The following is a 57,671-nucleotide window of genomic DNA, read 5'->3' as shown; positions in this document are numbered from 1 at the left end:
CAGCCGGGCGGATTTGGACGCCTTGATTTGTGCGATGCCGGCTTTATCCAGGCGGGCGTAGCCGTCGGCGGCCGCCGTGGCTGTAGTGGTAGCGTCAGCCCCTCCGTAGGCAACGACGCAGCCGGTGAGCAGCAGCGGAATGAGCAGTAACGACGCGGCAAAGCCCTTCATTCTTATCCCCCAAATGAGTGTGTAACGGTCAAGTCAGTAAACCATCTGCCCGGGATGACCAGAGATGGCTCTGAGGACATCCATGGCGTTCCACGGCAGCCGATGCGCGTTGGCAGGGCCAATGCAGACTAGCCGAGCGGGAAAATGCCGATGAACCAGAATGAGGCGACGGCGAAGACGCCGAAGAACGCAATTAGGCATCCCATGGCGGTACGCGGCTCTGAGGACACCTGAAGGGATTCCTGTGGATTGGCGGGGTTGTAGGCCACCTCGATCACGGATCCAGGTAAGGGCTGCTCGACGAGGGAGATTTCGGACTTGCCCCTGAAGAGGGTGCCCTGCGGATCGGTGAACTGGTAGGTGGGGTAGTGGCGGAGGTTTCGACTGGAGCTGCCCACGCCGCTGGTCCAGCCCGTGGTGCTGCCGGTCACGGTGGCCGACGCCTTGGGCCATTCCACCATCAGCTGTGACTGGCGCCTGGTTCTGCGCCCCGCACGGACCAACGAGAAAATCGCGCCCGCAACGAACAGCGCCCAGACAACGTAAAAAGTGACTCTCATGGCTCCCCCAGGTTCCGGTCATCAAGGAGTATGCCACGTCCTGCGGGCTGCCCCCGGAACGTCCGGTGGCAGGCGCCAGATTGGGGGGCCGGAGTATGATTAATCGAAGACATATTCACATGTGCATAAACCTGCGGAGAACATAGTTTCGATGATCCCCAGGAGGTAGTGGTCGATGAGTGCCATCGTTGTTGCCGCCCTTGACGTGCTGATCTCGGATCTGACAGGACCTCTGTACTGCCCAGTCGCGGTTCCGGCCGGCTTCCCGTCACCCGCCCAGGACTACTTCACGGGACGCATTGATCTGAACAAGCACCTCATCAAAGACATCACGAGCACGTTCCTGGTGAGGGTGGCTGGTGATTCGATGGCCGGCGCCGGCATCGCCGACGGCGACGAGCTCGTTGTCGACAGGTCTCTCACGCCCCTCGACGGCAATGTCGTGGTCGCCATCGTCGACGGAGAACTGACCATCAAGAGGCTTCGGCTTGAACGCGGCCGCGTGAGACTGGCGGCTGAGAACCCGGACTATCCGGACGTGGTGGTCCCGGAGCTTGCAGAGCTCAGCATTTGGGGCGTGGTCACCCGTTGTCTTCATCGCCTCTAGCGGGCCATCATGCGTGACCTGCCGGACGGCCGGGTGGAGCGGACAGCACTCATCGACGTCAACTCGTTCTACGTTTCGTGTGAGCGCGCCTTTGACCCAAAGTTGGAGGGAAGGCCCGTGGTGGTTCTCTCCAACAACGACGGCTGCGTTGTTGCCCGGTCCAATGAAGCCAAGGCCTTGGGCATCGAGAACGGGGATCCCTGGTTCAAGCTCGTAGCTGATGCCCCGCGTACGGGACTCATTCATCGCAGCTCCAATTATGAGCTTTACGGAGATTTGAGTTCGCGCGTCATGGAGCTGATTGGCCGCTACAGCTACCTCGTCGAGGTGTACTCGATCGACGAAGCATTTGCCATGCTGCGCGGAGAACCGCATGACCTGGAGCGCGTGGGGCGGGAAATCAAAGCTGCTGTGGCCAGGCACGTCGGCCTGCCTGTTTGTGTCGGTATTGCCCCGACCAAGACCTTGGCAAAGTTCGTCAACAGGATTGCCAAGCAGAACCCTGCTCTGGGAGGGGTATGCAGCTACGACACGCTTCCTGTGACTCATCGCGACCACATCATGTCCCGGGTCCCGGTGACCGGCATCTGGGGAATTGCCGGGCGGCTGGGCAAGCGGCTCAACGCCCTGGGTATCTTCACGATTGCCGACCTGAAAGCATCTGATCCCGTGGTGATGCGGAAGAAGTTCTCGGTGCTGATGCAGCGCACCATCATGGAGCTGAACGAGATCCCGTGCATTTCCTTAGAGACAGCGATCGCCAGTAAGAAGCAGCTGATCTTTTCGAGGTCGTTCTCCAAGCCGGTGACTAGCGCTGCGAGGATGAACGAGGTGATGGCGATCTACGCCCAGCAGGCAGCAATCCGGCTCGCCAAGGATCATCAGCAGGCCAAGCTGATGTCGTGTTTCGCGGGCACGTCCCACTTCAACGACCGGGTTTCCTCGTTCCCCTCCGCGACCGTGAAGCTGGCTGCTCCGACCGCGGATCCGGTGATCCTGACCAAGGCCGCTGTGGCCGCCCTGGAGGACCGGATCGTCGACGGGGTGCCCTACGCCAGGGCTGGAGTCATGCTCATGGATCTGTCACCTGCCGGCGCCGCACCGCAGCTGCCCGCGTTTGCCACAGCACACGAGGAAAAACACATCGGAGCCCTGCTCGGGGACATCATGGACCGGTTCGGGACAGGCTCCATTGGTCTGGGCCGCGCCGGGATGGTCGAGGCGCCCGATTGGGGTATGAAACGGCTGGCACTTTCTCCGCGGTATACGACGGAGTGGGATGAGCTGCTGGTTGTGAAGGCAGCCTGAAAATTATCAATGAAAAGTCCAACATCCTGTTGGACGCTATTCGACCGGCCGCGACAGGTTCCGGGCTTTGCGGAGCTTCTCGGCGCTGCGTTCTGTGAAGTATCCGGCCCAGCCGGCAAGCAAGGGATAGAGGACCAGCAGGTACATCCACCAGATCTCGCCCAGGATGTGCCATTGACCCGTTATGGCAATCTGGATCAGGCCGTAGATCATTCCGCCAAAGCAGATCGTCATGAGGACTGACAGGAACAGCAGCCCAGCTGAGCTGTTGTACGGCTTGACCAAGCCTCCGCCGTCGTCTTTGCGCACACCGTATTCGGCAGCGGTGTAACCCACCATCTCGCCGTTTTCCGCGCGGCGGTAAATCAACTGATCCTCCGGCCGGGGCGGCACGTAGCCCGGGTCCTGGGGAACGCCTTCGCTTCGCTTACCCATTGATCCTGGCCTACCGCGAGAACGTCTGGAAGAAGCGGACCTTCAGCGTCGTCCAGGTGTCCTGGGCACGCATGACCACTTCCGGCCAGAGGACGTCCGCGATCTTCAGCGGCATGAAACCGGGCTTGCTGCGCAGTGCCTGCATGACGTCAGGGGTCAGTTTCTTCTGCCGCGCGCTCATGAGCTGGAACGCAGGGTCAGGACAGCCCGGGCAGCGAACGCGGCGCCAGCGAGAAAAAGAATGACGGCCGAGACGATGGAGTACCAGACTCCGTTGGAGCTCGTTGCGATGTAGATGCCGATGAGAGAGAAAATAACTGCCCCCAGCGACCAAATGAGCGTTGCTCTTCTGGTGTTATTCATGGTCCCAAGCCTAAAGGACCAAAAACGGGAAGAGTTGTCAGCTGTTCCCGGTGCCGGCGGGTGGGTCCAAGACGCCACGGGGGAACTGGCCTCTACCTGGTGGTGCGCCGGTAACGGTTAGTCCGGAGGATTGACCTCGGGTGCCGCTAGTGCTCCGGCCGGATGGCTTCGACGTCCAGCTCCAATGCGATCTTCTCGTCCTCGGTCTGCGGGCGCACCGCCTTTTCGAACAAGGCAACGCCGGCGACCCAGGCGTCCCAGCGCCCGTCGCTCCTCAAGGGTCCCTCGGATCGGACTGCGGCGGCGATCAGGATGGCCGTCACGACGGCGTCGTAAGGTTTTTTGGCAGTTGTGCAGAACGACCAAATGTCCGGGTATGACGGCTCAATGGTGCCCTGAAGGCGAAACGTCTCGTGGGCTTCGCCAGCGGCTTCGAAGCCATTCAGACGGATGCCCTCCGCATCGTTGAGGATCGGAAGGCCTTGGCCCTTCGGTCCACAGATCGTCACGGAGGAGGCATCGATGATCTTCCTGGCGTCGGCAAGAACTTCCGGTGAGGCGATCAGGCCGGGGAAGTAGTGCGTGTAGCCCATAGGTGCTCCTTGCGGTCCCGTCTGAATATATCGCGATCCGTGTTGCCCGTCTGCGGAGGCAGCGAAAGCCAAGCAGGAATCCAAGGAACTGGGGGAGCAGCACCCCGTCGGACCAGCATCCCGCCGCAGCGACGGGTCGCCCAAGATCGATTGCGGCCAGGTGTACGTGGTCAGCTCGGGAAAGGTCTACCATCCGGCCTCGTGCAACTCTTTGGGCAACGTCTGGGGCGAGAACTCCAGAGGCTGCTGGTCGTCGAGGAGATCAGCGTCGGGCGGAAAGCCTGCGAAGCCTGCGACGAACCCCTTCAGGTTTAGGACCCTTTTCGGCACCGCTACTTCGCCGCGTCCGGGTCCCAGTCATCCGGCGGGTGGTGCTATTCCAGCGCCTCGATCATCCCGCCGAAAACCCGTGTCGCCGGTGGCCGCGGCGATTCCGCGCAACTGTCCTGCCACGTCCCGCCACATACGTGCCATCCATGCCTCAGGGTCAGTGCCGTTCTCGCGAAGGAAGGCGTCCAGCGCAGACTTGGGGTAGACGAGCCGGCCGCCGCGCTTCTTTACGACCGGGCCCTTGCATACGTACTTGAGCCCGCGTGCATGTGCCGTTTACTATTCACGTAACAGTGGGCTTCCCGATAGGCCCTGCAGGATCTCGAGGTCACTGAGCCCCTGTGGCAACTTGCCTAGAACACGGTAGCGCTCCGAATACAGAACTGCTTGTACCGTGCCCCATCTGGTGTGGCGGTTGTCTTGCCAGATCTCCAGCTCACGCCGGTAAAGATCAGGCCGGTTGGGCGCTGCGGCTGCCAGCACCGCCGTCGGAGAGTGCAGGTCCAACTCCGTGGGATCCCCAGCAGGGATCATTTTTCGGACAGGCAGCCAACTGTATTCATACTTCCAGTCATAACCGTCAGGTGCCCCCATGGCCAGCCAAAGCTGAGCGTCGTCGAGGCGCTGACCGTCCCAAAGCGTCACATATTTCAGCCCTGCGGCCCCGGCAGCGTTGCGCTTGGCCGTGTCCCGCTGGCACCACTCGCGGACAGCGATCTTGTAGAACGCAGCGGTCTTGGCCCGCCAGTTTCTAACCACCTGGAGGTCGTGGAGATCCGTGTGGTCGAACCAGTGGCCGCCGTGAGTCCACATGCCATTGAGCTCTATAAAAAGATCGCGTGAGGGAATGAAGAAGTCGCAGCGGTAGGGATACCGCGGATCGACGTGCTGGCGCAGTACGTCACGTTTTCCGAAGTGCCTGATCAGTGCGACATAAAGCGCTTCCTCCGCTGCTGAAGTGCCGAAAGAGTTGTTGGCCCGTTTGGCTGCGGTGATGCGCTTCTGGTGCTCCGGATCGAGCATCTTTAGTGATTGGCTCATACGCCGCTGTTCAGTTTGAGCGTGACTGACAACTCTGTAACGCGCCAGGCTCGTCACCCGCGAGCGTGCCGCGAACTCAACTCCGTTGGTCCTCATGAATGCCGCATGCGCCTCGCGTCTTTCCTGTCTCAGAGACGCATAGAGGACGCCGTACTTTCTTAATGTCGTGGCCCGCGCTTTCGTACCGCGCTCCACGTGGGTCCGGATCATCAGCTCCGACTGACGCGCCCGGTTCGCAGGCAACTTCGAAACGTACTGCACACCGTAGCGTGCCAGATTAGTCTGCCGGGCGATTGCAGCCCGTCTCGCACCGTCCAACCGAGCAATCGCGGGTTGCCGGGCACGGGCCTCACGGCGCTGTGAGGGGTGATCCACGCCGTACCGCAGTCTGGACGTGGCGCGCATTCTGGCCTGCACAACGGGGCTCTGGCTCGGATATGCCACGCCGTAACGGGCACGGGTCGCGGCGGTTTTTCTTCTGCGAAGATCCTCAGCGAAAGCCTTGTCCGACATATGCCGGGCAAAACTGGCCCGTGCTGATTCGGCCAGCGAAGAACCTTGCGAGAAGGTGTATTTACCGCCATAACGTTCCAGGCGCGCCCGCTAACCGGCTTTCTGGAACTCAGCCAACTCAAAGGGGTTGGCCACGCCGTGACTGGCCACCATACCCGCAATCATGTTGCCGCGACGGAATGCCTTATCGGCCGTCGCGAACTCCTCTGCCAGGCCCAGGGCCGCGAAGAGCCGCCGCAAGGTCACGTTGTTATAGCCGGAAAGTCCGAGCAGTTGCAAAGTCGCGATCTTTGATGCCCCTTCTGCGTGCGCGACCAAAGCCACCAAGACCGCAGCTTGATCCAACCGGACGCGAACGTGCTCCACTTTGTACTCGAATCGATCGACCCCTTTTGATGAAGCTCGCAAGGAAGATCCGTGGTAGCCAACATCCACGCCGGTGCGGCCGACAATGTCAGCCTGGCTGAAACCGCGCAGCATCAGGTCCATGGGCGAGCCTTCCGGTTGGAGTGCAGGGTGGTCCAGGTGCTGTGCCCCAACTGCCCGCTGGAACCGTTTTTGGGTCTGATGCGGCTGCGATGTTTTCGGGCGGAGCGCAGCTCGAATGTCCGGCGTCGCCGTCGCAATGTTGACCATCAGCGCAATTTAGCGCCATGGAAACATCGGGTCGAGCATGTGACCCCGGGGCGTTCATCGACCACAAGCCAAATGCTTATGTTCGTAAACGAGGCATTGGGCGAGACAGAAACTGAGCAACGCAGAAGGAAATGAGCCCTCGTTACCAGCTGCATCCGGCTGGTTTACGAACAGAAATTGTCTGCCCGAGAAGTAGTCCTTGGGCTGCCGGAAATATTACCCACAGCCGTCCCCTGAAGGAGGTCGTTTGTGCCTCTCTCGTAGGGGTACGCCTGGCAGCACCACGGCCGGCTGGGCGCGGACGAAATCAAGAGACCGGGGCATGTCAGAGGGGACAGCCGCGCCACCGGAGCTCCAGCGATTCTTGCGGTCGGTACGCCCTGTGATCAGCACCCACTCGGACCTGGGGCGTGCCGCTTGGTCTTGGCCTTAAAGGTAGCTGTGTCATGGGTGCAGTTGTTCGTCCTTGGGCTTCCTAGCCCGTGCTGGCTGCTTCAGCTCGGCTTCATACAGCCGGAGCAGCCTCCTGCAGTTATCTCACGCTTCCCACTCTCAGTTCTTCTCTGCCACAAAGGAGGCCCGGTCGGGTCATCCGGCCGGGGCTAATTTTTTTTTGCTGGGCAAAGTCTATTGGGAGGTCAGGTGGCGTGGTCTGGTCGTGGATGTCTTCACTACACCCGTGACCTCGGGGAGCTTCAGGTTCGACAAGCGGATAACCGCCTCTGGAGTTTCGCGCCCGCGTTCCTTGTCCAGGGCAACGCGGAGCTGGGCGGAACGGATACCGCGGCGGATCTTAATCGCCTGGGCCTCACGGGCCGAGACTTTGGAACGGGTGACTCTAGCCAAGGTCGGCCTCCTTCGTGGCTTCATTTTCACCCGTTTCCAGACCGTCGTCCAGATCTGCTGGCATAAGATGACCGCATGGCTGAACCCGAACAGATCAGCATCCGCAACAGCGTGCCGAGCATCGTCGCCAATGAGGCATACAGCCCGGACTGGAAGCGCACCCAGGACGTCATGGTGGTCAACACGGCCGGCGGCACCTCGACGCACCTGGCACTCAACTCGGCACTGGCCATGACCCTGTGCGGCCAGTAGACAGGCTCTGTGGCCCGCGCGTGGTTCCTCCTGAGTGGCTGCAAGAAGTGTTCAAAGGCGGCGATCAAGCAGGGCATCGCCACGATCACAGATACCGACGGCGCACTCATTGACCTGGCCACCAGCACTGAAGCCGATGTTCCCTCATGACACCGCGGCAGCGCCGCGCCTGGCCGAAGTTGAGGGTTCCTGCGCCTCTGCTACATGACGCTGGATTCTCCGCTTGAGCCCGACGGGGTGTACCACTCCACACACCGTCCTCAGTGATGCTCCCACTCATCGCAGCGAACATCCAAGGGGTGATTCCCGTCGGATCACCGCCGGCCCTCACAAACTCGGCACGCTTCTTACGGGCGCGGTTGAAGTGATGGGGGAGATACAGACCCAGTCCGAGGCCGCAGCCGAGCACGAAGAACAGGATTGAGATAATGCCGATTGGATGACGGTCGGTAAGGAACACGTACCCAACCGCAGCCGCCACGCCGAACAGGAGGGCCCAGAACAGAGTCCAGAGTCCGGCCCAGAACCGGAGACTTCCGTTACTGGGACGCTGGTTGGGATCGTTGTTGCGCTGCAGGCCAGGAGGCTTTCCCTTGGAACCCGAGTGGTAAGTCTGCTTCACATGAGAAGTCTAAACGGGCGTGCAAAGACTGAAGTGCAGGCAACGAGGCGATTGAGGTGGACTTCCGGTAGACCAGCAGGGAGCCTCGTTTTTTAAGGACCGGACCCCGGCTGACGTACCGCAGGTCGCGGAGAAACTTCGCGCTCACCTCGAAACCGACCGACCCGCTCAGGTAAACCGCGGGCTCCTTCGAGCTCATTTCCATGTCCCCGGCATCCAATTCGGATTACATGACCTTCCCTCTGACGTTCTACCGTTCCAGGTCGGGAAATCTTTTCGAGCGAGGCCCTACAGCGTCCGTGGTGGCGCTGTGGTTGTTGCGTCTGGATACGACGCGCGGTCCTTTGCAGGAATATAGGCACCCTTGTGGCGGCCGGGTCTACTGGGCCGGACGGCTGCCACGATAACCATTGCGATGATTACCGCTGTCACGGCAGCTAAAACGATCAGGAAGCTACTGTCCATGCTGACACTCTAGAGGTGGAGTCTGGCGGCGATGGCCGCGTGTGGTCGCTTGCCTGGATCCCGGCGCGTCTCAACGCTGCACACCTCAAATCCCGCTTCTCTGAGTATGTGTCGCATCTGCGAGACGGACCAGTAGTAGGCCGGCGCGACTGCATGCTCAAAAGGCCGGGCAGCAGCGCCCTCGAAAAACCCAATAAGCAGATGTCCTCCCCGGGTCAAAGCGCGGGCGATCCCCGAGAGGACCGCGGGCAGATCGTCGGGATGAACGTGGATCAGGGAGTACCAGGCGAGCACCCCGTGCAGGGAGCCCTCCGGCACGCCAAGGTCCCGCAGCGAGGCGACACGGTATGGCACGCCTGGGAAGTGTTCCCGGGCTCTGTCGATGAACTCCGGGACCAGGTCAACGCCCTGCACTTCCACGCCGCGTCGGTGCAGAAAATCAGTCCAGTGGCCGGGACCGCAACCAGCGTCGATCACCGGGCCCTCGATATGTTCGGCCCATCGTTTGATGCAGAGCCGGTCGAGCTTGTGCATGTCTTTAACGGAGCCGAAAAGGGTGGTGTACTCGGCAGCGCGTGCCCCATAGGCTGCCCGCACGTTGTCATCAGTCACGCCCGCGAGCCTACTGGAAGGATGGCTTAGCGCTCTCGTCCCAAAACGGACGGGCCCCAACGCTCGGACCGGTAAGAATCCAGCTGCTCTTTACTGACGCGGTTTCGGGCGATCGGTGAGGCCAACGCTCTTATTGTGGGCTACTCGCTCCGCCAGCCCCCACGCGGTACGTGCGCCCAAACGCGATTTCCGGCATTCGGCAGGCTACAGTTCTGGCATGGCGACGATTTCCCGGACAGTTGAATGGACCCTGCTTACCGACCACGAGACAGCCCTAAAGGTGCTCCCTCCAGCTGTTGAGCAAGCGAAATTCAAAGTTAAGTCTCTGAACCCGGATGAGATTGCTGTAGACGTTCCGCAGGCGCTGCTGAGCAATCAGTGGGCTGCAAAGATTACCGGGTCAATCGTTCCTGATGCTGACAAGACGCACATCGAGTGGCGTGTCGAAGGCCTCGGCAACAAGCACTACAAGCACCTGATCAAAATTTCCGAAGGGCTTCCGGAGGGCATGCTGGACGATCATGGGGTTCAGGCCGCGGCTAGCCAGGTAGCGTTGCGCATTTTTGGCCGGAAAGAAATTGCCCACCTCGCCAACGTTCTGGACCGTGGCGAAACCGTACAGGCCATTGGAGTGGGCAGGCTGGAGAACAAGGCAGGGATAGTTGCTGCCACGGACCGCCGCCTGCTTTTCCTCGAAAAAAGCATCGGATCAGAGGACCTCACTTCCTTTTCGCTCGGCGCTATCCAGGCCGTCGATCTGAAGAAAGTGATCGGAGGGGAAACCCTGACGATCAACCACTCCGGGACAAAAGCATCGGTCACTGCCCTCGGACATGGGCAGGGCGACTCGCTCGCCAAGGCGATTCGCAATGCCCAGACTACGTCCGCACATCAACCGACGGCGCCGGATCCTGCTCCGGTTACTGCTCCCGCGGACGATTTCATCGCTCAGCTCGAACGCCTCGGTGAACTCCACGCAAAAGGAATCCTCAACGACGAAGAGTTCCAAGCACAGAAAGCCATCCTCCTGTCCAAGCAAGGGTGAGGTGGCGCTAGGCGCTCGGTAAAGCCAACACCTGCGGCCGGCGGATCGAGCTTGGGGGTGCACTAATTGTGCTTCTGGGATTCCGCGAGCATCACGCCGTTTCAGGTCCTAGGGTGAGCCCGAGCCGATATTCTTCGGCCTCTGCCTCGTCGACCCAGTCAACCAATTCCACGTCGTGTTTGCGCAGTACCGACAGGACCTCATCGGGACGCACTCGGAAGAATTCCTTGCGACGGTTTACTCGGTTCACTCTCCGGTCATCGAAGTGGCCGTGCAGCATGGTCTCGATGCTCACAGCGTCCGCAGAGAAGAACAGGGCATGCACGTCATATCTGTACGGGACTGCCGCGCTGCTGAGTTCCCGGATACGGTCCAAGGGGTCCAGCCTCCTGGTAAGGCCGATCTTGATGACATCAGGTCCAAACGCGCCCACGTTGGAGATGACGTAGACGTAGCCTGCTCGGATATTCGCGGCGCGGAAGTCGATCTCTTTCAGCTCTTCTTCGAGTGCGAGTATCTGCAACTCCACGCGCGCAATACCTGCCTTGTCCCCTTGCGCCTCCAACGCCACCATCACGTTGTAATAGTGATCGAGCTCTTTCTGCAGCTTCTCCCGCTCTGCTTCAAGCTCTCGCTGTGCCTGGGCTTCCTCCCTCAGCTCCGCCCGGCGCTCACGCTCTTCTTCCTTTTCTCGGAGCACAGCGTTCCGATGATCCTCCAGGAGCTTAAGTTCGTCCGTGCGCAGATGGAGGTATTGGGCGCCCAAGTTCGCCCCCAGTTCCCAGCCGATATTGTTGAGCTTGTTCCAGGTTTTGTTCAGCCGGCTTTGGGCATCGCGGAAGCTGCCAGTTTTCCGGGTTGCTTCAATCTCCATTTGAAGATTCAGGAGTGACAAAAGGAGGGGGCCAATGCTCGCCGCAAATTTCTTTGGCATTTCGACAATTGAGCCGTCTTTCGAGGTCATCCACATGGCGCGCTCTGACACTGCGGCGCGGCTACGGATAAGCGATTTCGCCTCAGCCCGGAGAACCTTGATCTCACTCATGATGGACTCCGACTTGTCCGCAATCGTTTTGTACTCGCGGAACTCAAGTGCCTCGGGCAGATTATCGGTCGGAACGGCCCCCACGGCTTCCTCCAAGCCCAGCAGAACCTCCTTGGCTGCATCTATCTCATCTACCAGCTTGGCGAGTTCAACCTTCCGAGCGTCCCGTTCTGCGTCATCGACAACGTTCCTAAGACGCAATTCCCACTGACTTCCGTCCCACCATTGGACGAGGTCAACTAGATGCGGATAACTCGGGCACGGATACCAGCCCGGTGGTCGAGACGAATCCATGGTGCCCCCTTAGTTGGCGCCTGAGTGCGCACGAGACGAGACTACCAACCACCGGCTCCTCGTCGCAGTGCGAACGAGAAGTATCCCCGCGAGGATCACTTACACAATTCAAGAGCGGCATCGGTGACCGGGCTCATGTCGATCTTCAGACCGGAAAACAGATGTGTGTGGCGCCCAGATCGGATCAATGTCCGGATAGTTGCCGTGATCCTTGGCTGTGCCATTGGCTGCGTAGGTCTTGCCATCCGGAGCATCGGCGGTGGCCACCTTGAGCGGGCGGCCAGCTACCGTGATGTCCTCACAATGGACAACGACGTAAGAAACTGTCAGCGGCCACTTATCGCCGAAAGCGGTGCTGACAAGAAGACCTTGATCATCGGCTATCTCTGACGGCACCTCGACCTTGGCGGGTGCCTGGGCAGCTGCTGGTGCATAGCCTGCGCAGGTTCCGTCCTGTGGTTTGCCCAGGGTGACCGCAGGAAAGCTGACGACGACGTAGCCGGCGTTCCCGCCAAGCTTCTCCGGGCCGCCTCCCGGGGCCCAGGTGCGGTCGACGCAGATCTCGGATTCGTCAACGACGACGCCTTTGAACGTCATGCCCTTCCAGATGGGCGCATTAGGCAGTTCAGCCTTGACCGCGGCCTCGGCCTCGGTCACCCGCTCGGCATCCGTCAGCGTGCTGACCGGAGCTGCTGCCGTGGACGGCGTAGAAGTCGACGGTGTCGGAGCCTCCTGAGCTGTCGGAGAAGAAGGCGCCGCGCAGCCGGCGAAGAGCAGCCCGGCAAAGACGATGCTGGCCGGTGCTGTGTACCGGGAAGTCCTCACGGATTCACATCTCCGTCAGCGTTATCTCCGTCGGTGTCGTCGTTCGCTGGGGGAGTCTCCAGCTGTTCCATCGCCAGCAACTTCTTTCATGCCTGGCGGCCGCGACGTCTTTGAGCTTGTTGATGCCCAGCTTCCCGAGGTAAATAGTCCCGACGACGGCGAGGGCGCCGACAGCGCCCAGACCGGTGCCTTTGCCGAGGCCGTCTTGAAAACCGTCCTGGCTCCCCTTGTAATACACGGCCCCATAAATAGAGCTTCCCGACATGTTCCCCCCTGGTTGATTCGTGAATGAAGTTGAGCATATCGGCCCCGGTGAGCGGGGAGAATCGAGTACCGGGTACTCGTGCGCTTCAACCCGCAGTGACTTGTACTTATTTGTACTAGAGCGCTGCCCGCATGCCGCTGCGAACATCATGTGATCCAGTGGATGGGGGAATCGAATATGAAGCAGTATCGCCCATCTCAGAGACCTTGCTGTGACCCCTACGCATCGGGGTGCAGTGGGAAGACAACTTGAAGGAGAACGGTCAGTATGACCCCTCGCGAAGCGCAAGCCCCCGGCTTCCGGGTTGGGAAGCCCGTCCCCGAGCCGACGCAGTACGAAGCTGGAGGGCGGTTGAAGCCGCGGCCATGGCCTGTTGGTGGTCCGAGTGAGAGCTACGGGAAAGTGGACTTTGATGACAGCGAGGGAAAGGCCGTCCTCACCGTCTACGTAGAGCGCGAGCCCGATGAAGGTTACGTCCTGCACGTCGAGCACCTAGCCGCGCCGCTGCGGGTGAATGGTACGCTCCTTCGCCTGAGCCCGGCGCCTCACGTTGATAGGGACGCCGCGGACTTCCGCCGGATCACCGCTGCCCGGACGGCTGCCACTAAGGCCCAGGCCGAGCTCGACGCCGCCGTCAGCGCCGCCCGCGCGAACGGAGACTCCTGGGAGGTTATCGGTGCCGCCCTCGGCACGTCCGCTCGAACTGCGCGGGAGCGGTTCGGAAACACACCGGGACGACCGTGAGGTCGGCTGTCGATGAGGTCACGCACGTCTCGCGTCTCCACGCAACACCCGCAAGTAGGAGATAGCCACGATGGCAACAGATACGATCGCACCAGCCGTTACGACCGGGGAAGGCGCGACGGAGGAAACCGTTCAGCAGAAGAAGAACCGCATCGACAAGGCCGCGTCACGCGACCACGGCGGCATCGGCATTCCCGAGGATGGTGAAGCGTGATGATGTCGCTCACCAAGGCTAAGGCCGTCGCCAAGAATCCCACCGCCTACGACGTGGAAGAACTGCACGACGCGCTGACCACCATCCTCGATTCCGACCGGCTCACGGAGCAGCAGGTCACCAACCTTCAGGCGAAGATTGACCCCGTCATGCGGTGCCGCATGCCCGGCATCACCCCCATCGGGGGCGAAGCCATCGACAACCCCCGTCAGCGCTGCCTCAGGTGCGACTACGACCGGCCCGTTGCACTGTTCCGCGCTGCCACCGGCTGGCGCACCACGTGCTCGATCTGCATTAAGGACCAGCACAGGGACGCCATGCTCTGGCGCACGTACGGCATCGGCCTCGCCACATACGAGCGGATGCGGCGGGAGCAGGCGTTCTGCTGCGCCATCTGCTGCAAGCACTGTCCCGACTTCTGGGGAGCGAACTCACTGCACGTGGACCACGACCACGTCACAGGGAAGGTGCGGGGGCTGCTGTGCAAGCAGTGCAACGCAGGACTGGGCATGTTCGGGGATAGCGCGAGGGTCATTGAGTGGGCCATCGCCTACCTGAACGCTGCCCAGCAATAGACCGGGCGCAGGCGGGGTCTCTTGGTTGGTAGCCGCCCCGTCTGCCCCCTTAATCCAATGGCTACCAAGTGTGTCCACCGTGAACCGCCATCAGAATGTGGGGATTCTAATCATGTCCGAACCAACGGAGCCATTTCCGCCGCAGCCGCCCGTCAATTACGAGCAGAACAAGCAGCCATCGCTGCAGGCACGGAAGCGCGGGGTCCCCGTGTGGGCGTGGATGCTCATGACATTGACCTCGGTGGCGTTGGTTGTGGCTGTGATCGGCATCTCAGTAATGGTCGGCGCTGGTTCGGTGACTCCTGCCGCGCAGACATCGAAGAACGAAACGGCATGCAAACTTTTCGAGGACGGCGTTAACCAACTCACGGACGCCTACCAATTGGCGTTAACTGACGGGCCACTCGCCAAGGACGCCATAATCGCGGCGCATGACATGCTTCCATCCAGGACCAGGGACGCCGAGGACAAAGCGGAGGGCGACGTTGCCGTGGCCATCCGCCAAGCACGCGAGCTCGCCCCCACCCCTGGGATCTTCACAGCGGATGAAACTGACGTGGCGTTCTTCATGTCTCAAGAGATCGTCGCGGAGAAATGCAAGGCCGATGGGGCAACCATCGACATACATAGGTTGCACAAGTAGCCGGTCGACCTACACAATTTCTCACTAAATAGCCCACACAGAGACAGCAAGGGGGCGTCTCCCTCTCGGTTTTGGCTGCCCTCATGAGCAAAGCCCAAGCTCACGTCACGCGACAGTTGGCGGCACCAAACGTGGACCATGAACCGCATCCAAAGCCTCAGCTTGTCATAATCTCCGTTGTCGGTGTTCCAAAATGGCCGGGGGAGGGGCCCGAAAAAAGGGGACGGTTTCACCTGCGGAATAGGGTGCTACGGCATCGATACCCGCGACGTCGGGGCGGACGCCGCTAGCGCCGAGGCGATTCAACGGGCCGCCCGCCTAGCCAGTCAAGAGGCACATTGTCGATGAATGAATCAGGAACAAAGTGTGCCTGCCCTCCTGCGCGCGAATTTCGTTTGGCGCTACTGGCGAACCTCGATCTCGGGGTGGTTCTCCTTGACCCATTTGGCCATCCGATGGTTCCGTCTTGCGATGAATTCCAGCGTGGCTTCCCGGTACGTTACGTACTCGTCTTTCGTGGCCGGCATCCCGGAACGCTTGAAGTTGTCAAAGGGCAGGTAGAACCGAACCTCGTGGTAGTCGGGCGTCACGAGGTCTTGCAGGTGGAAGAAGTCCACGAACTCCACGAACCCATCGAATAGCTCGAAGAAGTCCGCGTAGGCGTTGATGACACTGGCGAGGGGGCTCTCTGGCTCTCCTGCGTAGTGACGCCGGATGCACTCAAGGGTGAGGTCCATGCGGTCGGCGATGAGCGACCTGAGCCCCCTCGCCTGGTTCATCGTGGGTTTGTCCTTCTTCCTGACGGGCCAGATCATCGCACTGCCGATGGTGTACGGCGGGTTCAGGTAGCGGGCCTGCTCGTCCTGGCTCAGCCCGGCGATAGCGTCGGCCAGAGACCTCGTACGTGACCTGCCGGTATAGGAGCTGGTGATGGCATCGCTGCCGTACCAATGCCTCGCCCCGGAGGTGTCAGTGAATATGAGGTAACCCTCCCGACGATCCGATGGCGCGGTCGGGGCGAAAAGGACGCCAGAGCACAACTCCTTGGTCCACAGCAGTTCGTGGTCCGCCCGAAGCCTCGGACTGCCACTGTCCGGCTCGGGATTGGCCCTAGCAGGGATGTCGGTCTTGTAGTCGAATGAGGTATCGAAGACCCGCCTGTTGGAATTGTATGCGCGCGCCAAGTTTTCTTCTTCGCTGCTGCGGGTTCTCATGTAAACCCAAATAGCATGGTCAAGTACTCGCGGATCCACCCCGTAGTGCCCGGCGGCAGCCTTTGCGAGTTGTTCGGTGTAAGTGCTCGACACCTCCTCTCGGCCGATGGCTTCGGCGACGAAACGGCGTACCCACGTATCAGCCTTGACGTCCGGCTCGCCCACTAACATGGTGAAATACGCGAACGTGACCTTGCCCAGGCCAGGCACGGACCTGTAGGCCGACTTCAGACGCTCGAACCTGACCTGTTGCTCCGGAGTCCTCCTCGCACCAAACTCAGCCACGGGAATGTCCGCCGCCTGCTCTACACCCTCCGCATTGAGACGCTTTGCTGCCTCGACTACAGCAGTAGCCTTCGAGGCTCCCCCTGTGACCTGACGGTTCTTTAGCACCTCGCCAAGCTCGGTCGGGTCGAACCCAGCCAGGCGCGTCAGCGAATTCGGCCTGTCATCATCAACGAACTCCTTGTATCGGCGCACCGCTGCCCGTACACCAGTGTTCGCTGACCCGTAACGCGCCCTGATTGACAGTACGGCGTCCAAAAGTGCTGCCTCGATCTGGCCCGGCCACCCGCCCGGCCACTCGGGCCAGCCCGGCGGCACCTTCTCATCGATGTACGCGATCAACTTGCCCAAGTCTTCGACGTACTCGGGTTCCGTTTGCACGGATTCACTCATAGTCTTGCCCCCCGGCCTATGGTCGCCGCCGGCGGCAGCGGCACCACCCGTATCTTGTCACGCACAATTTCGCCAGAACAGCTCTTGCTTGGATTGACCTTCGCCTTGCCAGCGATTTGACGCCGATAATTGTGGCCCCAGGTTGTCCTCTCCACGCGGCCTCCTCACCCTACGGGTTTTGATACTGAAGACCAGATAGGCCGAAGAGGGGCGGTCCACCAGGACCGCCCCTCTTCTTATTCCGGCTGCTCGCCCGGGAGTCGCCCGTCAGGGAACGGCGACGGCGTATCCAAGGCCGCCCGCTCCATCAGGGTGGCCGAGGGCCTCACCGTGCAGAAAGCAGACGAAGCGAACATCCGCGACGTGCTGAAAATCCACAAGGTGCCGATCACGGCCGCCAACGTGGCCGCAGTTCGGGCCATCCTGAAAGAGGCGAAATAGAATGTGGGACCGATCAGCAACGTGGGGTGACTTGCGGAAATTCCACGAGTCCCGGAAGGGCCAGCCGGGCGTGTCCTCGCTGGACTGGATCGCACTGGGCACTGTGGTGGACGAGGGCCAGCCGGACAGTGCCCCGCTGTTTCCCAAGGCCGCGGCAGAAGACAAGGGAGAAGGCCAGACTGATGGCTGACATGACGCCGGAGCAGAGGCAACAGCGGAAGAACGAGCTCCTCGCCGAGCTCGGGGAGATTCACTATGCGTGGGTTTCGGACCCACCAAGACAACATAGATTTTCAGCCGGAGCGGGACTCGAACCCCGACGACGGCGAGACCTCGGACTACAACCTCCACGCGCTGGACCGGTCCGCGACCGCCGACCAAGAGGCCGACTTCGCCCGGCGCACCCAGCACATCCTCGACGAGCTCGCCACGCTTTGATCCCACATACGGAGCGGTCTGACTGAGAGCATATCTGCATGACGAAGGTGCCAGACATCGTAAGTGTGGGAAGGGAGTCAGTATGTAGTGGCCGAAGAAACGGTTGAGTGTATCGTCAAGGCTCTGGGCAAGGGGACTATAAGGACCGCCCGCTGAGATCGCTGGGCTGGTCACCCGCCGCTATCCGCCACGGGGCGAGGCCGAGCGGATGAAGAGGTACTACGAGAACCACCACGAGGCGGCCATCGAGACCGACCCCAACGCCTTTCTCCACTGTCGGCGATACCTGGCGCGAGCACTCTTCATGCGGAGGACCGGCGCAACAACTTATCGACGCCATCTATGCAATGTCAGCGGCGGCTGGAACGTCGCTGATAAACAACAGCGCTTGCAAGCTCTTCATAGTCTTGGTCGAATCCACCCGCGATCAGGACATCGCCGTTGGCGAGTAGCGTGGCCGTGTGTTCCGTTCGGCCTTCAATGCCCGTAACGTCTGACCAGGTGCCCGACACAGGGTCGAACAGTTCGGCACCGCTAACGCTCTCGTATTCCGAATCGGATTGTGCAGCCCACGTTCCACCTGAGACCAGGACGGTGCCATCGGGAAGGAGGGTGGCATCACCGCCTGCACGATAGACGGCCATGCTGGCCATCATTGACCAGCTTCCGGTAGCCGGGTCATACATTTCAGCGGTCTCATAGCCGCCGCCGGTTACCAGGACTTTGCCATTAGGCAGCAGGACGGCGGTGGGCGTTGTACGCTCGTCCGCCATGCTTGCCCTCGGTGACCACGTTTTGGTCGCTGGATCATAGAGTTCAACGCTGCGATGGACTTCAAACTCGTAATCGGTACCGAATGAGTCATCACCGACTGCACCGCCACACACCAGCACTGTGCCATCGCGCAGCAGGATCGCTGCGTGACCCGAGCGGGGTACCGACATGTTCCCGGTCGGGGTCAGCTTTCCTGTTGTCGGGTCGTAAATCTCGGCGCTGCGGCTGGTATCTGAGCCGCCGGCAATGAGGACTGTGCCGTCTCGAAGCAGGGTCGCGGTGTGGCGCCAGCGGTCTACCGCCATCGTCGCGGTCAACGTCCACGTTCCCGTGGCCTCGTCGTAAATCTCTGTCCTGCTAGCGCCGCTGCCACCCGCAACAAAGACTGTGCCATTGGGCAGCAAAGTGGCCGTGTGGAGGTAGCGGTCGCAGGTCATGCTGGCCGTGGTTTTCCACGTTCCAATTGAAGGATCGTACAGTTCTGCCGTGTCGCTCGATCCTCCGACAATGAGGACGCGGCCTGTGGGCAGGAGCGTGCCTGTGTGCCCCATGCGGGCGATACTCATGCTCGTGACGGGCGCCGTCTCTTGGAGGGTGGCAGCACGCGGCTTGTTGGCATCGTGCCAGGTTTGATACTCGTCATGGAACCCGTTCACAAAGTTTCTATACGGTGTGTGCCCGTGACCAACCACGGGTTCTGAGGGAAAGTGAAGGTCCCATACTTCGTCATTATCAAATCGGATCGTCATAACTGATTGGCGCACTTTGACGGCGGTGAAAAGATCGACGCCGCGGAAGCTGACACCCGGGATCGTGGCAAAGGCGACCTTTTTGATCGAGTCGAATTTCATGATTCTGTCACCAGGCAGCGGCCCTCCGCTTGCAGCAAGGCTCTGAACTGTAAAAAGGCCGATCTTGTCTCCCGTACACGCTACAAGACCGTCATGCTGCTCCGTGTTTCCCCGAATCATGAAGCTGCAAAAGAGCGAACTGCCGCCGGCCATTACTTGGAATCCCCGCTTCAGGAGATCCAGTGGCGCGCCTGCCTCACTCGAATCGGGTGCAACATAATAGAGCTTCGAAAATGCTGCATCATCGGCCATTTTTTGGATCTGCAAAGCTTCCATGACGCTCCCCGCTGAATCTCCAATTTCAGAGCCGCGCATCGAGGACGACCCCGAAGGCTTCAAAGCCCGATTGGCCTCATACGAGACCCCCTGTTGCGGGGAGGTTGATCTCGGTTCAGGCACGTCCGGCGTTACCCGTTGCCCGGTCGACAGAGCAGGTTTCGAAGCGCGCAGCTTGACCCCGGCGACCCAAAACAGAACAAACCCTGCCAAGTCGAACGGGGCCCAGAAGCTCCGTGTGGCGTAGACCGGGATAAGTGGGTTGAACAGGAGGGCAATGGCAACGAAGACCACAACCCACGGCGTCCTCTTGAGCGCGCTGGCAACTACCGACATCCAGATCGCCATTGCAGTCACGGCCCACCGCAGGACTACATAAAACTCGTATTGGGCGCCACCTGCAACGGCCAGCATCAGGAACACCGCTCCGATAGCGGCTGGCACCGCGGCCGGATGGACGGTGATGAGAGGGACGCCGTTCAACTCCTCCTCAGTGAATCCCGGGGCTGCGGGCCAGCGGTCGGTCGAGTACTGAGTCGGGTCGTACATGTGAAGCCCCCAATCTTTGAAGCCCCGGTTCCCGGCAGAACCGGCATGGCAAAACCCTAGCTGTCCGCGATGCCCCTGACACTAGGGGATCGCTTTGATGACCTGGCCTCAAACCGGTCCGCGCTGGTCCCCAGCACCTCAAGGCTCTTAATGAAATTGCTCAGCTTCTGGGCGAATCGTGGCCATTTTGAGGCCACGCCTGGGCATCGCTGCATAGCCAAGCCCACTTTTGGCCCAAAGCCGGGTGCTTAGTGACCAAGAAGCGGGCCGATTATGGCCCTGCCACTGCGTTATGGGCAGCTGTGGGCGGATCATGGCCGGAAGCCGGGCCTGTTGTGACCAGAATCCGGCCAGCCGCTGAATCAGGGGCCAACGCGGCCCGAATCCAACGGATCCTCTGCTCTGATGGATCATTTCCTGCCTACGCCAGGCCATCGCTGGACATCTCTGGCCAAAATCCGGTCACACATGGGCGCCAGCTTGCAGCTTTCGGGCTGCTCCTTTTTTGCCGCCGGCGCTCTTCGGGCGCCATGCAGAGGCAGATGCACGGTGCCTGAAAAGCGCCGGGGGCGGGGGCGGGTGGCGATGCACTGGCCCATTGCCCCAGTGCCTTCCAAGTGGTTCCCCAGTCCGGTTACCTCGAGCTGGCCAAGACTCGCGAAGGGAGATGCAGAGCTCTTTGCCAGCTCGTGGTAACCGTGTTTGGGAGGGGCGCGGAACCACCTGGCAGGCCAAGGATGAAGGGGTGTAGGGCGGGGCGAAACAGGATGTAAGGCCAGTCAGATGACAGCCGCCACCCACCCCCTTTGAAGACTCGCTGGCTAGGCCCGGGAAGAGCTCCTAGAGTGACGTTGCAGCGACCCTGTGGCGACCTGGCGGCCATTTGTGCAAGCAGCTCTTGCACGAATCTGAAGCCGGCCGCCGGCGGCCTCCTGGAGAACAGTGTGACAGCACCGCCGGCGACGCTGGGGCAGCCCTGGGGGAGTAGCTGCACTGTTCACGGGCCGGTGCCTGAGACAGGATCCGCTGCCCTGCGAAGCAGCTGTGCAGCGACGATGTCGCGGCCGCCGAAGCGGCCATGCAGCGACCTCCGAAGCAGTGCCATGAAGGCGTCCGGAGCAGCCCCTGCGGGACGGTAAGCCAGTGGTGCCACAGACATGGGTAGGACTGCTGCGCAGCCCCCTCGGAGCCGACTCCAGGGACGGCTTCGTTCCTCAGCAGTCCCCTCCGCCGCCACCTCGTATGGAACCGTTCCGGCTTCGCCTCCACGGCCTGTTGCCATGACAGAAGAAGGGGCCAGAACGGTGTCCACTCCTTCGTCGCAGACCCCTTGCCGCTGCTTCGCAGCACGCTTTCCACCGGGTGCCACGCACTAGAGATCCCGGTGGAAAGCCAACAGCCCAAAAACGCGGGAAAATAGCCACTCTTCACCCCGACCTTCCACCAGTGGAAACCGAAAACGGTCGGGGTGAACGGAAGCAGTGGAAGCTATTTTCCCGCGCCACGGCAACAGAAATCCCCTCAGTCTTCCGCTAAAGCTCCAGACGTGAGGGAGAAAGAGAAAGGGCATAAGGGGGGATGGCACCTCGCTGCGCTCGGTGGTCGGCACAGCCGACATCCCTTCGGTCGCTTCGCTCCCTCACCCTCCGCTGCGCTCCGGGCCCCTTACTGCGTTCGCTGGCGCTCTCTTGCCCCACCAACGCTTCGCGTCGTTGGGGTGCCCCTGGAGCCATCGCTTCGCGAGTGGCTCCAGCTCCACGCCGGCCTGCCGGCCGTCGGACAGGGACGCCTGTGACGGTGTCCCAGGCGTCCCTGAGAAGAGCAGAGCGAACGCCCCGCGGCCCCTGGCGACAAGTGCTGTGGAGGTTGCCGTGGGACGCCGGTCGGCTGCCGCCGACCCGGGGGCTGTTGCAGAGTCGTGGCACGTTCCGCGGCCCCATCCATCGACAGTCACCTGGAACTTCAGAGGGCTGTCTCATCCATTCACCAAAGGAGGTGCTTCGACCATGGGCAGCAACCGAAATTTCAGCCGGCGCGAGAATTGCAAGGCACCGGCAACGGTTCCTGCTGTCCCGGACCTGGGACGGCTCACCCTGCCCCGCAAAACGAACAAGGCAGCAGCGAAGACCGTCGCTTCCGGGGACGTGCTGTGGGACAAACGCAAAGTAGCCGGCAAGGCCCGCAAGCGGGCTCTGGAAACGCAGGCGCGCAGGATCTCTCAGCTGGGAGTGCACAGTCTGAGCCGGCGCCAGAAGAAGTGGATCGGAAACCATCTGTCAGCCTGGTCCTGGGACGCGTCAACCGGCGCGCTGCAAGCGCCCACCAAGGCTACCCAGCGGCAGCTCGACGAGCTGGTGGAAGTGGCCCGTCTTCCGTACGTTCAGCGCGCTCTGGTGAAGGTCCAGGGAGTGAGCCTGGAGCAGATCGTGTACGTGGCAGAACGAGCGGCGAAGACCGCACTGTTCGTCCTCGTGGACCCGGTGAGGAAGAGTCAGCAGACCATCCGCGTAGCCCACGTCCGGTGAAGATCCAGCGCCGGTGGCTTCATGGGTCAGCACTTCTTCCTGGCCGGTCACGCCGACGGACCCGACCATAAATCATTTTCTAAATGATTTCCGTAAATAGTGACGCAAGGATTTATGCCGATGGATTGGACCAAAAACTACGAGCAGCTGATGCTCCTTGACGGCCGTCAGCCTTACGGATGTTCCTTCCGGCAGTGCAGCCACATCGCTCTGAACACCTTCGGTATGTTGCTCCACCATGGTTTTGGGGTCCACACATGCACCACCGAACACCTTCCCGAAAGGCGGCAAAGCCTGAGCGCCGTCCCAGCGAAACCCAGGAAGAATCCCTGTGCGCAGGCAGCGGACGGATCAGTCGTTAGCGGTCCCCGCCAGGCTGGTCCTTCTTTGCTCGATTCTGCAAAGCGCTGATGAGGAATGTTGCTCCCATCGTGAGGAATGCGATCCAAGCGACGTTCCCCAAAATCACCATCACCAGGGCCAAAACGAGGAAGACGATACCGAGCGGGAGGAATGCCGCGCTCCCGGGTTTGCCGGCACGGTTATCTGGCTTTGACGTGGACTTCCTGTCACCGTTCATCTACGCGACGCTACCAATAAGAAAGGAGGTCCAGTGATGGGCAAGAAGAAGCCCAACCCTCATCGCCGGGCTAATCCTGAGCTGGCGGCCGCCATGCGCGAGTTACGCCGAAGCGTCTCTACGAGACCGGCCAGGAGATGCCCGGTGTGCTGGATCTCGTTCAGGAGATCGTCACCGGCCCCATGGACATCATCACAAAGAAGAGCATCCCGCGTAACCGGGCACAGCCTGGCGCCGGCGATGGATCGAATTTACCGCGCTGGTGTCCGGGCTGTGTCTTTTGGGCACTGCTTTCATCCTGACGAAATCTACGTTGTGGCATGAATACGAAGAGCCCGTTGCCGAGGGTGGCGACGGCAGCTACGAGTGCTTCTTGAACAGGCGTACCGCCCTCGACGCCGCGCTGAAAGAGTTCGGTCCGGGGAAAATTAACCAACAAGTGGGTCGTTTACACGAAGGGCATAAAAGATGTCTCCGGACCTTTCACCTGATACGGGGTTTGAGGAACTGGAGGGAATGCTGCACCTCTGACTTACATACAGCTCATAGATCCCAGGGCTGAGGCTCTTGGTGTATGTTGAACCAGCCTCGGTGTTACCCAGATAATCGTCCCATGGAGGACTGGCTCCCACGGGCTTGAGGTAAGCAGAGGTGAACCTGTCATTCTGTGGTGCCCAAGTCCCCGTGAATGAAATCGTCACAAGTGACGTACTGCTGACGGAAAACACTTGAGTGGAAGATGCACTCGCGTTTTCCGCTAGCTGACTACCCGGAGCCGATGTGTCGGACCAATTTACTCGACACTTGACAGCTCCCGTAAGAGACAAGCCTCCATCGGGTTCATCAATATGTGTAACGGAAAGAGTTCCGGAAGCATCGTGATTGATTTAGTTTGTGGCTATGTAGTTTCAGCCGCTTATACACTCAAAACAGCCGGTGCCTACCGGATGTCTCACTACCTCCTGGTCGGTATCGGTCTTTAGGTTGGCGGGCCGTGTTGCTTCAGAAATTTCTTCCAGATCGACATGCAGCTGTTAGCCAGTTCCAGAGCATCCCTTTTCTCGGCGCCGCTCGTGCTCGTAATCTCGATCGTCACCTGTCCCTTCGGCTGGGTAACGACCGAAACCACGCGGGCACTTACCTTGCCGGGACTGAGGGTGTGATGCTTCGACGTATTCGCCATCGCGTTGCACACCTTCAAATCTGGCTCAGTGCGTAGCAATACTCCGATATCCGCGCTTTCCACGCTTATCTCGCGGTCTTCCACTAGCCAGTCTTTCAGGTGCCAGCAATGAATGAAGAACTCCTTGACCGTGGATGTCGCTATCTGATTGTCCGTAAGTGAGTCATATATGCCCTTGAGCTTTTCATAGGATCGCTCGACCACACCCCACTGTTCCAGCCAAGACTTCTGAGGCCCATAACCAACCTCGGCTGTCGCAACGTCCAGAATTCCCACTCCTGATAGATCCAGAGTGGCCGAGGCGTGGCCGCAGACCGGACACGGACCCGCGTTGTCACTAGGAAACTCGGAATTACAGTTGAGGCACTGGCTCATCACGCATCCTTTAGCTGTGGGCGGCCTGGTATTTCTCGACGATATCGGCCTGGATACGGCCGCGAGTATTCACCTGGAGCCGGTTATCGATCGCCCACAAACGCACGGCCTTAGCGTCAACATCGGACGCAGTTGCTTTGCGGCCTACTGGTCGTCCGCGGCCCCCGGAAGTCTTGCGGGCAACGTTGGTGTAGCGGCTCAAAGAGCTGCGAAGTTCGTTTGCGTGTTCGCTATTGAGGTCAATCTCATATTCCGTGCCGTCGACGGAGAAGTTTAGGGTCTCGCTGGCGGTGATGCATGCGTGGCCGGTGCCATATATTTGCATAGGCTGTTCTCTGGCGCGGGACAGTCCTGCCGGGGCCCATCGACCGAGCCGTGCCCCCTCTGATAACCCGCAACCTGCTTTTTCATCGAAACAAGCCCACTAGCTAGCAGCCGCGCGTAGGCAGGGCCTGATTAAGAGCGCCCACAGCTCACGGATACGCGGGGAGGTGGTGAGGTCGGCCCAGGACCCACGTGACCAATGGATTCAAGCCCACAGATGCAGCGCCTCCGCCCTCAGGGGGCAATTCTGACCAGCTAGTCCTGGAGGTCTCCTTTGCGATCACCCATCTGTCTTAGAGGCATGTACGGGCGAACGATCGGCAGTGTGTCTCGTAGTCCTGCCGTCGCCATGCCTAAGCAAGATGGCTGATCCAAGACGCTTTTCGCTGGGCAATTGATGGCGCCGCCTGACGCTGGTCAGGAGGCGCCAATGAAGTCCGGGGGACAGGGGCTAACGCCTTCAGTACCGGCGGGTCATCAGGTCGCGGATATACCTAGCGTCCGTCTGCGACGTCGCCACCGCCGTGGGCTACCACGGTTCAGCCATCGAGTTGGTGTGCCGGCCCGGATTTGGGCGCCGTGGAACAGCCAGTGTGCCCGCTGAGCTCACTGCCTATGACGGGTTCTGTGAGTGGATTCGAATATATGTTCTATAATTGGTGCGTGATAAAGCATGGTTCGCCGGACGACATTGAGCGGATGATGGCTCGTATGGACGCCGACAAGACCCGGCCGATTGATGACCCAGCCCCTGTCCGCGACTTTCCGAAGTATGGTCGCCCACTTGTCTACGTGGGCGGCATCTACGGTAAGGCGGTGGCCTGGACTCACACGTACGGCCCGATTGAATGGCTGGATCCGTCCGGCAAGTACCACATGGGTTGGGCGCACTCATCGAGCATCAAGAGGCTGTCGCCGGAAGAGTGGAAAGGCAGCAGCCGACTCTAGGGCCCCCACGACACCGGGTCTGCCTGGTGTCTCGGCACTTCCTATGCAGCTCTTGAGGCTCGCACTAGGGCTCACCCACCTCCGTCAGTAACTTTCACTGGGGCCAACTGCAGCCTTATCCTTGGTGAGATCCCGCTGTCTGCGCTTTCCCCTCGGGGCGGCAAGATCCCGGCGGCCGCAGCTGTGCACTTGCAGACCTTGGCCCGATCGTCCTCATAGTGCGACCGGACGCCAGCGTGCTCAGGGCCTCGCTAGTGATGGTGCTGTGGGTGTCGCCTCCCTGGCTGGAGGCAGTGCTGGACGGGGCCTGAGCCTACTCTGCCTCGCCGTGACCGCCCTGCTGCTCGAGCCCGAGCTAGGTGTGATTTCCTCCTTCCGGCTGTCAGTCCTGGCGACGATGCGGTTCATAGTGGTGGGAAGCAGCCGAAAAAAGCCACGTCAGGCTTCTAGCCCCGGATCTCGATATGCCGTGCCTTTGTTCATGTTCCAGCCGGCTACCACTCCCGAGCCGATCATGATGTCACTGACTCTCGCTAAGTGGTATGCGGGGTCGGCCTCGAGGGCGAGCTGGAGGAACTGGTGTGCCTTGCTGCCGCGGCCTTCCCACCAATTGATGAAGGCTACTGCGGTGAGGATAGGCGCCGAGTGCTTGGTGCTGCTGTGCGTGTAGGCATGGAGCAGGAGTTGCTGTGCCCATTCGACTCGGGACCACTCCGGCTTGTCGTGCGTTTGGGCGAGGAGGATTCGGTCCATGCGTTCGTCGATCCCTGGGATGTCAGCCATCAGTCTGTCTCGGATCACCGGGAACTGGAGATCCGCAATGAAGTTCACGATTTCGTCCCGGCTGGGATAGCTTGTCGACTCCAGCATGTCCGTCCAGCGTGCCCTTGCCTGCTCGAGCGCGTCGCCGACCTTCAGATTGCCGAGTGCCTTCAGGCGGTCCTGGACAGCGTCAGCGGTATCGGTTTCCTTGGTCGAAGCCGGCAAGGTAATACGGTTGGTCGGTTCGATCGTGCTGCCGCGGTAGACGAATTCAGCATTGATTTGGCTAGACTGCGTTGCGGCCAGAGGGAGGGACGGGCCGTTGGCACCGCCGTCGTACTGACAAACTGTCTCGTCTCCTACCAAGAGTCCATCACGGATGGACATTCCACGTTCGGCGAGGGCGCCTGTCAGCGCGGCGATAGTTGCCGCATGCGGCCTGACCTCGCTGGCCTCCTCCGCCTGGGAGGTGTAGACGGCAAAAAGCACGCTGGAAGCGTTGGTGTCGTGGGCCAGATACCCGGCGACGGTCTGTGCATAGCTGATCTCGGTGCCCGGTTTGGGCAGGTCAACGCGAAGCGTAGCCCCTATCCTGTTGTCGGACATGGTGATGCAGACGAGGCTTTCCTGGGGCCAAAACCCTAGTGTGTGGCCAACAAAGCTGAGAACGTCGGCGGGGGTGTGGATGGTGAGCTCTTCCATGGTCCTTCTCCTTCATCGGCCGGCGGACAGCGGGGGCGCCCGTCAGATTTATGGCGTCGTTCTGATAGGGAATCCACCGATGGGAGTAGAGGCCCGGAGCGTAGTTTTGGCGCGCAGAGCCCCGGGCGCGCGGAGGTCCCGCCCAGCGATGATGGGTATCAGAATGACAAAAAGCAAAGATGCTTTGCCCATTCATCGATTTTTTTGGGCCGGGCCGCATGACAAATCGGCGTCGTAGGCCCCGCGGGGCTTATTGCGTCAGTTGCGCTCCGGACCGCCTCTCGAGTGCATGCTCGGCGCGTTCGACGACGGACCGATCGTGGGCGCCCAGGCGCCCGGAAGCTGCGGGGCTGGCCAGTTCACAATCACGTATTTCGACGAGACGCCGGTGAAGCTGTGTTTCTGCGTGGCGGCAGAAGAATATGCGACGCCTAACAGGTCGGTGCTCGAGGACCAGGTCATGCTCGCCGGAGGCTACGCGGTTCCATATGGGCCCGATCTCCAAGAGCAACAGCCTGACACGCAGTCCGAAGGGGCCGTATTTGAGATGACTTGCCAGGCGGGGGAGAAGCAGCCCGAGGCTGACAAGGAGAACAGCGGATGTTTCGCCGATCCAATACAGGCTGGTGAGGACGGCTGCAGTCGGGCTGTCGGTGCCCTCGACGCTCACCACGGCGCCGTAGAGCAAACGGTCGAGCAGGACCAGAGCAAACAGCATGCAGCCGGCAGCGATGAGGATGAAAGCTGAGCGGAACGCGGGTGCGTGCATGTGTGGGATGTTGCTGCGGCACACGCGGGCTATATCGAGGCAAATCCAGGTGATGAATGCCGAGCCCGTCCAGAGGAACACTGCCATTCCAGGCTGGTCGCCGTAAGTCAGCGGGAGGTTCGGATCGGTCACATCGACGCGGCTTGCGAGAAATCCTGCCGTTACCGCCATGCAAGCAGCGCCCGCCGCCCACCGGCCCAAGGCGAGTTGCCGCCGTCGTACTTCCAGGTCGGTTACAGCGGCCAGCAAAATGGCAGTCCTGAACTGCCAAAATCCCAGGAGCAGAGACAAAAGAGTAGCCAGCCCGACGCGGTTGTGACCGCCGAGCAGAGGATCGACGCCGTAATACACGGCGGGAATATAAAGCGTGCAGGCGATCGCGGCCAGAATAGTCGCACGGAAAACGCTCCCACGGTCAGGATCGAAGGCTGCCGGCAGCCTGAGGACAGTCAGGATCCAGAGGGCGGCCGCCGGGACGATCTCCATCAGCCGAACACGCGGCGGAAGGCCAGCGGCTCGGGTGTCGTGCCGACTTCATTGTTGATGATGCGGGTTGCGAGCTGGTCCGCGAGGGCCTCTGCAGTGAGTTCGGCGTCGTCGGTGTAGCTGCTGCGGCCGAGCGCGCGGAGTACGTTTACGCCGAGGTCTGGCAGGAACGCGAGGACCAGCTCTTCATCCGATATCTCGAGATCGTGACGGAGGATCATGTGGCTGAACTCGTGCAGGATGATTTGTTGCCGGTGCCAGATGGATTTCACTGGCGCATGGAGCACGATGTCATGGCCTTCGCAGATGAGCCACACGCCACACAATTCCGATCCCGCCAGGCCGGGGAGTTCATCGATGGTGATGGGCCTGCTTCGTTGCATCTCCAGTTTTTCCTGGATGAAATGGAGCGAGGTGTCACCCGGCAAGCCGAAGCTGTGCTCCGCCCTGCGCGCTAGTTTCCGGGCTTCACGATAGTTCATTGCTTCTGCAGGCGGGGGAGGGCGGAATATTGATCGGGCCGATCTGGCCCAGGGAATACCCGCTCGGGTACAAAGAGCGGCCGGCCTTGCCGGGTGTGAAATGAGGCTTCTGTTTCAATGGCCGACGGCGGTGGATGGCGTTGCGAATCGCAAGCCCGCCTTTGAGAGTGGTGCGGGAAATCCGGGTGGCGCGGGGGAGGCCGAGCGCTGAGACCAGGCGGCTGTCGTCGAGCATTGCGCTGATGATTTGCCCGGCGAGCGGGCGCAGAGGGCGCGGCAGTCGGCCTTGGAAAACCTGGACGGTGGCGTCCATCAATTGCTGGCCCTCGGGGGACGGTGCGACGTGCGCGGCCTCGTAACGGTCGAAAAATTGCGCGGCCTCCGCATATGTGCCGGGCATGGAGTCGATGTTCATCCTGGACCCCAGCTCGGTGAAGAAGCGCGAGGCGGCGGCGAGTTCTGCTGTTGTTGGCTGGCGCCAGGCATGCTGCTGGGTCCATCGGATCGGCACAACCAGCAGGGTGAGGAGGACGTAGAGGAAATCGTCCTTGCTGCCGGGGACATTGCGGTGCACGTGGTTGAGCAGGCTGATCATTTCGCGGCCGCGGTCGCTGTCCAAACCGCTGGCGACGAGCTCGTAGATGACGATCGCGGTGTCGTAGGAGCGCTTCATGGGGCGCTGCTGGATTTCGCCGTTGGTGTGGAGAGTGGCAGCGATGCTCGGGATGGCGAAGTTGCGGTAGTACGAGAGGAAGAAGCCCAGTTCCATATCCGCTGCCAGGTCGAAGAGAACCATCCTGCGGAAGGTGGCTTCCCAGTCCTCTGGGTCGGCGGTTTCCTGCCGATGGAGGCTATCGGCGAGGCTCGCGTGGATGCTCAATATCCCCCCGTTCTAAGTGCCTGAAAGTCCGCGCTGGAACATGGGGTGCGGCGGCTCCCCAGCTCGGCTGACCTTGTTCCATGGTAGGACTGTTGTATTCGTGTGGCTAGTCAAATGTAGACGGGTCTACTTAGCACTGGTGGGAGTTTGGTTTGCCAGCGCTTTCATCAACCCTTTTTCGCCTTGGCGCATCATCAGGGCATGAGCTGCAGTGAAAGCAGGTGCCGCGATCGGCGTCAGGAAGTTCATCCAGCGCTGCGTCGCGCGGACCCGCCATTCGATGTCCATGCGCGTTTCTTGGCCTTGCTTCTCGGGGAGGAGCGTTACCCGGCCAGTGCCCTGCAGGTGTCCGCCGGCGTCGAAGTCGATTTCCTTTGGTGCGATGACTTCCGTGGGGCGGATGCTGATGGTGAGGGTGTAACCCAGGGACGCCTTGAAGTTGAGGTAGGCGGTGGTTGCCTTGAGGATGTCCTCTTGGGAGTTGCTCCTTGCCTCGGTTCGACTGAGCGGTGCGGCGAAGCTGCAGTGCGGCCACCACCGAGGCCAGCTCATGTCGATGTCCGCAATTATCGCCCACACTTGCTCGGTTGGCGCGGGGAGGTGCCAGGTGGAACTGAGGTCGAAGAGGCGCGGTGGCATGTCGCTATTTTGGCATGCCTGCTCACGGCAGGTCTGGCCAAGGGGAGCAATATCAACGGCTGCCGTTTGTGGGCCCGCTGGAGGCCTGAGGCCGAGAGCCTCTCTGACCGCGCATTCGTCTACTTTGGGGCACGGCCAGCGGGCGATTTATGGGGCAGGGCAAACGCCTATCGAGAGATCAGTATTTGCGCGAATTTCTATCGCCAGCGAGGGGCCCGAGAGCGTCGCGCTGGAGGACCGGCTTATGCGACTGAGATTCCAATCCAAAGTCCGCTGCACTTCAGGCTGCGAACTTACGGCGAAGCTGCCGCTGCCACAGAGCGAAAAGTGTCAGGCTGAGGTCTATGGGCGTCACGAGTCGTCGTCAAAGAAGGAAGAATTGGGACCTATTCCGACTGGCGCGAGTCAGCGAACCTGACGCCCAGTTGGGTCTTTCGGACTTGGGCGCCGCTGGCTGTGCGGGAGTAAATCAGGTGACAGGTCGACGAGGTGTCGGGGGCGTCCAATGGGTGCGGTGCCTTGTAGCCGCGCACTTCGGCACCTGTCGGCGGTGTAGCAGTTCCGGTCGTGCCCTCAGCCCTCCTGCCCGGATTTTCAAAAGCCGTGCACGGAGAGTCAAGTCAACCAGAAGCCCGGGAATTTAGTGTTGTAATCCAACTCACTACAGGGACTGGGATTGTGGACAACACAGCTGACCTTCTTCTGCTCAACGGCGTTATCGACACCCTGCACCACGAATACCCCACCGTCACGTCACTAGCCGTGAAAGACGGGAAGGTCCTCGCCGTCGGTTCGTCTGCCGAGGCTGCAGTCGGACCGAGCACTGAGGTCGTCGATCTGGGCGGCGCCTATGTCATGCCCGGGCTGCCGGACGTGCATGACCACCACATACTCGCGGGGCAGATGGACCTTTTCGAACTTAATTAGGCGCCCAGCAAATCGCTTGACGAGCTTCTCACCGCCGTCGCTGAGTACTCGAAGACTCTGGGCCCGGACGAGTGGGTGATCGGCGGAAGCTGGGGTTCCGGTCTCCTGTCCGAACTCAACTCCGTGGAAAAACGAGCTCGTTCACTTGGGTGACAGTCCGATCCGATTCAACGACCCGGACCTAGAAGCTGCGAGCCGGCGTTTCAGACTCAGGGTCTTCTAAATGGCTTTCTCCGCGTACTGCTGCGGCGACGCCTCTTGGTCCGTCCTGCCCGCCTGAGCGGGAAGTCATACCTCGATTAGGTGGACTAATCGGCCTATTCACGCTGGCGCGACGAGGCCGTGGCAGGACTTCCTCGGGAAGGCCAGAGCGGGAGGAAACCGATCGACGGTCCCCCTCAGACGCTGCGCCTCTCACTAGCTGTCAGGGAAGCCTCCCGCCATGTCCATGCCTGCTTCCATTTCGCTACTATCCTCCTGGGACACCGGGCCCACCATTGTGGCGGTTCCCTGCGTGCCGATAATCGCCCTAGCGGTCAGGGCCCGTGATACGTTGACCTCAAGCGGGTCCGGCTTGACGATGGCCTTGCCGTGGAAACGGAAGAGCGAATTGTTAAACCGGATCTGCACGTTTCCCAGGCCCGGTGCGGGCACCATCAGGTCCGTGTTGCCCGCGAAGGATCGGACGCTGACGCTGGGGCGCGGAATTCTTGCCGGGTCCGGTGTCGGGAAGACGAATACGCCAAACGGGGTACAGGTGCCAGTGCCCGGTTTCCCGCCGCCGACCACTATCTTGGTGTTAGCCCCGGGGGGTGCACTGAGACCGGCACGAGTCGCCGGCGCGGGTCCTCGACGTTCGGGACGGCATCTTGGTAGCCCAGCCCGCGTTGATCTCCCAGAGTCACTCTTCCCTGCGGGATGCCAGCCTGGGCGAGCATACACTCCAGGCACCCAGCGACCGTTGTCATTCGACGAGGCGCGCTAAACGTTTTCAGGCCGACATGACGGCCGGGGTAAAGTCGCAGCTGCGCTGCGGCGCAGCAGACTGATGAATTCGTATTCTTTATTGGCGAACGGTGGTTTCCCCTACGGCTCGTTCAACCCCTGATCCCACCACTTCAAGCGCTCCTGTGCATTCGTGGCGGCCATTAGCCCTTCTGCCTTGGTGCGCCAAAATGCCTGGTCTCCGCGACGACTGTTCCTGATCGGCTTCGAATGAGTTGCCACGTCGCTTACGAGTACAGCCAGCGCTTTGAAGGATCGATAGGCCTTCGCTCGCTGGGGGTTCCCTTCCACGGGTGTCGATCTCCACTCCGTGCCATCGCCGTTACGCGTCCTTAGCGATTTGTCCGCTTCGATCGATTCGCGCAGGCACTGTAATCCCTCACGAAAGTATGCGAGATTCTTGAGATCTTGCGGACCAAGATCGCGCTCAACTATGAGTTTCACGATGAGTGATTCATAATTGCCTTCCACCGCGGCGGCTCTTTTGAGAAGGTCGTCGCGATCTTTTGCCTGCTCAGGTTCGAGTAGAGCACCTTTTGGCTGCAGATCCTCCCATATTTTCCAGACGGCGAAGAATTCTCCGTACAGTCCGTAGAACCGTTCGAGCGCTGCGAGGCTTAGCTCGCTTTCCTTCTTTCGGCGATCCCAAAAGGCCGTTACTCGGGAAGTGACCAGCCACCCCAACGCAAGCAGGATAAGTCCCGTGAATGCGTTTGGAATGGCCTTCGCAGTTTCGTCTCGCACGAGACTGACCCATGCATCCCATGTCATGGTTTCCCCTTTGATAAAAGACGGCGACGCCTAGGTAGAACGATTGTCGTCCTGTCAGCAGGAGAAGGGAATCCCCGTGATTTTTCTGTTGGAAGACTGAGCTCACCCGAATCGCTATCCACACCTAACCCCAAGTTGGCGGGATGCGGGTGCTAGTGGGCAGATAGGCCATAGTGCAGGAGCGCAGTTCCGGCCCATGGCTGTCGGCGCTGCCCGGACGGGAGAGTCATGCCCGCTCCAGCGACCAAGTCGACTAAATGTTGACGGCGACTGGCCAAGTAAGCGTGCGCGGTGCTGCGCTTGTTGACGGACGAATTAACCATCTCTCCCCTTGACTAAGCTAGAGCGTAGGGCCAATATGTCCCCTAATCGACTTTGCAGAAGCTACGCGATGCTAAGAATCGCGCCGGTTAGCGCCAAGAGCGCATAATTCAGCCATTCTCCATGGCAAGCATCTATCCGCTTACGGCAAGAGCGACTTTCCGATCAAGTAAATAATCCGACTCTGCGATGAAAGTGTGTCGGATTCAGAGCTACATAGATCCTGCCGAGCATTGCACAAGCAAATGGGGGACTCTGAACCCCCTGCTCCCAGGGCGAATTGGGGGCAGCATGGGATCGTTGTGGGGGAATTGGGTGCTGGCGGCCATAGTCATCATCGAATTAGCAGGATGCAGCGGATGTTCCCTACATAGCATCCGAGGCAACTTCTCATCTATTCCAGGAGGCAGCATCCTCCGGCGATTCCGGCAATTGCCGTGGACCGCTGCGCTTGATTGCCTCTCGGCGCGGCGGATGCCGTGGCAGCTCGCTTCTAAGGCAGCAGTGGGCCGGGCTCCGATTCTCCATTCCACGGATTTGCTTGCTCTTTTAGGACTGCTGGAGCCACGAGCACCCGAACAGCTATCGATGAAAGCCATGAGGACCCGCTGATCTCGCCATCCCGAGTCGGATGCGGACCGCGGGTTGGCAGCGGGCCAGTACCAGAGTGACAGCTGCATTCTTTTTTCTGGTGGCTAAGGCCGGCAGTCAGGGACGAAAGGCAGGCAAGTGATGAAAATCAGCAAATACAACATCCCAACGGGCGAAGCATCACCGCGAGTCGCACTTCTCCATAAATCTCTGGCGGCCCTCGGCATCCCCATCGACCCCGAGGAGATCGAAAGCCGCACCCTCGGCAAGGATACCGAAACTAAGCTCCGTGAGATCCAAAGCCGTGCAGGAATCGACCGTGAGGACCGACCTCCAGCTGACTCCGTGACTCAGAACGCCATCGAGGTAAGGCTGCAAGAATCCGGCGTGACCGAGGCAAGGCGCTCCTTCACAGTTTCTGGCACGGTAAACGACCTGGATGGTCAGCCAGTGTCCAACGTGGAGGTGCTCGCATATGATCTGGACCTACAGGGAATCTGGGGCCGGCGTAAGGCCGATACTGTTGCCGACTTGCAGCGAAGCAACGGCTTCGACGTGCTCGGGGAAGACATCACCGACTCCCAAGGGTCCTACTCCATAACGTTCTACGACTGGCACCTCGCGTTCCCCGAGAGAGGGACCGCAGATCTCGGAGAGCGAGGCAATGCGGATGTCGTAACTTTTGCCGTCGATGACGCGGAACGAATAGTCGCCCGATCCCGGGTAGTGCACACCGATGATTACGCCAACGAGTCATTCGTACCCGACCTTGAGCTCGTGGTCATGGCGCCACGCGATGACCGCACAGAGTACGAGAAGTTGCGTTCGCACCTGGATCCATTCCTCGACGAGAGAAAACTATCGCTAGACAACCTCACGGGCGCCGACGCCGAGATCAGATACCTCGCTGGCCAAATGCCCGTGGAGCCGGCGCAGATAGCCGCAGTCACTGACGCTAGACAGTTCACTCACGCGCTAAACGGGGAAGGCGACGCCCTGGCGGGCAACAGCGACGTCGAGTTGGCCTACGGACTAGTCCGTGAAGGCGTCTGGCTGAGGTGGAGCACAATCGCGCAACTCTCCGCTCCCGAACTTACTACCGCAATCAAGAAAAAGGTCGCGGATCACACGATCACCAACAAAGACGATCAAACAATCCGCACCTTCGTAGAGAAGCTCCATGCCAGCACAACCGGGCACGCGCTCGACGAGGAGACCCCCAACGGTGTGCCGATCCGGGAACTACTAGCACCCGCACTCCCGGACCAAGAGCAGCGGCAGGCTTACGCGCAAGCGGTCGCAACATTCGAGGGCGAAAACCTCGCCGAATTCTGGAGCGATCACCTACCCAGCCAGGAAGAATTCCAAAACAAACCAGAGCTCATTGCTCGAGTGAAATTGACGATGCAACTCACCGCCATCACCAACGGGCATCAACCACTCATCGAGACCCTACTGGTGGACAACGACGTCCGCTCCGAGAAAGACCTGCTCGCGCTCTCACGGGATGACTGGCGGGAAGCAGTGGCCAGAGCAGGCGTCCCCGATCACCCCGAAGCGAACGAGCAAGCAAAAGAGAAGTTCGCCGACTTCCTTGCTAGCACCATCGACGCGGCCTACCCCACACACCGGGTCGCGCAGCTCATAACCGACGGACGCGTTAGGATCCCAGACGCGCAGATCGCAGCGGGAGTATCGGCGGTACTTACGGGCAGCGACTTCGACATCGCCATGACCAAAGTGACCGACTTCAACAACGTGATCATAGAGCACGCAGGCGAACATGCAGCCGCCGTCGCAACCGAACTCAAAAAGCTCCAACGCATCTACCAAGTCAGCACGAGCCCGACCGTGATGGAAACCCTCTACGCGCATGGCCTCGACTCAGCCCACAACATCATGTCGATCCCGCGGAAGAGCTTCATAGCAACCTACGGCGAAACACTTGGAGGCACCGAGACCGCGCTCGCGGTCTACCAGCGGGCTATGCATGTGGCTGGCCGTGCGGAGATGGCCGCGGCCAAGCTCGCGGAGATCGTGCGCCAGGACGCACCGTCCACCGTGCTCAGCGGAGACGAGCGGTCCGAGGCGATCGAATTCCTGTCTAAGGCGCTTCCGACCTACACCGAGCTCGTTGGCGGCGTCAGCATGTGCGAATGCAGCGACTGCAGCTCAGTGTTCAGCCCTTCCGCATACTTGGTCGAGTTGCTGCGTTTCCTCTGGCGGGGCGTGCCGAACGACAACGGTGACACACCGCTGGATATCTTCAATCAGAGGCGGCCGGACATAGTTCACTTGCTGCTCACGTGCGAGAACGCGAAGAAGATTCTTCCTTACGTCGATCTTGTCAACGAGATTATGGAGTACTACACCGCTAGCGGCTCGCTAAACGGATTCACCGGCTACGACACCGGCGATGCCACTGAAGCGGAACTGCGGGCGCATCCGCAAAACTCGGATGTCGCCGCGTACAGGGTGCTGGCCGAGGCGATTTACCCCTTTACACTGCCGTATCACCAGCCGTTGGATGTGATCCGCGCATACAGTAGCCAGCTGGGCGTGAGCCGCTACGACGTAATGCGAGCGCTGCGCCCGGAGCCGACCACCGAGGAGGTGCGCGCAATTGCGGCGGAATGCCTGCGCTTCTCGCCACAGCAATATGCACTCCTCACCGATGAGAAGCTCGACGGCACAGCTTCCGCTGTTCCACTCCATGAGGCCTACGGTTATGTGGTCGCCGGAGACGTTGAGAACCTTCACGCTGTGCTCGACCTCATGGCGCGTACGGGTGTGAGTTACCAGCAACTCGTCGATTTGATCAGTGTACGGTTCGTAAATCCGCATCGACAGACGCTCGACCTAGTCGAGGACCTTGTCGCGGCGGCTTCGATCCCGCCCACCGTGTTTTACGACAAGCTAAAGGCAATCGCCGAAGGTACGCTCGACGCGGCCACCGATATGGATGTTATGGCAGCGCTGGCGGTCTATAACGACGGCCGTCCTGACGGGCTGAGTGCGGAGCAGCTTGGCAATTGGCTGGAAGAGAATTTCGACGATTTCCGCGAGGTCGTTACGCTCTACGAGCCGGAGTCCCGTTGCGATCTTGAGACGACCGAGCTGCGCACGATCGGCCGCATCTACGAGGGCGGAGCTAATTCGGGGGTGACTGATGCCACCTGGAAGCGGCTGCACCTGTTCATCCGGCTGTGGCGGCAGCTGGGGTTAACGATCCACGAGACCGATTTACTCCTGTCGGCGCTGGGCGCTAGTGATGTAGAACCGGAAACGATCGAGCAGCTCGAGCATGCCCTGGCCATGCGTCAGGCCGCGAACCTGACGGTGGCCGATCTTGGAGTGCTGTGGGGATCCATCGACGCCGACGGCACGGGCTCGCTGTACCGCAAGCTGTTCCTGAACCGTGCGGTGCAGCGGATCGACGACGTGTTCAAGCCCGATGCAAAGGGCCGTTACCTCGCAGACTCGACCAAAGTGCTGGGCGACCACCGTCCCGCACTGCTAGCCGCCTTCAGGCTGCGTGACGCGGACCTCGAAGCGATCTTGGGCGTGGCTCGGGTAGTCGAGGGGGGAAATCCCCGGGCCATTAAACCGCTCAATGACCCGCTGACTTTGCCGTTCGTGTCGACCGTTTACCGCTATGGAGTTCTCGCCCGTGCTCTGAGGGTCAAAGTCACCGACTTGTGCGCGTTGATTGAGGCGATGGCGGTGTCGCCGTTTAGTCTGTGGGACGTCGACGCCGATGAGTGGACGACAACCAACCCGGGCGCCACCCGTAAGTTCTACAGTAGGGTGACGGGTTACAAGGAGCTCGGACTGACCGCGCCCATTCTCGCTTACGTGATGACCGGCAAGCTGCGGGCCGACGGAAGGCCTGGGCTCGATGACGAGGATATTCGCTCGACGATGCGTGATGTGCGCGAATCGCTGTTGACAATCGAGCAGAGTTACCCGGCGTCACCGCCATCGCCAATCACAGCACCTGACATTGCAGGGATGCTGGCGTTGACGTTTCAGGCGCCGATCGCAACACGCCTGCTAGCAATCCTCAATGACACAGCTACTTTCGAGGCGTCCGCCAATAAGAACTTGAACGTAGCTATCCCCGAATCGCTCTCCGAGCGATATATCTACATCGAGGGGAGCGGCCGCCTGGGGGCCGTGGGCGTCATGACCGATGCCGACCGCACGGAACTCAAGGACCTGCCGAATACAGATGCGAGCTTCGATGCAGCTGTCGACAGCATTTACCAGGAGCCTGAAGTCTTCCTGACGAAACAGTTCGGGGGGATACTCGCAGACCTGGCGGAGGCGTCTCAGCAGCTCCTTAACCGGCCGCAGCAGCCTGCGCCGACCACGATCGAGCAACGCCTCAACTATGTGTACTTGCATTTGGTACCGCAGGTGAAGGCGGAGCTTGGCCGGCGCGCGCTCGGACAGCACCTTTCTGCGCTACTGGACACGGACGAGGCCACGGTTGCAGCGCTGATCGGCGACAATGCCCAGCAACTGCTCGAGAGCCTCTCGGCCGAGGGATGGTCGGCGTGCTACTTCAGCGATCCGGACTGGACAACGAAGGTCGCGACCCGGATTGAGTCTGCCGTGAACTTTGAGTGGGCGGATGAGTCGCCCGATCCGGGGGTGCCGGCTGACGGCTTCAGCGCCACTTGGGACGCGTTCGTATTGGCGCCGGCTGGCGAGCGCACGATCGTTGTGGAAGTCGCGGGTGACGACGATGCTTTCAAGCTCTACATTGACAACCAAAAGGTGCTGGAGAAGGCTAGCAACGAAGCCGATACCACCCGCGAAGTCATAGTTAATTTGGACGGGGGACGGTCCCACAGACTCCTGCTCAAGTATGCGGACATCAACGATACCGCCGGCGTTTCGCTCCTCTGGAAGACCCCTACCTCGGGCCTCGAGGTGCTTTCTCCACAGGACGCTTATCCGGCGACGACAGTCAATGACTTTGGCGCTGTCGCGATGCAACTGCACCGGGCCACGATCCTGGTCGACCAACTTGGGCTGCACCCGGAGGAGCTCCGGTACATTCTGGCGCACGCCAATGACTTCGACAGTATGGACTTCACGGCTCCCACCCCGGCGCAGGTGGACCGCCTGGTGGCCTACGTGGGCCTGCGCAGCGCGGTCCCCCAGGGTAACGCCCGATTGACCGACATATTCACCGCCGCGAGCGCGGACCCAGCGCCAGATATGGACGGCTTCCTCCAATCTGTTCGCGAAGCTATGGCGTGGGATGAGTCGGCCCTGAGCTTCCTGGCACAAACACACTTCGGACTGACCGTAGGGGACTTCAGGAACGAAGCCAGCATGAATCGTTTGCGCCCAGCTTTGGACATCCTCGCACGGACAGGCGTGTCTCCCCAGACCCTACTTGAGTGGGGCATGGTCACCGACCACTTCGACAAGCTTGACGCCACAGCACAGCTGCTGAAGCGTGCAGTGGCGGCGGCCTATGACGAGACGGACGGGCTCGAAATTGCAGGGCAACTCAGCGACAGCATACGAGCCCACCAACGGGATGCCCTGGTGGCGTACCTGCTCACCCGCCCGGAAATCCGCCAGTGGGGTGCGACGGACGCCGACGGCCTCTATGAGTATCTGCTCATCGATGTCCAGATGGGCTCGTGCATGGACACCTCCCGTGTGGTGCAGGCAAGCGCCGCAGTTCAGCAGTTTGTCCAGCGCTGCCTACTCAATTTGGAGAGCGATAGGGGCGGGGGCACTGAGGAGGGTGTGGCGCCGAGCGCGATCGACCGAGAACGTTGGGAATGGTTAAAGCAATACCGGGTGTGGGAGGCAAACCGGAAGGTCTTCCTTTACCCGGAGAATTGGCTGGAGCCTGAGTGGAGGATGGACCGCAGCGAGTTCTTCCGCGACCTCGAGTCGTACATCCTTCAGAACGACGTGACTGACCGCACGGTTGAGGAGGCCCTCCGCGGCTACCTTACGAGTCTGGACCAGGTGGCGAACCTCGACGTCTGCGGCACGCACCGCGAGAACTATAGCAACGGGCGCCTGAAGTACCTCCACGTTTTCGGCCGGACGCATGCAGCACCTTATAAGTACTACCACCGAACCTGGGATGAATTTGGCAAATGGAGCACATGGTCGCGCGTGCCGGTGGACATCCGGGCCACGGAGGGCATGGAGAACCAGGAGGGCAACAGTGGCGTTGGCCTTGTGCCGGTGATCTGGAAACAACGGCTCTTCCTCTTCTGGCCGGAGTTCATACGTGTCTCTAGCCCTCCAGATAAGGGAAGCAGCTCGGCGCAGGACCTATCGAAGGAGCCTATACCGAAGATTAAGGCAGTAGAGAAGCTCCAGATCCGGATCGCCTGGAGCGAACTTGTCGACGGCAAATGGACCCCAAAGGCCCAAACCAAGGAGTTCATCGAGCATTCGCGGACACCCGACTGGGTTACCCCTGACTATGTCGTAGAGCGCGACTACCTCCTCACGCCGTCAATCGACACCGACACACAAGAACTCAAGATCTCGGCCAGAGACAACTACTGGAACTATTTCAGCGGGAGCTTCAACCTGGCGGACATCACGTCGCCCGTTCAAGTTGACGGCCAATGGCGAGCGCACCAGGAGATTACGTCCGAGTATCGCTACGAGTTTGGAAAACGGCGGCGCGACGGCAAGCTCGAGCTCACGGGCCATACATATTTTAGGAAGTCCGTAGACCACGGGCTTCTGCCCGTGGACACCCAGTCTGGGGTCGAAGTAACGCTTACTGACCCGTTCTTCTACCGGGATAGGCTCCGCACCTACTTCGTGCGCCCGGTCCGGACTCCAATTTGGGGCATGGTGCCGCCACCTTGGTTTGACATGAACAAGGGGCTCGAGATGCACGCCCTGCTACCGCGATCCGGGGGCTTGCAGTTGACGGTCGATAAATACATGGAGCTGGACGAGATGGGGGTCAGGTTGGATCTGGCACACGGTATTAAGCTGGGTAGTCAGCCTTCGTTTGGGCCCGCGAAAGCGCTGGATATGGTCAACGGCAAAGTAACCAAGCAGGCCGCTGTCAGCAGTGCGATCGACCGCCGGCCGATCGGCGGTGCTTTTGGCTCACTACAGCTAGGGGAAGGCTGGCACGATGAGTCCATCGTTCTGGCTCCGCCGCCGTCTTACGGACTTGAGTTTCACACCTTCCACCATCCATACACATCTGAATATATGAAGCGGCTGAACCAAGGTGGCGTGCGGGGTCTCATTGAGGCGAACACGAGTCTTGATTCGGACAACGGACTGACCTTCGAGACGGCCTACGACCCAGTCTTCCATGAGGGCTTCATCCAGACTTTCGGCCAAGGTGGCTTCGTTCAGAGACCGGTGAACTTCGCGACCCGGACGTACTACAAGCAAAATGTTTGCTTCGATCCGCTGGGCGCGAACAGCGCCTACAACATGGAGCTTTTCTTCCACGTACCGCTGTATATAGCCACCAGGCTGAGCAAGAACGGCCGATACGAGGAGGCAATGAAGTGGTTCCATCTGATCTACGACCCGACGACGGACGCCCCGGCTATCCCGGGCGAGTCTGCGACGGCTCGGTACTGGAAGCTGCTGCCGTTCAAGACGACGGCCCCAACCAACCTCGAAGAATGGTTCAAAACACTCGCGCCGAACGCAGACCCCAGCGTTGAGAATGCGGTAATCGCAGAGTGGCGTGACCACCCGTTCGACCCGCATCGCGTTGCTGCGAATAGGCCGATCGCCTACATGAAGCACGTTGTAATCCAGTACGCCACAAACCTCGTCGACTGGGCCGACTCGTTATTCCGCAAGTTCACGCGCGAGAGCGTATTCGAGGCACTCCAGCTCTACGTCATGGCGTCGCACGTGCTCGGGAAGCGGCCAGAGTTTGTTCCCCGCCGCGGAGAGGTCGACGCCGAGTCGTATGCCTCGCTCGAAACGTCATGGGACGACTTCTCGAATGCGCTGGTCGAGCTTGAAAACACCTTCCCGTACTCCAGTGACGCGCCCGGCAGTGACAGCGCGCTTGGCAACGTCCTGCTCGGCATTGGCTCGGCGCTGTACTTCTGTGTACCTCCGAATGAGGCGATGCTGGAACATTGGGACCGAGTGGAGGACCGGCTGTACAAGATTCGCCACTGCCAGGACATCGATGGCGTGGAGCGTCAACTTGCGCTATTTGCGCCGCCCATTGACCCGGCGGCCCTCGTGCAGGCAGCGGCGCAGGGTTTGAGCATCAGTAGTATCTTGGCCGATCTGGGCAGCCCGCCGCCGATCCACCGCTTCGCGCATCTGCTCCAGAGGGCAAATGAGTTCTGCAACGAGGTACGCGGTCTCGGGCAGTCGCTGCTGTCGGCGTTCGAGAAGCTGGACGCGGAGGAGCTCGTCCGCCTGCGAACATCACAGGAGCGCGACCTGCTTCAGCGCGTGACCGAGGTGCGCCAGCGGCAGGTGCTGGAGTCCCAGGCCAACAAGGAGAATCTCCTGAAAACGCGCGTTTCAGCAGCAATGCGACTCCAGCATTATGTGGAACTGCTGGGTGAGACCATCGCGGTGCCTGTACCGCCAACGATCTCGACGACGCTCAACGCAGACAGCCAATTGCCCGCCGACACATTGATAGCACCGGTCGTCACGGGTGCCGACACCGTTCTGTCGGACAGTGGCGTGACCGGCGTTAGGGTGATCGGCAAGGAAAAACAGGAACTCGACAAGAACCGGGATGCGAAGTGGTGGTCCGTGGGCGCGAACTCTGCGGAGGTCGCTGCGGGAATACTCTCATTGTTCCCGCAGCTCGATGCAGTGGGCACACCACTCGGCGTGGGTGCGGGCGCGCTGTGGGGCGGCCAGAATCTCGGTGCGGCCAGCTCGGCCGCTGCTCGCGCCGCAGCGGGAGTCAGCGCGCTCCTTTCGTCCGAGGCGGCGCAGGCTGCCACCGTGGGCTCTTACATCAGGCGTGAGCAGGAGTGGGCATTCCAAGCCAACATCGCAGCCCGCGAGATTGTGCAGCTCGACAAGCAGATCACGTCCGCCGACATTCAAATCCAGGTGACGACCAAGGAACTCGAGAACCACGAACGTCAGATCGAGCAGACGGAGCAGGTCGAGCAGTTCCTAAGAGATAAGTTCACCGGTCAGGAGTTGTACCAGTGGATGCGTGAGCGCCTGCTGGTCGTCTACAAGCAGAGCTACACGCTGGCGTACGAGCTCGCAAAGAAATGCGAGAAGGCACTCTGCAACGAACTGGGCGACGAAACCGCGAGCTTCATTAACTACGGCTATTGGGATGATTCGAAAAGCGGTCTCATGGCCGGCGAGGAGCTTCAACTCGCGCTACGGCGAATGGAGAGCACGTACCTGAACGACAACAAACGTGAGCTGGAGCTTACAAAAAACATTTCGTTGCTGCGCGTTGATCCACTCGCGCTTCTGGCACTGCGTGAGACCGGACGTTGCACATTCTCGATCCCTGAAGAGCTGTTCGACCTCGATTTCGCAGGCCATTACTTCCGAAGGATCAAGGCCGTCCGGCTATCGATCCCGTGCATCGCAGGGCCCTATTCGACTATCAGCTGCACTCTGCGGCTGATAAACAACAACGTTCGCGTGAACACCTCAATGAACAGCTCGGGCGAGTATGAGCACGAGAACGACGAGGGCGTTTGGATCGACGACGCCAGATTCCGTACTAACAACACACCAGTGACGGCACTTGTCACCAGCACCGCCCAGAGTGACCCGGGACTATTCGAACTGAACTTCAGGGATGAGCGCTACCTCCCGTTCGAGAATGCCGGTTCGATCAGCGAATGGGAAATAGAGCTAACAGAAGACAAAGAGCTGCGGCAGCTCGATTACGGCACCATCGCAGACGTCGTGCTGCATCTCAGCTACACGGCGCGAGAGGGTGCCGGCACGTTCCGAGCGCGGGCGGCGAACCACGTCAAGGACTTCATTGCAAACGCTGCCGAACGCAAGGATCAGCCGCTAGTTCAGATGTTCAGTGCACGGGCTGATTTTCCGAATGAGTGGTACGCGTTCCTCCGCCCGGCAACCGAGGGCGACGACCAAGTGCTGCGGTTCACCATCGAAGCACAGCGACTGCTCTTTTTGGCTCACGATCGGAATGTCGTGATCTCATGCATCGAGCTATTCGCTCGCTCGACGCATGACGGCGACTATACCGCCGTCATCTCGACAGTGAAACACGGCGAGGTGAACGCGGCCGAGTCGGACGAGTTCTTGATGACGTCGAATGAAACATATGGCGGCCTCCATAAAGCGACGCTCAACGCAACAGATGCCGGACTCAACCTGGAAGATGTGGACATCAACGCAGAGATGACGCTGAAAATGAAGCGTGAGGGCACAAACAGCTTCGCGGGCTTGATATTGGATCCGGATGAAATCCAGGACGTTTACGTAGTGGTCCACTACAAGCTGGGCTGAAAAGGCCCCACTTTCCAAGGGTGCGGAATCAATTCCTGGCTGCTTTATTGAACAAGAGGTGACAGATGACTCTCTCGGAGACAGAGAACGTTCCTAACAATGGAGAATGGAAGTCAGCAATTCCCTCAATATCTCTGCCCAAGGGCGGAGGTGCCATCCGCGGGATGGGCGAAAAATTCGCAGCCAACCCCGTAACCGGAACCGGATCCATGTCCCTGCCAATTGCTACTAGCCCGGGGCGATCCGGATTCGGACCCCAACTCTCAATTTCCTACGATTCCGGTTCTGGCAATGGTCCTTTCGGATTCGGTTGGAGCCTGTCACTGCCAGCGATCACCCGCAAAACCGACAAAGGCCTGCCGCAATACCACGACGCGGAAGAGTCTGATGTCTTTATTATTTCGGGCGCCGAAGACTTGGTACCGGTTCTCGCGCAGAACGCGCCAGGGTCGGAGTGGGATCGCGAGATCCTACCCACAAGGATCGTGGATGGCATCGAGTATCAGGTTCGCCGCTATCGCCCACGGATTGAGGGGCTTTTTGCGCGCATCGAGCGCTGGACGAATACTATCGATGTCACTGACGTGTTCTGGCGCTCCATTTCCAAAGACAACATCACTACGTGGTACGGCAAAACGCCTGAGAGCCGCATCTCTGATCCCGCCAACCCCCGGCACATCTTCAGTTGGTTGATCTGCCAAAGTCATGATGACAAGGGAAACGCCATCGTCTACGGCTACAAGAGCGAAGACTCCGCTCGGATCTTTGAGGACTCCGTTGGCGACCCTATCTCTAAAGCGCACGAATGCAATAGGACGACGACCTCGCGTTCAGCGGGGCGCTACCTCAAGCGCATCCGATACGGCAACGGTGCGCCCTACTTCCCGGTGCTCAAAGACGACGCTCCCTGGCCGGAGCCGCAGGAGGCCGCCGCACCCGACGCGAGCAGCTCCTGGTTTTTCGAAGTCGTTCTCGACTACGGCGAGCACGACGTCAACACGCCGATCTCTAGTGAAACGGGCGAGTGGCCGGCCCGCAACGATCCGTTTTCCTCGTATCGTCCTGGATTCGAGATCCGAACCTATCGAACTTGCCAGCGCATTCTGATGTTTCACCACTTCCCCGGAGAAGCGGGCGTGGAACGGGACTGCCTCGTGCGCTCCACGGATTTTACATACTCGGACGAATTGGATCCCACCGCTGTCCGCGACCCCGTCTACAGCTTTCTATGTACTGTCGCACAGACCGGCTATCGTCGGGAAAACGTCGGGTACAGCACGCGCAGTCTCCCACCTGTGGAATTCGCATACACCGAGCCCATCGTGCAGAACAAGGTGGAGGAGGTTGATCCCTCGAGCTTGGACAACCTCCCTGTCGGTCTGGACGGCAGTTCCTACCGTTGGATGGACCTGCATGGTGAGGGTATCCCAGGCATTCTCACCGAGCAGGCGGGAGCTTGGTTTTACAAGCGCAACATCAGCACTGTCCCAGACAAGATGCTTCAGGGCAGGGAATCAGTGAAGGCGAAGTTCGCACCACTCGAAACAGTCGCACTCAAACCAAATGTCTCTTTGAATAGCGGAGTGGATTTCGTGGACCTGGCCGGAGATGGTCAGCCCGATGTCGTCGTTATGGAGGGGCCGTCGCCCGGCTTCTATAAGCACGACGCAGCCGAAGGCTGGCATTCCTTCCGATCCTTCACATCGCGCCTGAACTTCGATACGCGCGATCCGAATGTCAAGTTCGTCGATCTTGACGGTGACGGCCACGCCGACGTGCTAATCACTGAAGACGACGCCTTCGTTTGGCACGCTTCGCTCGCCGAAGCGGGTTTCGGTTCTGCGCAGCGCGTCCCCCAAGCCCTCGAAGATGAGAACGGCCCCCGAGTTACGTTTTCTGACGGTACCCAATCCATCTATCTGGCTGACCTCTCCGGCGATGGTTTGACCGACATCGTCCGTATTCGTAATGGCGAGGTCTGCTACTGGCCCAACCTAGGGTACGGCTGCTTCGGCGCCAAGGTCACTATGGACAACGCGCCTTGGTTCGACAATCCTGACCAGTTCGAGCCGCGGCGCGTCCGACTGGCCGACATCGACGGCAGCGGCACCACCGACATCATTTATCTGCACCGTGACGGCGTGCGTCTGTATTTCAACCAGTCGGGAAACAGTTGGACCAAGGCTCAGCCGTTAGTAGCATTCCCGCACGTCGACGACTTGGCGAGTATCGTGCCAATCGATCTCCTTGGTAACGGCACGGCCTGCCTGGTCTGGTCGTCGCCCCTAGCGGGCAATGCAGGGCGGCAGATGCGTTTCGTTAATCTAATGGGCGGAAAGAAACCCCACTTGTTGGTCAAAACTGTCAACAACATGGGCGCGGAGACACGCGTCGAGTACTCCCCTTCGACCAAGTTCTATCTCCAGGACAAGCAAGCCGGAAAACCTTGGATCACGCGCCTTCCTTTTCCGGTCCACGTAGTCGAAAAGGTCACGACCTTCGACCACATCAGCCGAAGCCATGTGGTCACCCACTACGCCTATCACCACGGCTACTACGACGGCGAGGAGCGCGAGTTCCGAGGCTTCGGTATGGTCGAGCAGTTCGATGCCGGTACGTTCGGGGACTACGCCGTGGAAGTCCAAGACATGAACGGTGCCCAAGAACTAGTGCCAGAACTGAACCAGCCCCCAGTAGCGATTCGAACCTGGTTTCACACAGGGTCATTCCTAGACCAATCGAAAATTCTGCATCAGCACCGCCATGAGTATTACCTGCATGAGCAGCACGTTCCCGAGTCGGTGTTGCCCTCAGGCCTGAGCGTCAACGCAATGCAGGAATGCGTTCGCGCCTTGAAGGGTTTGCCGTTGCACCAGGAAGTGTATAGCTACGACAACACCGCAAGAGAAGGGCACCCCTACCTAATTACGGAGAACAACTACGAAGTTCGCTGCTTGCAGCCACAAGAAAGTCAGCGATACGGCGTATTCTTTCCCGTGGGCCGGGAGTCCATTTCGCTCAACTACGAGCGAAATCCGGCTGACCCTCGCATATTGCATACCTTCGGACTAGATCTTGACGAGTATGGGAACGCCCGCCAGTCCTGCTCGGTGATCTACGGACGCAGGTCGGCCGATCTCTCTCTCCCTGCTGAAGTAACCCGCGATCAGCAACACCAATACGTAACCTGTTCCGAGACGGACTACACATCAGACTTTGAAACAGAAGTTCCGGTCGAAGCCTATCGGTTGCGAATGCCCATCGAGTCCAGGAGCTATGAAATTACAGGCGTTGCTTCGGCAACCACGTTCTACCAGTTCGATGAGATCAAGGCCAAGATTGCTGCGGCAGAGTCGATCGACTACGAAGTCGTCGCGGACAACGTTGCGCCACAAAAGCGTTTACTCTCCCAAAGCCGCACACTATTCCGCGACAACGCGCTGAACCCCTTGCCATTCGGCCAGTGGGATTCGCTTGGGCTGAGTTACCAGAGCTACCAGCTAGCGTTCACGCAGAATGTCATAGCCGCCCAATATGGTGGCAAAGTCGTGGACGCCGATTTCGCTGCTGCAGGTTATGTGCAATTCGCCGGAGACACCAACTGGTGGCTGCCATCGGGGACAGCTATTTACCCTGCTGACCCCCGCGCTAACTTCTACATCGCAATTGGTGCCAAGGATCCTTTCGGCCTTGAGACCGTCGCAGCTTTCGATCAGCAAGTGCTGCTTATCGAGAAGGTCGAAGTCAGGCAAGCGGCTTGGAACGTCGTTACGGCGACGAACGACTACAGGGTCCTCGGCCCGGTGCTTGTAACGGATCCTAATGGCAACCGCTCGGCCGTCGAACATGACGAGCTGGGCATGGTCATCAAGACCGCCGTCATGGGTAAAGCCGGTGCGACGGACGGAGACACGCTAGATGACCCGACCATGCGGTTGGAGTATGAGTTGTCTGATTGGATGAACAACCGGCGCCCCGCTTACGTCCACGTTTTTGCCCGGGAGCAGCACGGCGCCGCAAATACTCGGTGGCAGGAGAGCTACGCCTATTTCAACGGCTGCGGTGGTGTGGTGATGGTCAAAGCTCAGACACACCGTGGGAAGGCCTTCCAGGTGAATCCAGACGGCAGCATGGCGGAAGTGGACGCGGATCCGCGATGGGTGGGCAACGGACGCACTGTCCTTAACAACAAAGGGAAGCCGGTCAAGCAGTATGAACCCTACTTCAGCACCACGCACGAGTACGAGGACGAAAAGCTGCTGCGCGAAATCGGTGTTTCGCCCGTCCTCTACTACGACCCTCTCGGGCGCAACGTCCGCACACTGTTCCCGAACGGCACTGTCGCCGGCCGTGAGTTCACACCGTGGCTCCAGAAGATCTCTGATGCGAACGATACGGTTAAAACCAGCCAGTGGTATGCGGACAGAGACAGCCCCGATCCGGCTACGCAGCCCGAGCCTCTAAATGATCCAGAGCGTCGTGCCGCCTGGCTCACTGCCAAGCACGCGGACACTCCAGGCGTGCTCCATTTCGATAGCCTGGGTGTGCCCGTCTATGCAGTGTCGGACTACGGCGGGGGCAAGACGGCCGCCGTGCGCTCTGAAAGCGATTTGACAGGACGCTTTTGGAAAACGTTCGATCAGGAGCAGCGCGAGGTCGCCAGCGGCTTCGTGGGCATGGCTGGTACACCCATTGTTGGTGAAAGCGCCGAAAAAGGCCGCCGGTGGACTTTTCCGAATGTGTTGGGGGCGGTGGTCAGGAGCTGGGACGAGCACGGCCGTCAATTCCGCACTGACTACGACGACTTACAACGCCCGATCAGCATCTTTGTGCAAGAGGCCGGGCGCGCTGAGATCCTGCTTAACTTCGTCGTCTACGGTGATCGCATGGGGCAAGCCAACGCCCAGCCACTCAATCTACTCGGGGCCGCCCATCTGGTCTTCGACCAGGCCGGAATGGTCCGCGTGCCGGAGTTGGATTTCAAAGGTAACCCGAGGTCCGTTGAGCGGGTTCTGGCCAATGAATACAAGAACGATCTCAACTGGAGCCTCCTGCCCGGCCAGCCGGACATTCCTGCCATCCAGGCCGCCGCAAGCCAAGATCTGGAGGTGGCAGAAGTCTTCACTGCCAGCTCCACATACGACGCGTTGAACCGCCCGATGCGAGTAGCGTTGCCCGATGGCACGATTGTTGTGCCCACGTACAACGAGGCCAACTTTCTTGCCTCCCTCAAGGCGCAAATCCGGGGGCAAGGTAACTTCATCGACTTTCTCAAAGGTCAGGATTACGATGCAAAGGGCCAGCGCCAGATGGCTCATTACGGCAACGACGTGTTCACCCGGTACTTCTACGATCCGAAAACATTCCGGCTGACCGAACTACTGACTTACAAAGCGGGCGCTAACCCGCAGACGCAGAGTCTCCAGAACTTGAACTACGCTTACGATCCAGTCGGCAACATTACCGAGATCCGCGACGATGCGCAGCAGACCTACTTCTTCAACAATGCAGTAGTCAAGCCCAAAAACCTGTACGAATACGACGCTATTTACCAGCTCGTACGCGCCTCTGGCCGAGAACTCGCGGGACTTGGGAACGACACCATCCGTACCGATTCCGATCTGGACGTCGTGCCTCAGCTGCCGCACCTCAACAGCACCAATGCGCTGCGTCGCTATACCCAAGAGTACGAATACGACCTCCTCGGAAATATCAAGGTCCTACGACACCGATACAGGCCTCAAGCTGGAGCTGGCAGCGGCTGGACGCGCCACTACCGTTACGCTTTTGACGACGCCATTGGCAACCGCACTAACCGACTCACGGCCACCAGCATGCCCGGTGACCTGGACGGCGGGCCCTACAGCGGCACGTGCGACCATGACTCCTATGGCAACATGATCCGGATGCCACATCTGGCCGTAATGGACTGGAACTGCATGGACCAACTTCGACACGTCAACCTCCGGGGCGGGGGAAACGCCTACTACGTCTATGGTCTGGGTGGTCAACGCCAGCGCAAGGTGATCGAACGCAATGGCAATTTGAAACTGGAGTGGATTTTCCTCGGCGCGGTAATGATCTTCCGCCGGCGCCGACGGACTAGCGGTGCGCTGCGGTTCGAACGCTGGACGGTTCACATCAGCGACAACACCGGACAAATTGCGCAGGCCGACACCAAGACGTTCGACGACGACAACGCCGACCCCGCCAACCCGCTACACATCGCGCTAATTCGCTATCAGTATACGAATCGCCTCGGCTCAGCGGTGCTGGAGACGGATGAGAATGGCAATCCGATTTCCTATGAAGAGTATCACCCGTACGGTACATCGGCCTATCGCTCCGCCAAGCCAGGTTTCGACCTAAGTTTAAAGCGATATCGGTTCAGTGGAAAAGAGCAGGATCAAGAAACCGGACTGTACTACTTTGGACAAAGATACTACGCGCCATGGCTAGGCAGATGGATAAGTAGCGATCCAAGAGGGTTTTCAGACGGGCTACATCTCTTCAGATTTGCCCGGAACAGTCCAGCTGTCTTTGTGGATGCCACCGGCACCGATTCAGAGCCGCTGGAAATGGTAAAGCGGACAAAAGAAAAGCTCACCGGAGAAGAAAGCTTTGATGACCTAAAGCGCATTTTCGGGAATGCGCCGGCGGGATGGCAATTTGACCCTTCCTTGACTAATGAGAACTATCGCTCCCGATGGCTCCCGGATAAGGGTGGTTGGTACGTTTATGTTCCAACCGAGTCTAATCCAGCCGCAACAGACGGTTCCCCCGCTGATGAAAACGCGTCATCTGCCGATAGTCAAATATCAGGTCCCGCCCCAAAAAATATTCACCCAACACCGCCTAACGACGATACGACAACAACTCCGCCGTCAGAGGACACGGATGCCCCACGCCCTGATTCGTTAACTCACGCCGGGCCAGTGGTCGAAAAGGGGATCTGGTTAGGCCGCAGTTTTCGCGATAGAGGCTTTACGCTTGAACATCTCTATAACAACGACATTGCGAAAGCCATCAGGGCCCAGGGTGACAACAGGCCGCTCTATGACGTAGAAACGGATACCCGCGTCAAACAGATCAAATCAAGCAACGGGAGCGCGGCGACCTTAGAGGCCCACGCCAGTAAGGCTACGCGTGATGCGGGGAAAGCAATAGCAAGCAACGCAACTGGTTCGATGGCTGGAAAGAGCCCACAAGCAGTGGTGATCACCCCAACAGATGCGCCACCATCCGCTGGAGCGGATATCGCAACTGGTTATAACAAGATCAGGGGGCCCGTCCCCGATTCTATTCCGCCTGAACATGTGCGAGGGCTGCCCGGAGCTCTAGGCGTAGCCGGCAGAGGGCTCACAGTTGCGGGTTACGCGCTTTCTGCATTTGCACTGGGAAGTGACCTTGCCGACAAAGACTACGCCATGGCCGGGGGAGATGCGGTCTCAACGGTAGGAGGCGGGCTAGAAGTTTATGCATTAGCTTCGCCTGGCGCAACGGCTGGAGCCGGGGTCACAGCGATGACTGCGGGTCTGGCGCTCGGAGGCGTTGGAATAGCAATTACCTCTGCTATCAGCGGCATTCGGGCATTTCGCCGCCGAGATTTCTGGGGTGCGTTCGCAGGCGGCGTGGGTCTGCTAGCGGGGGCCGCAATTACAATAGGAGCCTTCTTCAGCATGCCGGCTTTTCTTGTAGGCGGACTCATCGCCGCGGCGGGGGTCGGGTTATTCCACCTGCAGCGATGGCTGCGCAGCTAATGGTGGGCATATCCCGGGCAAGAGAAGAAAAGGGATCTACTTCAATTGATTTGCGGCGATATATTGACATCTAACTTTATAGCGGAACGGGTCCTATATTTCCAATTTTGATGACACGAAATTCGTCCATCGGCTGAATGTATCACTTTACGTCGCCAAAATGCCTGCTTGAGCACCGAATTTCTCAACAACGGAGGCAATGATGAATGGTAGATTCTGGGAGGATGAGAGTCTGAGCGACGGGCTAGTCGGGGCCAGGCTCAAACATGAGCTCCAGCGGATGATGGACAACAGCCTCAAAGACGAACTCCAACAGATGGCAGGTAACCAATACGAGTATCAAGTCAACAAGAAGATCTCCCTCCGGCAACTCGATCCCGTCGCTCTGCTGCAGTTGACGCATAACGGTGAATGTTACGTAGACATTCCTGAGGTGATGTTTGACGCTGACTTTCCCGGTCAGTACTTCCGCCGACTGATGACATGGGAGAATAAGCAACCACATTTCGCAGTTAGGATCGTTACTACTCAGGCTGCCATGACGTCGTATACCCTAACCTTGCTTGCCAGCAGTGGGCGGAAAGATCCGGCACTGCTCGACGGAATATATACCCTTTAAAGTTCCAACGCCGACCTGCGGTTCCAGGATGTGCCGGCCTCTATCCAATTGGAAGGGCGTGTGGGCGCTATCAGTTCCTGGTACCTACGCCTCAACGCGTATGTGCCGGAGCTCGCCAGCGGGTATATCTCGGATGTGCTGTTTGACTTCTGGTATACGGCCCGGGAGGGCGGCGACCAGCTTCGCGCGGTAGTCAGAATGGATATGCATAAGGCTCTGACTGATGCTCCCCTCCGCCACAGCCTAACCACCCCCACAAGCCGGGTCGAATGCCTCACACAACGCAGCACGCCTGACGGTTTCCGCATCACCCCTGCTCTAACAAGAGCCGAGGAAGCTCTGCCCCAATTTCCCGCTGACGGCGCCCTTGCCGCTTCGTCCTGCCCGAAAGACAATGACCATGACCGCTACGGCACGAACTGCTCCGGCAGCCGTCTCCTCGGACAAGGGGACGTACACCTATATCGCTGTTTTCAGCGCAGTCCTCTACACCGTCCTGCTAATTGCCCCCGTCATCGCAGGCAAACTGATCGAGCAGTTCGGTCTCACCCCTGTCCAGGTGGGGACACTCTTCTCCCTGGAGCTTGGCGCTTTCAGCCTGGCCACCGTCCCGGCCTATCTATGGCTCCGGCGCCTGAACCTGCGAACGGCGAGCTACATCTTCACCGCGATCGTCATTGCAGGCAACGTGGTCTCCGGCTTCGTGGACGACTTCGGCCTCTTGATGATCGCCCGGTTGGTGACCAGCCTCGCGGCAGGCTCCATCACCGTGATCATCCTGACCCTCAGCGGCAAAACAGCGAATCCCAGCCGCGCCTTCGGAATCTTCGTCGTTTTCCAGCTGGCCATGGGAGCACTCATTCTGGCGGTCTTCCCGTCACTGTTCGCCGGAGCGGGAGTCTCAGCGATCTACTGGACTATGGCCGACCTCGCAGTGCTGTGCCTGCTGGTGGTCAAGCGTATCGACGGCGAAATGCTGCGCAGCGCGACCCCCGTTGCTGCTGAATCGCGGAACCGGGTCCCAGTCCTCAAAGCAGCCGCGGACATGGCCGCCGTGCTGCTTTTCTACATCGCGCTCAGCGGTGTCTGGTCATTCATCGCCCAGATCTCGGCGCGCTCCGGGATGGACCTTTCCGCGAGCAGCCTGGTCCGCTCCCTCGCTACTGTCGGCGGCATCCTGTCCGCCCTTGTTGCCACCGCGCTTGGCGAGACACCGCGCCGGAAGCTCTACCTGGCGGCAGGTTACACGGGCATGGCCCTCAGTATCTTGTTGCTTTTCGGATCACCGGTCCTTATCCAATTCGCCGCGGCCGCCGTGATCTTCAAGTTTGCTGGACCTTCATCCTGCCGTACCTGCTGTCCACGCTGTCCTCCTTTTCCGGCGGCGGACACCTGATGAACACCACGAACCTGATGATCGGCACTGGCTTCTCCATCGGTCCGATTGTCAGCGGGGCATTGATCCAGTCAGGCGGGGGCTCGTTCACCGGCATGCTCATCTTCGCCCTCACCGGCGTGCTGGGCTCGAGCGCCCTCGTGCTCATGGCCAACCGCCGCTAATTGTACGCAGGCAGCAGGCTGGTTGCCCTTGCTGCCTGCGTAGCTTGCCTCCCAAGCTGCCGTTGGGGCCGCTGGTTCGTAAAAGTGGAGCCCACGGCTGCAGGACGTCCGTTCATGGCCTGTCTGGATGTGAGTGGGTGGCTGGTTGCGACCAACCGCGTCACCTTATGGCCAGCTACAACGGGGAAGCCAGACTGGCAGCCTGCCACGACAGGAGCCAGGTTCTCTCGTCCAGTTGGCGTAGGTGCGGCACGCCGATAATGGGTATTCCGTCAACCTGGGGGAGTGGCCCGATCGGCTGTTCTCCAGCAGTTACTTTCGCTGACGCCACCCCTTGCCCGCGTTGAACGCCCAGAGGCGAAAGAGGCCAGCCCGACTGATCAAGTCAAGCTCGGTGCTGCCGTCTTCGCTGGTCAATGGGGCGCCTTGCAAGTGGCCGATTCTGCCGTTCCACTTGGCGATGTTCAGCATGAAGCCGTGGTCGTCGTTCACCTTTTCTCTGGGGTGGGATCCACCCATGCGGCCAGTGCTGTGGGAACTGTCATTATGGGCACCGCCTATTGCGACAGTCCGCCTGCGGCGCAAAAGACCACAGGCGGGGGGAGAGCCCGTTCCAAGAGCGCTCGGTTCATAATTCCCAGTGCAAACGTCCGCTGTTCGTCCCGATGTGGCTTATGCCATGATCGGTGGCACCGGCCCCGTGCAGGAAACAGGCGAGGGACCGGCGAATGCTGCGCTTGGCCGGTCCCTCGAGCCCGGCTGCATGCTGGGCCGTGTTCTGTGGCGTTAGGAGTTGATCACGAAGACCTTGCGCAGCTGTTCGTGGACGGTCCAGGTGGCGACTTCGCCTGCGTCGACGAAGACGAGGTCTCCGGCAGCGACGTCGATGCTTTCACGGTTTAGCCCGCTGACGGTTGCCCGTCCTTCAAGGATGACCACGGTCTCCTGTCCGGGAAGGTTGGCGTGCACCCCGGGGGCCGCCTGCCATACACCGTGGAACTGCTTCTCGTCCTCGCTGGTGAAGAGGCGCTGGCTCCACACCTCGGCGTTGCTGTCATCTCGGGGCTTGAGCTCCAGTGCGATGTCGAGGGGGTTGTACTTATGCAAAGTTGCCATTTTTCCGGTTTTTCCTTTCGTAGGGGTTTACTTGGCTGTACCGACGAGGTCGGGGCTGGTGCCGTTGAGGTGCTTCACGGCCGGGCTCACCACGGTTCCGAGCAGCTCGAAGCTGCGGCGGTAGGGCTCGGGATCGCGGAGTATTCGTGGACGAAGCTGACGAGGCTGCCGAAGCCACCCACCGTGTTGTACAGGTTCTCGATCTTCCGGATCACAGTGTCCGGGGAACCGACGATGAAGAAGTTGTCCACCATCCACTCGACCGTCAGGTCCTCGGGAGCGATGGCTCCGCCGCAGAGCAGGTCGCCGATGCCGAGCTTGTTCACGAATGTCGGGATGTTGTACTCGCCCCATATGCGGCCCATAGCACCGTTGAGGACTTTGTCGCGGGCCTCTTCGTCCGTGCGGTGCCGCAGCTTTGGTTTGGGCTGACGAAACCGTCGTGGCCGTTCGAAGATGGTCCACAGTCGCAGGTCGTCGCCGTGGCGGGAGGCGAACGCCACGCCGTCGAGGTCTGTTTCTCGTAGGTCCAAGCGGCGATGGCCCGGGTGAGTGCGCGCGTGGCCGGGCGTCTTTCAAGGCTGCGGCGTCAAAGTTTGCCAAGCAAGGCCGAGAGCGATGCCAAGGGAGTGCGGATACAGGAGCGCGACAGACTTGGGGTTTGTGACGGAACAGTAGTTGCCCGTCAGGTCAGCTGAGGCCACAGCGCGGGCATCAAGCCATTTCCGGGCCCCTCGCCCCGGCGCCACGGTCGGGCATAGCACTGCGTCTTCATCACCTTCAACGATTTCGTCCACGTACCGGACGATCGTGGGGCTGAAAATCCCCACCCGCCGGGGCGGCATAGTTGAGGTGTTCGTGATGTTCGCCTTTTTTCTAGGTTGGCTCCGTGAGAATTGGCACATCAGCCAGCGAAATAAACAATGCTCGTCATCGCCGAAATAAGGAGCAATAATCCCGCGCCAGCAGAAAGCCATCCCAAGTTGACCCACCTGTGTTTTCTAAGAACGTTCTGCGACAAAAGCATAATTTCACGACTCGTGGCTTCCAGCTCAAACTGACTTGTTGCATTCTGCAGCATATCAACACCCACCTTTTCGGGCATGTGTGCCAATGTTCCAAACCAAAACGTTGCAACTGGTTGATACTTTTCACCGATTTTGAAATCGGATAAGTAACGATCTATTCGGGCATTGGAAAGCCGCGAGCGAAGGCATAGCATCGCACAGACGATGGAAAACCCTATCGTTGCCGCCGCAGATAGAGTGAGAACCCATGTCAGTTGAGATTGAACTTGTCGCATCTTTTCAACATCAGATGCGGACCGGAGAATTGCATTGGCACTGACTGTCACAAGGACGCCGTTTAGGGTCAGTAGGAGTTGACCTTTTTGGTCAGCCACTTTATACCAGTCCAAAGTTGACGCATAGATCTGCCTACAGTAGGACAATGCGTCCTTCGTCCGCTCGGCACCCGTCTCATCGCTGCCAGAATTCGTCAATCGGATATTTTTAGTGAAAAATCTGCGCCATAGAGAAGACACGTGAACGCTCTCGGATTTGCCGGTGCCCATGAAATTAGCTCCTTTGGAAAGTGCTAGTCCTGCCCTGATCCTGCTCTTGCGTTCGGAGAATGTCTAGTAATTCAC

49 protein-coding genes (1 of these 49 only partly in view) are annotated in these 57,671 nt (G+C 59.9%); 19 read left to right on the top strand and 30 right to left on the bottom strand.

Annotated elements, in window-relative coordinates; genetic code table 11:
• Positions 1 to 171, bottom strand: the 5' portion of a protein-coding gene (locus ABIE00_RS14385; protein ID WP_354261343.1) for a hypothetical protein. It extends 435 nt beyond the left edge of the window; 171 of the gene's 606 nt are visible here — the first part of the coding sequence; its start codon is at positions 169 to 171; its stop codon lies off the left edge, out of view.
• A gap of 128 nt (positions 172 to 299) precedes the next feature.
• Complete coding sequence (locus ABIE00_RS14380; protein WP_354261341.1) at positions 300 to 731, bottom strand: DUF3592 domain-containing protein; 432 nt, start codon at positions 729 to 731, stop codon at positions 300 to 302.
• A gap of 175 nt (positions 732 to 906) precedes the next feature.
• Between ABIE00_RS14380 and ABIE00_RS14375 the strand changes: the two genes are divergently transcribed.
• Together ABIE00_RS14375 and ABIE00_RS14370 are read left to right on the top strand one after the other, a co-directional pair.
• Positions 907 to 1,338, top strand: a complete 432-nt coding sequence (locus ABIE00_RS14375; protein ID WP_354261339.1) for a LexA family protein — start codon at positions 907 to 909, stop codon at positions 1,336 to 1,338.
• A gap of 9 nt (positions 1,339 to 1,347) precedes the next feature.
• Entirely contained in the window at positions 1,348 to 2,646 is a 1,299-nt protein-coding gene (locus ABIE00_RS14370) for a Y-family DNA polymerase (RefSeq protein ID WP_354261337.1), read from the top strand.
• A 36-nt stretch (positions 2,647 to 2,682) separates the two neighbouring features.
• On the opposite strand, the gene ABIE00_RS14365 is transcribed toward ABIE00_RS14370, so the two are convergent.
• From ABIE00_RS14365 to ABIE00_RS14335, 7 genes are all read right to left on the bottom strand, one after another.
• Entirely contained in the window at positions 2,683 to 3,081 is a 399-nt protein-coding gene (locus ABIE00_RS14365; RefSeq protein WP_354261335.1) for a hypothetical protein, read from the bottom strand.
• 10 nt (positions 3,082 to 3,091) lie between these two features.
• Positions 3,092 to 3,262, bottom strand: coding sequence for a hypothetical protein (locus tag ABIE00_RS14360; protein ID WP_354261333.1), 171 nt, complete (start codon positions 3,260 to 3,262; stop codon positions 3,092 to 3,094).
• Positions 3,259 to 3,444, bottom strand: a complete 186-nt coding sequence (locus ABIE00_RS14355) for a hypothetical protein (RefSeq protein ID WP_354261330.1) — start codon at positions 3,442 to 3,444, stop codon at positions 3,259 to 3,261. The genes ABIE00_RS14360 and ABIE00_RS14355 overlap by 4 nt, the downstream gene beginning before the upstream one ends.
• A 146-nt stretch (positions 3,445 to 3,590) precedes the next feature.
• Positions 3,591 to 4,037 carry a hypothetical protein gene (locus tag ABIE00_RS14350; protein ID WP_354261329.1) on the bottom strand — a complete coding sequence of 149 codons (447 nt, stop codon included), beginning with the start codon at positions 4,035 to 4,037 and terminating at the stop codon, positions 3,591 to 3,593.
• A gap of 609 nt (positions 4,038 to 4,646) precedes the next feature.
• Positions 4,647 to 5,408 (bottom strand): hypothetical protein, encoded by a 762-nt coding sequence (locus ABIE00_RS14345; RefSeq protein WP_354261327.1) that lies wholly within the window; start codon positions 5,406 to 5,408, stop codon positions 4,647 to 4,649.
• A gap of 603 nt (positions 5,409 to 6,011) precedes the next feature.
• Positions 6,012 to 6,557, bottom strand: a complete 546-nt coding sequence (locus ABIE00_RS14340; RefSeq protein ID WP_354261325.1) for a hypothetical protein — start codon at positions 6,555 to 6,557, stop codon at positions 6,012 to 6,014.
• A 627-nt stretch (positions 6,558 to 7,184) separates the two neighbouring features.
• Positions 7,185 to 7,403 (bottom strand): hypothetical protein, encoded by a 219-nt coding sequence (locus ABIE00_RS14335; RefSeq protein ID WP_354261323.1) that lies wholly within the window; start codon positions 7,401 to 7,403, stop codon positions 7,185 to 7,187.
• A 75-nt stretch (positions 7,404 to 7,478) separates the two neighbouring features.
• On the opposite strand from ABIE00_RS14335, the gene ABIE00_RS14330 reads away from it, so the two are divergent.
• The gene (locus ABIE00_RS14330) at positions 7,479 to 7,655 is read left to right on the top strand and encodes a hypothetical protein (protein WP_354261321.1); all 177 of its coding nucleotides are present in this window, start codon (positions 7,479 to 7,481) and stop codon (positions 7,653 to 7,655) included.
• 9 nt (positions 7,656 to 7,664) lie between these two features.
• Entirely contained in the window at positions 7,665 to 7,805 is a 141-nt protein-coding gene (locus tag ABIE00_RS14325; protein WP_354261319.1) for a hypothetical protein, read from the top strand.
• Positions 7,806 to 8,751: 946 nt separating this feature from the next.
• Here ABIE00_RS14325 and ABIE00_RS14320 read toward each other — a convergent pair.
• A complete protein-coding gene (locus ABIE00_RS14320; protein WP_354261317.1) occupies positions 8,752 to 9,354 on the bottom strand; it encodes a class I SAM-dependent methyltransferase in 603 nt (200 codons plus the stop codon).
• A 217-nt stretch (positions 9,355 to 9,571) separates the two neighbouring features.
• Between ABIE00_RS14320 and ABIE00_RS14315 the strand changes: the two genes are divergently transcribed.
• A complete protein-coding gene (locus ABIE00_RS14315; RefSeq protein WP_354261315.1) occupies positions 9,572 to 10,399 on the top strand; it encodes a PH domain-containing protein in 828 nt (275 codons plus the stop codon).
• A 91-nt stretch (positions 10,400 to 10,490) separates the two neighbouring features.
• On the opposite strand, the gene ABIE00_RS14310 is transcribed toward ABIE00_RS14315, so the two are convergent.
• The 3 genes from ABIE00_RS14310 to ABIE00_RS14300 form a co-directional block, all read right to left on the bottom strand.
• Positions 10,491 to 11,645 carry a GIY-YIG nuclease family protein gene (locus tag ABIE00_RS14310; protein WP_354261313.1) on the bottom strand — a complete coding sequence of 385 codons (1,155 nt, stop codon included), beginning with the start codon at positions 11,643 to 11,645 and terminating at the stop codon, positions 10,491 to 10,493.
• Positions 11,646 to 11,846: 201 nt separating this feature from the next.
• Complete coding sequence (locus ABIE00_RS14305; RefSeq protein WP_354261311.1) at positions 11,847 to 12,563, bottom strand: hypothetical protein; 717 nt, start codon at positions 12,561 to 12,563, stop codon at positions 11,847 to 11,849.
• Between the two features lie 4 nt (positions 12,564 to 12,567).
• Positions 12,568 to 12,828 carry a hypothetical protein gene (locus tag ABIE00_RS14300; protein ID WP_354261309.1) on the bottom strand — a complete coding sequence of 87 codons (261 nt, stop codon included), beginning with the start codon at positions 12,826 to 12,828 and terminating at the stop codon, positions 12,568 to 12,570.
• A gap of 402 nt (positions 12,829 to 13,230) precedes the next feature.
• Between ABIE00_RS14300 and ABIE00_RS14295 the strand changes: the two genes are divergently transcribed.
• From ABIE00_RS14295 to ABIE00_RS14280, 4 genes are all read left to right on the top strand, one after another.
• Complete coding sequence (locus tag ABIE00_RS14295) at positions 13,231 to 13,572, top strand: hypothetical protein (protein ID WP_354261307.1); 342 nt, start codon at positions 13,231 to 13,233, stop codon at positions 13,570 to 13,572.
• Positions 13,573 to 13,642: 70 nt separating this feature from the next.
• Positions 13,643 to 13,786 (top strand): hypothetical protein, encoded by a 144-nt coding sequence (locus ABIE00_RS14290; RefSeq protein ID WP_354261305.1) that lies wholly within the window; start codon positions 13,643 to 13,645, stop codon positions 13,784 to 13,786.
• A complete protein-coding gene (locus tag ABIE00_RS14285) occupies positions 13,786 to 14,361 on the top strand; it encodes an endonuclease VII domain-containing protein (RefSeq protein WP_354263364.1) in 576 nt (191 codons plus the stop codon). The genes ABIE00_RS14290 and ABIE00_RS14285 overlap by 1 nt, the downstream gene beginning before the upstream one ends.
• Positions 14,362 to 14,473: 112 nt before the next feature.
• A complete protein-coding gene (locus ABIE00_RS14280) occupies positions 14,474 to 15,004 on the top strand; it encodes a hypothetical protein (RefSeq protein ID WP_354261303.1) in 531 nt (176 codons plus the stop codon).
• 401 nt (positions 15,005 to 15,405) lie between these two features.
• Here ABIE00_RS14280 and ABIE00_RS14275 read toward each other — a convergent pair whose 3' ends face one another.
• The gene (locus ABIE00_RS14275) at positions 15,406 to 16,896 is read right to left on the bottom strand and encodes a DUF6994 family protein (RefSeq protein ID WP_354261301.1); all 1,491 of its coding nucleotides are present in this window, start codon (positions 16,894 to 16,896) and stop codon (positions 15,406 to 15,408) included.
• Between the two features lie 442 nt (positions 16,897 to 17,338).
• Between ABIE00_RS14275 and ABIE00_RS14270 the strand changes: the two genes are divergently transcribed.
• Positions 17,339 to 17,527: a hypothetical protein gene (locus ABIE00_RS14270; protein ID WP_354261299.1), complete on the top strand. Its 189-nt coding sequence runs from the start codon at positions 17,339 to 17,341 to the stop codon at positions 17,525 to 17,527.
• A gap of 65 nt (positions 17,528 to 17,592) precedes the next feature.
• A complete protein-coding gene (locus ABIE00_RS14265) occupies positions 17,593 to 17,775 on the top strand; it encodes a hypothetical protein (protein WP_354261297.1) in 183 nt (60 codons plus the stop codon).
• 350 nt (positions 17,776 to 18,125) lie between these two features.
• Here the strand turns inward: ABIE00_RS14265 and ABIE00_RS14260 are convergent, their stop codons facing one another.
• Both ABIE00_RS14260 and ABIE00_RS14255 read right to left on the bottom strand, forming a co-directional pair.
• A complete protein-coding gene (locus tag ABIE00_RS14260) occupies positions 18,126 to 20,225 on the bottom strand; it encodes a DUF6804 family protein (RefSeq protein WP_354261295.1) in 2,100 nt (699 codons plus the stop codon).
• A 997-nt stretch (positions 20,226 to 21,222) separates the two neighbouring features.
• On the bottom strand, positions 21,223 to 21,384 hold the full coding sequence (locus tag ABIE00_RS14255) for a hypothetical protein (RefSeq protein ID WP_354261293.1): 162 nt from the start codon (positions 21,382 to 21,384) through the stop codon (positions 21,223 to 21,225).
• Positions 21,385 to 22,231: 847 nt separating this feature from the next.
• Here ABIE00_RS14255 and ABIE00_RS14250 point away from each other — a divergent pair.
• On the top strand, positions 22,232 to 22,750 hold the full coding sequence (locus ABIE00_RS14250; protein ID WP_354261291.1) for a hypothetical protein: 519 nt from the start codon (positions 22,232 to 22,234) through the stop codon (positions 22,748 to 22,750).
• Between the two features lie 740 nt (positions 22,751 to 23,490).
• Here the strand turns inward: ABIE00_RS14250 and ABIE00_RS14245 are convergent.
• From ABIE00_RS14245 to ABIE00_RS14235, 3 genes are all read right to left on the bottom strand, one after another.
• A complete protein-coding gene (locus ABIE00_RS14245; protein WP_354261289.1) occupies positions 23,491 to 23,769 on the bottom strand; it encodes a hypothetical protein in 279 nt (92 codons plus the stop codon).
• Between the two features lie 540 nt (positions 23,770 to 24,309).
• Positions 24,310 to 24,888, bottom strand: coding sequence for a hypothetical protein (locus ABIE00_RS14240; protein ID WP_354261287.1), 579 nt, complete (start codon positions 24,886 to 24,888; stop codon positions 24,310 to 24,312).
• Positions 24,889 to 24,898: 10 nt separating this feature from the next.
• A complete protein-coding gene (locus ABIE00_RS14235; protein ID WP_354261285.1) occupies positions 24,899 to 25,213 on the bottom strand; it encodes a histone-like nucleoid-structuring protein Lsr2 in 315 nt (104 codons plus the stop codon).
• 662 nt (positions 25,214 to 25,875) lie between these two features.
• Here ABIE00_RS14235 and ABIE00_RS14230 point away from each other — a divergent pair.
• Positions 25,876 to 26,160 carry a hypothetical protein gene (locus ABIE00_RS14230; RefSeq protein WP_354261283.1) on the top strand — a complete coding sequence of 95 codons (285 nt, stop codon included), beginning with the start codon at positions 25,876 to 25,878 and terminating at the stop codon, positions 26,158 to 26,160.
• 438 nt (positions 26,161 to 26,598) lie between these two features.
• Here ABIE00_RS14230 and ABIE00_RS14225 read toward each other — a convergent pair whose 3' ends face one another.
• The 5 genes from ABIE00_RS14225 to ABIE00_RS14205 all read right to left on the bottom strand — a co-directional run bounded on the left by ABIE00_RS14225 (position 26,599) and on the right by ABIE00_RS14205 (position 30,880).
• On the bottom strand, positions 26,599 to 27,624 hold the full coding sequence (locus ABIE00_RS14225; protein ID WP_354261281.1) for a DUF4192 domain-containing protein: 1,026 nt from the start codon (positions 27,622 to 27,624) through the stop codon (positions 26,599 to 26,601).
• Positions 27,625 to 27,874: 250 nt separating this feature from the next.
• On the bottom strand, positions 27,875 to 28,879 hold the full coding sequence (locus ABIE00_RS14220) for a DUF6545 domain-containing protein (protein WP_354261279.1): 1,005 nt from the start codon (positions 28,877 to 28,879) through the stop codon (positions 27,875 to 27,877).
• Positions 28,879 to 29,307, bottom strand: a complete 429-nt coding sequence (locus tag ABIE00_RS14215; protein ID WP_354261277.1) for a hypothetical protein — start codon at positions 29,305 to 29,307, stop codon at positions 28,879 to 28,881. Before ABIE00_RS14215 ends, ABIE00_RS14220 begins: the two co-directional genes overlap by 1 nt.
• A 40-nt stretch (positions 29,308 to 29,347) precedes the next feature.
• Complete coding sequence (locus ABIE00_RS14210) at positions 29,348 to 30,241, bottom strand: oxygenase MpaB family protein (RefSeq protein ID WP_354261275.1); 894 nt, start codon at positions 30,239 to 30,241, stop codon at positions 29,348 to 29,350.
• A gap of 126 nt (positions 30,242 to 30,367) precedes the next feature.
• A complete protein-coding gene (locus ABIE00_RS14205; protein ID WP_354261273.1) occupies positions 30,368 to 30,880 on the bottom strand; it encodes an SRPBCC family protein in 513 nt (170 codons plus the stop codon).
• A 678-nt stretch (positions 30,881 to 31,558) separates the two neighbouring features.
• On the opposite strand from ABIE00_RS14205, the gene ABIE00_RS14200 reads away from it, so the two are divergent.
• Complete coding sequence (locus tag ABIE00_RS14200; protein WP_354261271.1) at positions 31,559 to 31,807, top strand: hypothetical protein; 249 nt, start codon at positions 31,559 to 31,561, stop codon at positions 31,805 to 31,807.
• Positions 31,808 to 32,224: 417 nt separating this feature from the next.
• Here the strand turns inward: ABIE00_RS14200 and ABIE00_RS14195 are convergent, their stop codons facing one another.
• Positions 32,225 to 32,464: a hypothetical protein gene (locus ABIE00_RS14195; RefSeq protein ID WP_354261269.1), complete on the bottom strand. Its 240-nt coding sequence runs from the start codon at positions 32,462 to 32,464 to the stop codon at positions 32,225 to 32,227.
• Positions 32,465 to 32,893: 429 nt separating this feature from the next.
• Positions 32,894 to 33,583, bottom strand: coding sequence for a hypothetical protein (locus ABIE00_RS14190; protein WP_354261267.1), 690 nt, complete (start codon positions 33,581 to 33,583; stop codon positions 32,894 to 32,896).
• 1,053 nt (positions 33,584 to 34,636) lie between these two features.
• Here ABIE00_RS14190 and ABIE00_RS14185 point away from each other — a divergent pair.
• The 5 genes from ABIE00_RS14185 (at position 34,637) to ABIE00_RS14165 (ending at position 54,907) form a co-directional block, all read left to right on the top strand.
• Complete coding sequence (locus tag ABIE00_RS14185; protein ID WP_354261265.1) at positions 34,637 to 44,968, top strand: Tc toxin subunit A-related protein; 10,332 nt, start codon at positions 34,637 to 34,639, stop codon at positions 44,966 to 44,968.
• Between the two features lie 65 nt (positions 44,969 to 45,033).
• The gene (locus tag ABIE00_RS14180; RefSeq protein WP_354261263.1) at positions 45,034 to 52,728 is read left to right on the top strand and encodes a SpvB/TcaC N-terminal domain-containing protein; all 7,695 of its coding nucleotides are present in this window, start codon (positions 45,034 to 45,036) and stop codon (positions 52,726 to 52,728) included.
• A gap of 199 nt (positions 52,729 to 52,927) precedes the next feature.
• Complete coding sequence (locus ABIE00_RS14175) at positions 52,928 to 53,347, top strand: Tc toxin subunit A-related protein (RefSeq protein ID WP_354261261.1); 420 nt, start codon at positions 52,928 to 52,930, stop codon at positions 53,345 to 53,347.
• Between the two features lie 400 nt (positions 53,348 to 53,747).
• Positions 53,748 to 54,743, top strand: coding sequence for an MFS transporter (locus tag ABIE00_RS14170; RefSeq protein WP_354261259.1), 996 nt, complete (start codon positions 53,748 to 53,750; stop codon positions 54,741 to 54,743).
• On the top strand, positions 54,743 to 54,907 hold the full coding sequence (locus ABIE00_RS14165; RefSeq protein WP_354261257.1) for a hypothetical protein: 165 nt from the start codon (positions 54,743 to 54,745) through the stop codon (positions 54,905 to 54,907). The genes ABIE00_RS14170 and ABIE00_RS14165 overlap by 1 nt, the downstream gene beginning before the upstream one ends.
• A gap of 312 nt (positions 54,908 to 55,219) precedes the next feature.
• Here the strand turns inward: ABIE00_RS14165 and ABIE00_RS14160 are convergent, their stop codons facing one another.
• The 4 genes from ABIE00_RS14160 to ABIE00_RS14145 all read right to left on the bottom strand — a co-directional run bounded on the left by ABIE00_RS14160 (position 55,220) and on the right by ABIE00_RS14145 (position 57,596).
• The gene (locus tag ABIE00_RS14160; RefSeq protein WP_354261255.1) at positions 55,220 to 55,399 is read right to left on the bottom strand and encodes a hypothetical protein; all 180 of its coding nucleotides are present in this window, start codon (positions 55,397 to 55,399) and stop codon (positions 55,220 to 55,222) included.
• Between the two features lie 294 nt (positions 55,400 to 55,693).
• Entirely contained in the window at positions 55,694 to 56,023 is a 330-nt protein-coding gene (locus tag ABIE00_RS14155; RefSeq protein WP_354261253.1) for a cupin domain-containing protein, read from the bottom strand.
• 86 nt (positions 56,024 to 56,109) lie between these two features.
• A complete protein-coding gene (locus tag ABIE00_RS14150; protein ID WP_354261251.1) occupies positions 56,110 to 56,556 on the bottom strand; it encodes a hypothetical protein in 447 nt (148 codons plus the stop codon).
• 371 nt (positions 56,557 to 56,927) lie between these two features.
• On the bottom strand, positions 56,928 to 57,596 hold the full coding sequence (locus tag ABIE00_RS14145; protein ID WP_354261249.1) for a Pycsar system effector family protein: 669 nt from the start codon (positions 57,594 to 57,596) through the stop codon (positions 56,928 to 56,930).
• Positions 57,597 to 57,671: the final 75 nt, after the last annotated feature.

It is taken from the genome of Arthrobacter sp. OAP107 (assembly GCF_040546765.1).
In the GTDB taxonomy this organism is placed as follows: domain Bacteria; phylum Actinomycetota; class Actinomycetes; order Actinomycetales; family Micrococcaceae; genus Arthrobacter.
The sequence above is the reverse complement of the archived record's forward strand: the minus strand, read 5'-3'. Positions and strand labels throughout refer to the sequence as shown.

Coding starts and splice junctions, on each gene's coding strand:
- ABIE00_RS14380 (WP_354261341.1), bottom strand. CDS start 731: ATGAGAGTCACTTTTTACGTTGTCTGGGCGCTGTTCGTTGCGGGCGCG.
- ABIE00_RS14375 (WP_354261339.1), top strand. CDS start 907: ATGAGTGCCATCGTTGTTGCCGCCCTTGACGTGCTGATCTCGGATCTG.
- ABIE00_RS14370 (WP_354261337.1), top strand. CDS start 1,348: ATGCGTGACCTGCCGGACGGCCGGGTGGAGCGGACAGCACTCATCGAC.
- ABIE00_RS14365 (WP_354261335.1), bottom strand. CDS start 3,081: ATGGGTAAGCGAAGCGAAGGCGTTCCCCAGGACCCGGGCTACGTGCCG.
- ABIE00_RS14360 (WP_354261333.1), bottom strand. CDS start 3,262: ATGAGCGCGCGGCAGAAGAAACTGACCCCTGACGTCATGCAGGCACTG.
- ABIE00_RS14355 (WP_354261330.1), bottom strand. CDS start 3,444: ATGAATAACACCAGAAGAGCAACGCTCATTTGGTCGCTGGGGGCAGTT.
- ABIE00_RS14350 (WP_354261329.1), bottom strand. CDS start 4,037: ATGGGCTACACGCACTACTTCCCCGGCCTGATCGCCTCACCGGAAGTT.
- ABIE00_RS14345 (WP_354261327.1), bottom strand. CDS start 5,408: ATGAGCCAATCACTAAAGATGCTCGATCCGGAGCACCAGAAGCGCATC.
- ABIE00_RS14340 (WP_354261325.1), bottom strand. CDS start 6,557: ATGGTCAACATTGCGACGGCGACGCCGGACATTCGAGCTGCGCTCCGC.
- ABIE00_RS14330 (WP_354261321.1), top strand. CDS start 7,479: ATGGCTGAACCCGAACAGATCAGCATCCGCAACAGCGTGCCGAGCATC.
- ABIE00_RS14315 (WP_354261315.1), top strand. CDS start 9,572: ATGGCGACGATTTCCCGGACAGTTGAATGGACCCTGCTTACCGACCAC.
- ABIE00_RS14300 (WP_354261309.1), bottom strand. CDS start 12,828: ATGTCGGGAAGCTCTATTTATGGGGCCGTGTATTACAAGGGGAGCCAG.
- ABIE00_RS14290 (WP_354261305.1), top strand. CDS start 13,643: ATGGCAACAGATACGATCGCACCAGCCGTTACGACCGGGGAAGGCGCG.
- ABIE00_RS14285 (WP_354263364.1), top strand. CDS start 13,786: ATGATGTCGCTCACCAAGGCTAAGGCCGTCGCCAAGAATCCCACCGCC.
- ABIE00_RS14280 (WP_354261303.1), top strand. CDS start 14,474: ATGTCCGAACCAACGGAGCCATTTCCGCCGCAGCCGCCCGTCAATTAC.
- ABIE00_RS14275 (WP_354261301.1), bottom strand. CDS start 16,896: ATGAGTGAATCCGTGCAAACGGAACCCGAGTACGTCGAAGACTTGGGC.
- ABIE00_RS14270 (WP_354261299.1), top strand. CDS start 17,339: ATGTGGGACCGATCAGCAACGTGGGGTGACTTGCGGAAATTCCACGAG.
- ABIE00_RS14265 (WP_354261297.1), top strand. CDS start 17,593: ATGCGTGGGTTTCGGACCCACCAAGACAACATAGATTTTCAGCCGGAG.
- ABIE00_RS14260 (WP_354261295.1), bottom strand. CDS start 20,225: ATGTACGACCCGACTCAGTACTCGACCGACCGCTGGCCCGCAGCCCCG.
- ABIE00_RS14255 (WP_354261293.1), bottom strand. CDS start 21,384: ATGTCTGTGGCACCACTGGCTTACCGTCCCGCAGGGGCTGCTCCGGAC.
- ABIE00_RS14250 (WP_354261291.1), top strand. CDS start 22,232: ATGGGCAGCAACCGAAATTTCAGCCGGCGCGAGAATTGCAAGGCACCG.
- ABIE00_RS14240 (WP_354261287.1), bottom strand. CDS start 24,888: ATGAGCCAGTGCCTCAACTGTAATTCCGAGTTTCCTAGTGACAACGCG.
- ABIE00_RS14235 (WP_354261285.1), bottom strand. CDS start 25,213: ATGCAAATATATGGCACCGGCCACGCATGCATCACCGCCAGCGAGACC.
- ABIE00_RS14225 (WP_354261281.1), bottom strand. CDS start 27,624: ATGGAAGAGCTCACCATCCACACCCCCGCCGACGTTCTCAGCTTTGTT.
- ABIE00_RS14220 (WP_354261279.1), bottom strand. CDS start 28,879: ATGGAGATCGTCCCGGCGGCCGCCCTCTGGATCCTGACTGTCCTCAGG.
- ABIE00_RS14205 (WP_354261273.1), bottom strand. CDS start 30,880: ATGCCACCGCGCCTCTTCGACCTCAGTTCCACCTGGCACCTCCCCGCG.
- ABIE00_RS14195 (WP_354261269.1), bottom strand. CDS start 32,464: ATGGTGCCCGCACCGGGCCTGGGAAACGTGCAGATCCGGTTTAACAAT.
- ABIE00_RS14190 (WP_354261267.1), bottom strand. CDS start 33,583: ATGACATGGGATGCATGGGTCAGTCTCGTGCGAGACGAAACTGCGAAG.
- ABIE00_RS14185 (WP_354261265.1), top strand. CDS start 34,637: ATGAAAATCAGCAAATACAACATCCCAACGGGCGAAGCATCACCGCGA.
- ABIE00_RS14180 (WP_354261263.1), top strand. CDS start 45,034: ATGACTCTCTCGGAGACAGAGAACGTTCCTAACAATGGAGAATGGAAG.
- ABIE00_RS14175 (WP_354261261.1), top strand. CDS start 52,928: ATGATGAATGGTAGATTCTGGGAGGATGAGAGTCTGAGCGACGGGCTA.
- ABIE00_RS14170 (WP_354261259.1), top strand. CDS start 53,748: ATGACCGCTACGGCACGAACTGCTCCGGCAGCCGTCTCCTCGGACAAG.
- ABIE00_RS14165 (WP_354261257.1), top strand. CDS start 54,743: ATGAACACCACGAACCTGATGATCGGCACTGGCTTCTCCATCGGTCCG.
- ABIE00_RS14155 (WP_354261253.1), bottom strand. CDS start 56,023: ATGGCAACTTTGCATAAGTACAACCCCCTCGACATCGCACTGGAGCTC.
- ABIE00_RS14145 (WP_354261249.1), bottom strand. CDS start 57,596: ATGGGCACCGGCAAATCCGAGAGCGTTCACGTGTCTTCTCTATGGCGC.